The organism is Paraburkholderia aromaticivorans (genome assembly GCF_012689525.1).
GTDB classification, from domain to species: domain Bacteria; phylum Pseudomonadota; class Gammaproteobacteria; order Burkholderiales; family Burkholderiaceae; genus Paraburkholderia; species Paraburkholderia aromaticivorans_A.
This window is the reverse complement of record NZ_CP051516.1, coordinates 2176143-2233375: the sequence shown is the minus strand read 5'-3', so window position 1 is coordinate 2233375 and position 57233 is coordinate 2176143. Positions and strand designations below refer to the sequence as shown.

The window sequence follows — 57233 nt, the reverse complement described above, 5'->3', positions numbered from 1 at the left end:
GCGCGAGCAGCAGCGCCTCTTCCACGTCGTGCGTGACCAGCAGCACGGAGAAGCGTGCGTCCTGCCAGAGTCGCGCGAGTTCGCCCTGCATGCGGATGCGCGTCAGCGAATCGAGCTTGCCGAAGGGTTCGTCCAGCACCAGCAGCGCAGGGTCGTTGACGAGCGCGCGGGCCAGCGCGACGCGCTGCGCCATGCCGCCCGACAATTGATGCGGAAAGGCCTCGGCGAATTCACTGAGACCGACTAACTCCAGCGCCGCATCGATTCGTTGCTGCACGCGTTCTCCTTGCGGACCGGCGCGCCGCGCAAAGCCTCTGCGCTGCGCTTGCGGACCGATGCCGACATTGCCGCGCACCGTGCGCCACGGATACAAGGTCGGGTCCTGAAACACCACCACGCGCGACGGATCGGGGCCCGCAACGACGGCGCCGTCGGCCTGCACGGTGCCTTGCGTCGGCGTATCGAGCCCTGCAACCAGCCGCAGCAAGGTGGACTTGCCGCAGCCGCTCGGGCCGAGCAGCGCGACGAATTCGCCCGGTTCGACCGCGAAGCTCACATCCTGCAGCACCGGCAATGCGGCGCCACGCAGCGCGAAACGATGGCTGACGTGACGCACGTCGATGCGTGCGCCCTCGCGAACCGGCACCGTGGCGGCCGGCTGATTCAGTACTTCGGGTACGGCTACCATTTGAGCAATCCTTTTTGCCAGGCCAGCAAGCGGTCGCGCACGCGGAACAGCAGCGTGATCAGACCGGAGCACATCAGCGCCATCACCAGCAACGCCGCGTACATGTTCGAATACGCCGCCCAGCCCTGCGCCCATTGCAGATACCAGCCGAGGCCCGCTTTGACGCCCATCATCTCCGCCACGATCAGCACCGAAAACGATGCGCCGAGGCCCATGAACAGTCCGACGAACACCGACGGTAACGCCGCGGGAATCGCGACTCGCAGAATCAGGAAAACGGGTCTCGCGCCGAGCGTGCGCGCGATGTCGTAGTAAGCGGAGTTGACGCCGGCGACACCCGACCAGGTCAGCACGGCAACCGGAAAAGCAGTGGCCAGCGCGATCAGGAACACACTCGCGCTAAAGCTCGATGGAAAGAAGAAGAACGCCAGCGGCAGCCATGCGGTGGCCGGCAGCGGTCCGATCAGACGCAGAACCGGATGCACCCAGTAGCTCACCGCCTGCGACCAGCCGATGCTCACGCCCGTCACGAAGCCCGCTGCCGCGCCCAGCACATAGCCGTAGGCGAGCAAACCGAACGAATGCACGACACTCGTGCCGAGTCGCGGATAGTCTTCGGCAAAGACGCCGATGAGCGCTTGCGGCGGCGCGAAAAAGGGCCGCGGCAACCATTCGAGTTGCGCCGTGACGGCCTCCCATGCGCTGACGCCGAGCGCCAGCGCGAGCAGCCACGGCATCGCGCCAAGCCATGCGCCGGTGCGCGTCGTCGCTTTCACGGCAGACGGATCGCGCACGCCGGCGATGGCGGTTGCCACAGCGAATACGGCCAGCACCAGCTTCAGCGCAATGAATTCCTTTGTGTAGGGCCAGTCGTCGAGACTCGGCCACCATTCGGTTTGCGCCGCGCTGGCGAGCCACGCGACAGCGGCAAGGCCTGCGATCAGCACGCCGCGTGAGAGGCTGCGCGGTCTTCCGGTTTGGTCGGCGCCAGCCAGGCCCGCGTCGCCGGCCTTAGCGTGCGTCGCTATCGATTCGAGCTGGGTGGACATAAGCGTTCCCGCCTCCTGGATGGGTGAGTTGACGTGCGCCAGATTGGTGAGACAGCGATAGCGGCGGATTTGCGGCGACTGATTGAGACCGCCATTAACGAATCAAGTATCGCGGCGCTGACGGTCTATCCAAACCAACTAATTTCGCTTTGCTTATTTGTTTCATGGCACTGACTTTGCGGATACGACAGGCATCCAATAGTCTTTGCCGTCGATACAAAAACCCCGTAAATATCCAAGCAAAATCGTCGTTACGACATACGGACGACCCGCTATGGCAGCACGACCGATCAACGGTTGGCACCTCAATTGGAAAGCAGAATTAGTTGTTTGGCATTGCCAATCCTCGCGTGATTTACTGCGGATCCCAGCCTGCTCCATCGAGCCCACGCGCTTTTACGCCCGCTCTCACGTCGATCCGCACGGACCCTCACTGTGACTCACTCAACTCTGGCTGCGCCCTCGCCCGCGTCGACGACTTCCGCCGACGATTCGCGTCACGCTTCGCCCTTCGTTCCCGTTCGCTCACCCGCCGCATTCGCGGATAGCCCTGTATCGCGCGCCTTTGAACAGCCCCTGCTGCTCGGACTGTTCCTGCCGATTCAGGCCGGCGGCTGGAGTGCGTCGACGCTGCCACGCACCACCGACTGGTCGTTCGACTACAACCTCGCACTGGTGCAGAAGGCCGAGGCATTGGGATTCGATCTCGTCTTCGCGCTCTCGCAATGGCTGCCGAAGGGCGGCTACGGCGGCGTGTTCAATGGTGAAGCGCTGGATTCGTTCATGTCGCTTGCCGCCATGACCGCGCGCACGGAACGCATCATTCTGGTGGCGACCAGTCACGTGCTCTATGGCCCGTGGCATCCGTTGCATTTCGCCAAATTCACCGCCACGCTCGATCACATCTCGAAGGGGCGGTGGGGCATCAATGTCGTCACGGGGCATCGTGCCATCGAGCATGAGATGTTCGGCTGGCACCGTATCGAGCACGATCGGCGCTACGAACTCGCGGGCGAGTTTCTCGATGCCGTGCAGCAATTGTGGGCGCAACCTGAGAATTTCAGCTTCGCGCCCGAGCTTTCGACGTGGAAGCTCGATAAAGCCTTTGTCACGCCGAAGCCGCGCTATGGGCGCCCGCTGCTCGTCAATGCAACCGGCTCGGATGCCGGCATCGAGTTCGCCGCGCGGTACTCGGACGTAGTTTTCATAACCAGCCCGGCCGGATCGGAAATCGAAGCGGCGTTGGACGCGTTGCCCGCGCACACGGCGCGCGTGAAAGCGGCCGCCGCGAAACACGGCCGCAAGATTCGCACCCTGATCAATCCGATGGTGATCTGTCGCGAGACGGAGGCGGAAGCACGCGCGTATCGGGACGCGATCGTGGCGCACGGCGACGAAGGCAGTTTTCATCGTTTCGACAGCGATGCTCATGCATGGCGTGGCAATGCCGAACAGCGCAATCAGGCCGCGGCGCGCGCGGTGGGCGGCAACATCTCGATCGTCGGCTCGCCGCAGCAGATCGCCGATTACATCGTGCGGCTGCATCGAGCCGGTGTCGACGGCGTGCAATTGAGCTTCTTCGATTTTCAACCGGACCTCGATTTCTTCGGCGAGCGCGTGCTGCCGTTGTTGCGCGAAGCGGGCTTGCGGTACTGATCAAGAGCGGACCTATCCCCGAATAAACCGGCGAAAAAAACACAAGGTGATCCTATGAGCCGACTTTGGTATACGCGTTGCCCCGCCCCCACACCGTTCGGCATCGCCGCGCAGAAAGGCTGGCTGGATGAAGAATTCACAGCTGACGGAATCGACGTCAAAGCGCTTCAGGATGCCGACGACGTGCGGATCCGCCGCTCGCATTTCACCCATACGCAGCCGTGGTCGTTCCGCCAGGGCGGCAATATTCCCGCGCTGTGGGCGCGCGCGCAAGGCAGCGATACGCGCCTGATCGGCTTGAGTTGGGTGGACGAATTCCAGGCGCTGATCACACTCGACCGGCAACTCGACGCGAACCCGGACGCGCTCGCGGGACGTCGCTTCGGATTCCCGCTCAATACGCGTGCGAGCGTGGTCGACTTTCATCGCGCGACGGCATTGCGCGGCTTTTCCTCCTTGCTCGGCGCGCTGGGCGTGCAGCTCGAAGACATCGATCTGGTCGATCTGCCCCACACGCCGCGCAGCCTGGAAGACGCCAAGCCGGCCGGCGATGCGCCGCTCGCCGACTGGCTCGACGCGCAACGCCCGCACGAGTTTGCCCGTGAGGCCGAAGCGCTGCTGCGCGGTGAAGCCGACGTGGTGTTCGTCAAAGGGGCAACGGGTCTCGATATCGCGAACCTGCTCAATGCGAAGATCCTCGTCGACATCGGCGCACAGACCAATCGCGCGCTGCATGCGAACAACGGCACGCCGCGCCCGCTCACCGTGGACGCGCAACTGTTGCGCGAGCGCCCTGATCTCGTCGAACGCGTGCTCGCGCGCACGCTGGACACCGGCGAATGGGCCGAACATCATCCCGCGGACGTGGCGCACTACGTGGCCCGCGAAACGCGCAGCGCCGAGCATTGGGTCGAGCGTGCTTATCCCGGCGGCCTGAGTCGGCAGTTGACGATCGGGCTCGATCCCGCAGCGCTCGCCGCCCTCGCCGACTTCAAACAGTTTCTGTTCAAGTGGGGCTTCATTGCGTCGGATTTCGATTTCGACGCATGGGTCGATCCCGCGCCCCTTCGTGCCGCGCTCGCGCGGCGACATGCGCCGACGCCTTCCACCGTCTGAGCGGTCTCGCTTCCTTCTCTTCTTCTCGCCCATTCCACGATGACTCACGTCACATCGCAGGCGGCGTCACGCCGCCGCGGCAAACGCCTGCTCAGCGGCGCATTCGGCTTCGCGGTCACAGCCGCGGTTACATTCATCATCGCAATCGCCGCTCAACCATCGCACGCACAGACGCGCGGCGGCACGCTCAACTTCATCGTCACACCTGAGCCGACCGCACTGGTCGACCTCGCGACCACCGCGACCAATGTCTTGAAGGTCAGCCCGAAAGTCGTCGAGGGGCTGCTCGAATACGACTTCAAGTTTCAACCCAAGGCGTCGCTCGCCACCTCGTGGGAAGTGAGGGACGACAACCGCAGATATGTTTTCCATCTGCGTCACGGCGTGAAATGGCACGACGGCCAACCCTTTACGTCCGCCGACGTCGCCTACTCGATCCAGACGCTCAGGCAGGTCCATCCGCGCGCCAAGACCACCTTCGCCAATGTCACCGACATCGCGACGCCAGACCCGTATACCGTCGTGATTACGCTGTCGAAGCCGGCGCCGTATCTGATCAAGGCGTTTTCCTCATCGGAAACGCCGATCGTGCCGAAGCATATCTACGAAGGCACCGACGTGCTAACCAACCCCGCCAATAACGCGCCAATCGGCACCGGGCCGTTCCGCTTCGTCAAATGGGTGCGCGGCAGCTACGTCGAATACGTGCGCAACGACGATTACTGGGACAAAGGCAAACCGTACCTCGATCGCATCGTCGTCAAGGTGATCAACGATCCCGCCGCCCGTACGGTCGCCTTCGAGGACGGCTCCGTAGACCTGAGCGGCGACACACCCGTGCCCCTGTCCGATCTCGAACGTCTGAAAGGCAACCCGAAGCTCGGACTCGAAACTCGTGGCTACGAATTCCAGGCCGGCGTGGCGCGTATCGAGTTCAACCTCGATAACCCGGTTCTGAAGAACCCGAAAGTGCGTCAGGCGATCGCCTCGGCGCTGGATCGCGAAGTGATTCGCAAGGTGATCTACTACGGCTATGCGACGCCGCTCGCCAGCCCGATCATTCCGTCGAGCCCCTACTACAATCCGGCGCCCACGCCCTATCCGTTCAACGTGGAGCGCGCCAACACGCTGCTCGACGAAGCCGGCTTTCCACGCAAAGCCGACGGCACGCGTTTTGCGCTGACCGTCGATCCGTTGCCGATCGGTGATCTGCCCGCACGCACCGCCGCTTACGTCAAGTCGGCACTCGCCCGCGTCGGCATTGCCGTCACCGTGCGCAGTCAGGATCTGCCGGCGTACCTGAAGCGCATCTACACCGACCGCGATTTCGATTTCTCCATCAACGGCATGAGCAATCTGTTCGATCCGGTGGTGGGCGTGGCGCGGCTTTATACGACCGGTAACTTCCGGCGTGGCGTGCCGTTCACCAACGGCTCCCATTACAGCAATCCGGAGATCGATGAGTTGTTCTCGCAGGTCGCCGAGGAGACCGATGAAGCAAAGCGCAAGCAATTGTTCTCGCGGATTCAGCGCATTCTCGAACGCGATCTGCCGGATATCAACCTCGTGTCGCCGCAATACCTGACCGTGTACTCGCGCGCGGTGCACAACCATACGACCTCGCCTGACGGCGTGTCGGCCAGTTTCGCCGACGTCTGGCTGCAACGCTGAACCCCTTTCGATTCATCCTCACACGGAACCCGACTCACATGGAATACAGACAACTCGGCAAGAGCGGCATCAAGGTCTCGACACTGACGCTCGGCACGATGATGTTCGGCGGCCCCACCGACGAAGCGACCGCCGCGCGCATCATCGATCAGGCTCTGGAGCAAGGCGTCAATTCGATCGATACCGCTGACGTCTATGGCAAAGGCGAATCGGAACGGGTAGTCGGCCGCAGCATCGCCGCGCAGCGCGAGCGCTGGGTACTGGCGACCAAGTTCGCCAATCCGCTGCAGGACGGCGACGTGAACGCGCGAGGCGCATCGCGCAAACATATCGTGCGAGCGGTGGATGCCAGCCTGAAACGCCTCAATACCGACTACATCGACCTGCTGTATATCCACCGTGAAGACCACGAGACGCCCGTCGAAGAAACCGTGCGTGCTCTGAACGATCTGATCCAGGCGGGCAAGCTGCGTTACTACGGGCTGTCGAACCATCGCGCGTGGAAGATCGCCGAGTTCAGCCACACCGCGCAGGCGCTCGGACTGGATGCGCCGGTGGCGAGCCAGCCGCTCTACAACATCGCCAACCGTCAGGCCGAAGCCGAACAGTTGACGGCCGCGCATCGCTACGGACTCGGCGTGATTTCCTATAGCCCGCTCGCGCGCGGCGTGCTGACCGGCAAGTACGAACCGGGCGCGACGCCCGGCGCCGACACGCGCGCGGGCCGCAGCGACCGGCGCTTGCAGCAGACCGAATGGCGTCCGGAATCGCTGGAGCTGGCGCGGCGCGTGCGCGAGCATGCCGAAGCACGCGGGCTGTCGGCCGGGCAATTCGCGCTCGCGTGGGTGCTCAATAGCCGCTATATCAGTTCGACTATCGGCGGCCCGCGTACCGAAGCGCAATGGCAGGACTATCTGCCGGCGCTGCGCTATCGCTTGACGGCTGAAGACGAGGCGTTCGTCGATTCGCTCGTCACGAGCGGGCATCCGTCGACGCCTGGTTTCAACGATCCGGGGCATCCGTTCTTTGGGCGGATTGCGCGGCATGGAGCGTCGCCAGTCGAATTGGCGTAAGGGATCCGAGGGCGGCATGAGCCGCCCTGCGCGGTCGCCTCCGCGCAAAGAAGCGGCCCAGACCGATCAGGCCGCCTGCGCGTCGAAAGTCTTGCCTGGAATCGCTTCGAGCAAAGTGCGTGTATACGGATGCTGCGGCGCCCGCCAGATGTCCCGATGATGCCCGCTCTCGACAATGCGCCCCGCCTGCATCACATGCACGCGATCAGCGATATAACGCACCACTGAAAGATCGTGCGAGATGAACAGATACGCCAAGCCGAGATCGCGTTTCAGATCGACTAGCAGATTAAGAATCTGCGCCTGAATCGACACGTCCAGCGCGGACACCGGCTCATCGCAGATCAGCAGATCCGGTTCGAGCACGAGAGCCCGCGCAATCCCGATACGTTGCCGCTGGCCGCCCGAAAATTCGTGCGGAAAGCGGCCGAGCGCTGACGCAGGCAAACCAACCCGGTCGAGCATGGTGGCGATACGCGAGCGACGCTGCTGCGCGTTGCCCATGCCGTTGACCACCAGCACCGTATCCAGAATCTCCGCCACCGTACGGCGCGGATTGAGCGACGCATACGGATCCTGAAACACCATTTGCACGTGACGCCGCAGCGGCCGCAATTCACGCTCGCCCAGGGGCACGAGATCGGTGCCGCGCAAACGGATCGCACCGCTCGCTGTCGGCACGAGCCGCAAGATCGCTTTGGACAGCGTCGATTTCCCGCAGCCGGATTCGCCCACCAGCCCGATCGTCTCGCCACGGGCAATCCGCAACGACACGCCGTCCACGGCGCGCAGCGTGGATCTGCCGTGACGTTGCGGATAGTCGATCCGCACGTCCTGCAATTCGAGCAACGGCGCAACGCCTGCCGCCGCGACACGCTGAGTGGGATCGACATCCGCCACATACTGCCCGGTGCGCACGGAACGCGGCACCACCGCGAAGCTCGGCTTGCCGTCGTCGCCGATACCGTGGCGGATTTCCGGGAGTTTCCAGCCGCGATAATGCAGATCGTCCGCGAGATTGAGTGAAGCGCCGAGCAGACCGCGTGTGTACGGATGCCGCGGTTGTGTGAAGAGCCGCGCGACCGGCGCCTCTTCCACCTTTTCGCCCGCCAGCATCACCGCGACACGGTCCGCATGCTTCGAGACGATGCCGAGGTCGTGCGTGATCAGCAGCAAGGACATCGACAGCTCGCGCCGCAAACCGTCGAGTAGTTCGAGAATATGCGCCTGGATCGTGACGTCGAGCGCCGTGGTCGGTTCGTCGGCGATCAACAGACGCGGCCGGCAGGCCACTGCCATCGCGATCATCACCCGCTGCCGCTGGCCGCCGGACAGCTCATGCGGATAGTCGAACACGCGCCGCTGCGGCTCGGGAATCTGCACCAGCGCCAGCAGTTCGACCGCGCGGTTCCATGCGGCGGCTTTGGACAGGCTCTCATGCTGCCGCAAGGTCTCGACGATCTGCGCGCCGATCGACAGCACGGGGTTGAGCGACGTCATCGGCTCCTGAAAGATCATCGAAATCTGTTGCCCGCGAATCTCGCGGATCTCGCGCGCCGATAGATCGAGCAACTCGCGGCCGTCGAAGCGCAAGCTCCCCGTTACGCGTCCCGGCGTGGGCACGAGGCGCATCAGCGACAGCGCGGTCGCCGATTTGCCGCAGCCCGATTCGCCGACCAGCGCCAACGTCTCGCCTTGCGCGATATCGAAGCTCAGGCCGCGCACGGCTTCATGTGCGCCAAAACTGACGCGCAGGTCGCGTACTTCAAGCAGGTTTGCCACGGTGCATCCTTGGATACGTTGTCGGCCGTGCCATCGGCCAGATAATCAGCCCGCTGTTGGGTATTGTCAGACGCGTTCGCGCAGGCGCGGATTGAGCGCGTCGTTCAGGCCGTCGCCGAGCAGGTTCAATGCGAGCACCGCGAGCACGATTGCCGCGCCGGGGACGGCGGTCAGATACCAGGCGGTACGCAGCGAATCGCGGCCGGCGCCGATCATGCCGCCCCAGCTGACCACGTTGGGGTCGCCCATGCCGAGAAACGACAGCGACGACTCGATCAGAATCGCGCTCGCCACCATCACCGACGCGGTCACGATCACCGGCGGCAACGCGTTCGGCAATATCTCGCCGAAGATGATGCGCGCGTTGCTGAAGCCCTGGCTGCGTGCCGCGAGCACGAAGTCCGACTGGCGCAGCGTGCGGAATTCGGCGCGCACGATCCGCGCGACGGTCGGCCAGGAAGCGATGCCGATGGCGAGCGCGATGATCGTCACGCTCGGCCGGCCGATCGCGACGATCACGATCACCAGCAGAAACGACGGCACCGTTTGAAAGAGTTCGGTCACCCGCACCAGCACATCGTCGATCACGCCGCCAAAGAAGCCACCCGTCGCGCCGACCAGCGTGCCGATCACGAGGCCGATTCCCGCCGACGTCGCGCCGATCAGCAGCGACACGCGCGTGCCGTGCGCGATGCCCGCGGCCACGTCGCGTCCCAGCGAGTCCGTGCCGAGCCGGTATAGCGGATCCACACTCGGCCATTCGAACGGCGCCGCCACCATATCGAGTGGATCGCCGGGAAATAGGTGCCCCGCGCTCAGCGCGAGCGCAATGAAGGCGGCCAGCAGGACGAGCCCGGCGAGCGCCGACGGATTGCGCAGCAGTGCGCGCCAGACGCCGCGCCCCGCCGTGGTGCGGCCCGGCGCAATGGCCGGGTTGTTGCGGCGCAGACCGAACAGCGTACCGGTCAACTGACGCCGCCATGGCGATACTTCGGCCTCGGGCGTCGTGGGAATCAGATTGGAAGAGTCGGAAGCCATGTCATCCTTCTGAAAAAACAGCGGGCGTCAGCGCGATCCGTCACGCGACGCGGGGGTCGAGCCATGCCTGCAACAGATCGACCAGAACATTGGCGACGATCACGAGCAGCGACGACAGCAGCAGCACGCCAAGCAGCACGCTGAAATCGCGCGCCATCACGGCGTCGAGCGCAAGGCGCCCGAGGCCCGGCCAACTGAACACCGTCTCGGTCACCGCGGCGCCGCCCAGCAAGGTGCCAAAATGAATCCCGACGATGGTCGTGAGCGGCATCAGCGCGTTGCGCAACACGTGCCGCACCGTTACGCGCCACGGATGCAAGCCCTTGGCCTGCGCGGTGCGCACGAAGTCCTGGCGCTGCACTTCCAGCATCGCGGCCCGCGTCAGCCGCGCATAGATCGCGACGAAAAACGTCGCCAGGGTCGCGGCTGGCAGCAGCACGTGTCTGGCTGCATCGGCGAGGTAAGCGAAACCGTGAAGCTGGACGCCGAGCGTGATGTTGCCGCCGCTCGGCAGCCAGCCCAGATGCACCGAGAACAGCACGATCGCGAGCAGCCCGATCCAGAAGCCCGGCGTCGAATAGAACAGCAAGGCCAGCACGGACAGCACACGGTCCGGCCACTTGCCCGCCCAATGCGCCATCACCGCGCCAAGCGCCACGCCCGCCACGATCGCGAACGACAACGCCACGCCCATCAGCAGCAGCGTATTGGGCAGACGCGACAGAATCAGCTGCATCACCGGCATGTCGTAGCGCGGCGAATAACCGAGGCTGAAGTGCGACAGATGCGCGAGGTACGACCACAGCTGGTGCAGCACCGGCTGGTCGAGTCCGAACTTCGCGCGCAGCACCTGCATCGTTTCCGCGGTCGCGGAGCCGGACTCGCCGGCGAGCACGTCGGCGGCATCGCCCGGCATCAGCTTCAGCAGGAAGAAGTTCAGGATCACGATGCCGATCACCGTGGGCAGTGCCTGCCACGCGGTACGCCGGAGAATCGCCCCAAAACGCAAACCTCGACTCATCGCGTCGCTCCTGTCATGCGCTCAGATAGACATCCGCGAGATTGCCTTCGAGGCCTTGCGCGGACACGGTGTGGTTATGAACGCGCCGGTTCGCGAGCGTGATCATGCGCGGTGCGACCAGGGTGAGAATCGGCAGATCGCGATAAACGATCTGCTGGAACTGCTGATACAGCGCGACGCGCTTGCTCTCGTCGGTTTCGATCGCGGCGCTTTCGAGCAGGCGGTCGACCTCGGGATTGCTGTAATGCGGCGCATTCGAAAACGGCACGCCGGGGCGGATATTCTTCGACCAGTAGAGACGCTGAACGCCCACGCTCGGGTCGAATAGCGTATTGACGCCGATGCTCGTGAAATCGAACTGGCGGTCCGCATAAACGCGCTTCAGGAACGCCGGCAGATCCTGCGAGCGAACCGTGACGTCGATGCCCACTTTCGCCAGCGCCGATTTGACGTAGTCAGCCTGACGGCGGTACATGTCGCCGTAGGGCAGGAAGTCGTGCGTCAGACCGAAGCGCACACCGCCGTCCTTGCGCGGATAGCCCGCGGCGTCGAGCAATTTCTCCGCGTCGCCGATATCGAACGCATACGGCGCGAGTTTGGCGTCGTGATATGGCGAGCCCGGCGTGATCGGCGTGGGCGACAGATCGGCATAGCCATAGGCGACCGTGCGCTGAACCACCTGCGGATTGATGGCATGTGCGATCGCCTGACGCACGCGCAGATCTTTCAGTATCGGATGATCGAGATTGAAATCGATCTCGGAGAGCGGCTCCAGAAAGCGATAGCCGCGCGTTTCGACGGCCAGTTGCGGCAATTGCGTGAGACGCGGCAGATCGGTGAGCGGCACTGGATTCTCGCCGCCCAGATCGAGCGCGCCGGTTTCGAATGCGGCGGACCTGGCAGCGGCGTCGGGAATCACCTTGAAGACGAGGCCGTCGATATACGGCTTGCCCGCGTCCCAGTAGTCCGGATTACGTTCGTAGACGATATTGGCGCCACGCGTCCACGATTTGAAGCGGAACGGTCCCGTGCCGATCGGCGCGTTGTTGTGCGGATTGGACAGCGGATCGCCCTGCGCATACAGGTGCTTCGGAACGATCGGCGACTCGCCGGCGGACAGTGCTTTCAACAGATACGGCGCCGGCTTCGACAATTCGATCACCGCGGTGCGCGCGTCCGGCGTGGTCACCCGCGTGACATTGGCGAACGTGCTGCGCCCGCGCGGATGCACCGTTTTGAGCAAGTCGATCGAGAACGCGACATCGGCCGACGTGAACGGCTGACCGTCATGCCATTTGACGTTCTGCCGCAGCGTGAACGTGTACTTCAAGCCGTCCGGACTGACGGCCCAGGCGGTGGCCAATTGCGGCTTGGGGCGCAGGTCGAAGTCGTAAGCGAGCAAGCCTTCGAGCACCTTGGAACTCGCGACGAGCGCGGGCCCGGTGGTCTGGAAGATCGACACGAGCACCGGCGGCTCGGGATTGATCAGTATGTTCAGCGTGCCGCCCCGCTTCGGCGCGAGCGCCTCGCCCTGGGCGAACGCCAGTGCCGGCAGGCCGGCGGCCGCGAGCGCTGCGCCCGATGAAATCAGAAAATCGCGTCGATTCAGCCCTGCCATGTGATTCAGATCCTTTTTGCCGATGGTTCGGCCTGTTCGCGCCGAATGAAATGTCGTCATGGTGATGTCGGCAATGCTGCTGCCGCAGCGCTCACGATAAAGCCGCTGCGGCAGCAAAAGAACCAATCGTTCTGCATATGCAAAGCACGGCACGGACGAAAGGCCGCACATCGGTTGCGGGCGTTGCGCCCGCTCGCCTCATGCGAGGAACACGTCGGTCAGGACGGTCGACCTCGGAATTGTCATAGTGCGATGCATTGGAAAACGGCACGCCTTTGTCGATCGGACTCGGATGCGCCGCACGATATCAACCGCCGCGCGGCAGAAGAACAAATTAATTCAGGATTGCATATCTGTCGTCGATGGCTGGTGTTATCGCTCAAATATCGGTGTTTTAGCGCTTATTCAAGAGAATTCATCGATATCAATATCGAATTTGATTGTTTGTTTCATCGGTTCGTTTTGCTTATCGTTTGTCGCCGACTTCAAGATGTTCATCGGTCAATCACTTCTCCGACGCTCTCTCAACACCAATTCAAATAACCATGAAAAAACTGCTTTTCGCCTTCAGCGTTTCCTCTTTAATGGTCGGCACGGCCAGTGCTCAAAGCACCGTCACGCTGTATGGAATCGTGACCGGCAATGTCACTTACTCGAACAACGCGCAAACCGCTGCAACGCCGGCGTCCGGCAGACCGAGGGGCGGCTCGCAAGTAGCGCAGTTTGACAACGGTTCATCGGGGTTGTCCTCGAGCCGCTGGGGCCTGAAAGGCGTGGAAGATCTGGGCGGCGGATTGAAGGCCGTATTCCAGCTCGAAAACGGCTTCAGCGTGAACAACGGCACAATCGGACAAGGCGGCACGTTGTTCGGCCGCCAGGCCTGGGTCGGCGTGAATGCCGCACGCTACGGTACGTTTACGTTGGGGCGCCAGGCCGATACGTCGGTGGAGTTCGTGTCGCCGTTGATTCACGGCTGGTATTGGGGCAACCTCGCCATCCATCCCGCTGACTACGACAATCTGAACTTCACGCACCGCATCAACAATTCGCTCAAGTATCTTTCCGACTCTTTCAACGGATTCCGCTTCGGTGCGTTGTACAGCCTGGGTGGCGTGGCCGGTAATGTCACGCAGAATCAGCTTTGGTCCACGGGCGCGAGCTATACCGGCGGAGCGTTCGCGATCGCTGCGTCGATCGTCAATGCGCGCAATCCGAATACCTCGCTATACGGCACCAACGCCAATGCTAGCGCCACCGGCAATAACCTCGGCTCCGCCGGATCGGCGACGAGCGCCGAGTCCAATCCGGCGATCGCCGGTTTCGCCTCGGCCAGCACGCAACAGACGATTTCCGTGGCGACAACGTATACCGCGGGCGGTGCAATCTTCGGCGCGGCTTACTCGACTACACAGTTCCGTGGACTGGGTTCGAACTCATCGCTGAATACGCTGCACTACAACGGCTCGCCAACGCTGAGCACCGTCAGCGCGAGCTTGCGTTATCAGGCGACACCGTTCCTGCGCTTCGGCACATCGTTCGACTATACGGCGGGAGGCAGCGTAAGCGGCAAGGAAGGCGCGAAGTACGAACAGTTGAATCTTGGCGCGGCGTATTCGCTTTCCAAGGCCACTGACGTCTATGTGACGGGTGCTTTTCAGCACGCTAGTGGAACCGACTCGCTGGGGCGCCCCGCAGTTGCGGCAATCGGGTATCTGACACCGTCTGCAACGAGCAAACAGGTGGCCGTCTCGGCCGGTGTGAAGCATCTGTTCTGATGCATCTGTTCTGATGCATCTGTTTTGATGCGACGTGCCTCGATTGGATTCTTGATCGAGGCACGTTGTTTTCCGCGTCGCGTCAGGACGTTACGCGGAATGGCTCGCTCTCTTTCCTAACTGGCTCCGTCAATGCACTTTAGGGAACCCGTGACGCTGCGCAAGCAGATCGAGAATGCGGCGCGTGTCCGTCACGAAGCGTTTCTCGCCCACGGTCTGTGCATCGGCAGGCGCCGGGTGCTCGTCGCCGAGAATCAGCACGGGCAGACTCTGGTGCTCCGCATCGAGTGCTTCGATCACCGCGGCGCGCGGACGCGGGAACGGCAGCCGGCGAATCTCCAGGCGCGCGTTGAGCGCCGGATCGCTCGCGAGCAAACCTTCAATGGGCGCCCCGTCCGGGCAGATGAAACGCTCACCGGGATGTTTCGGATCAGTAAATCCCGGTTCCAGCAGTAACAGCAAATCTCGGCTCATGGTGTGCAACGCTCGTAGTGGATGAATGGATGGCGACGCGCTTTTAGAACACGCGCCCTTCGGTCAGATGCGTGGTTACCCCGTTCAGTTCGTAATCGCCGATCACGCGGGCTTTGTGCAACAGCGGGTTGTGGCTGAAGATCGTGCGCAGATTGCGCCAGTGCCGGTCGAAATTGTGTGCGCGCCCCGTGGCCGAAGCACCGCCGATCTCAAACAGACGCTCGCCAGCATACAGCGCCAGCTTGCTCACCACGAGTTGGGTTTTGGCGGTGGCCAGCGCCCCTTCCAGCACCCGTTCTTCCGCGTTGGCCGCGCCGCTGTGAATCGCATTCGCCGAACGGTCCAGGGTGCGCGCGTTCTGCGCGACCAGCGCGTCGATCGACAGACTGTGCGCCGCAAGATCGCCCACCACCTGCTGCACGAACCCGTCCTCGCGTGCGGAAGGCGCCGGGCTATGCAGCACCGGGCGGCCATATTGCGTGACATAGCGCCGCGCATCTTCCACGATGTTGCGCACGATGCCCGCAGCGACCGTCACCAGATGCAACTGCCTCACCGCGCTGCCATGTCGTCCGGCGAGACTCGTATAGCCGCGCGTCGCGATCTCGTGAGAAAAAACCTGCACGTTGTCGAGTACGAGGCTGCCACTCGCCGTCATGCGTTGTCCCATGCCGTCCCAGTCGTCGAGCACTTGCACTCCTTCGCGCGACACCGGAATGACGATCGACACTTTCTCGTCGTTCTCGTCCTGCACGTTGATCCGCGCATAGTCGGAAAACGCCGTGCCAGTCGAATAATATTTCTTGCCTGTCACGCGGAAGTGCTCGCCGTCGCGCACCAGTTTCGTCGCGATTTCGCCCGGCCTCGAGGTGCCGAGTTCCGTCGACGCACCGCCGAAGATCGCCCCTTTTTGCACGCGTTCGATCTGCGTGTCGTTGAAGGCCGAGCGCGGCGACAACAGCAATTGCTCGGTCAAATCGAAGTGAATCCGCAAGGCATGCGCGACATTCGATTCATGCGCGCCCAGCTTGGCGATCACATGAAAGAGATCTTCCAGCGAACCACCGAGGCCGCCCCACTCCACCGGAAAACGGAGCACACCCAAACCGGATTCGCGAAACAATGCGAAGCCGTCGAACGGCAACTCGCGCCGCACTTCACGTTGCGCGGCGTCTTCGCCGATCGCCTTGGCCAGCGCCGGCAACGCGGCGAGTGCCGCCTGAAGCTTTGCCCGCGCTGCGGTGTCCTGAGAGACCTGCATGCGTTGATTCCTTGTTAAAGCGCACGGATCGCACCGGATCCGGCTGTTAGCGTTGGGAGCGTGATTCAGCACACGCTTAGAGCGTGCGCCGATTTGACGAGTCAGTATAGGGACGCGGCACGTCATGCAAAACCAGCGAATCGAGCTATGGATATGCGCGATTCTGAAATGCGCGCCGCTGATAGGGACCGGCGAATCGCTCCAGCCTCGACTGGATTTCCAAATGCCCGGGGCACAGCCACGCGCGCGGAATAAACCCAATCAAGCCGTTGAAGAGCGACGTTCAGGCCGACGCAGCCCCAGGTTCTCACGCAGCGTGCGGCCCTCATACTCCTCGCGAAACAGGCCGCGTCGCCGCAATTCGGGCAGCACCAGTCCGACGAAATCGGTCAGGCCGTCCGGCAGCACCGGCGGCATCACGTTGAAGCCGTCGGCCCCGTGATTCACGAAGCGCTCTTCGAGTTGATCGACGATTTGCGCCGGCGTGCCGACCAGTTGCCAGTGGCCACGCGCGCCCGCCACCCGCAGATAGAGTTGGCGAATCGTGAGATTCTCGCGGCGGGCCAGTTCCAGTGTCAGCGACTGCCGGCTCTTGCTGGCATTCGTTTCCGGCAGTTCCGGGATCGGACCGTCGAGTGGATACTCCGAGAGATCGAATCCGCCCGTCAGTCCGGACACCAGCGCGAGGCCGACCTTCGGATCGACGAGCGACTGCAACTGGTCGAATTTCTCGCGGGCCTCGCTTTCGGTGCGGCCGACGATCGGCAGCACACCCGGCATGATCTTCAGATCATCCGGATCACGGCCATAAGCTTGCATGCGCCCTTTCACGTCCGCGTAAAAAGCCACCGCGTCCGGCAGCGTTTGCTGCGCCGTGAAAATCACCTCGGCCGTTCTGGCCGCCAGGTCGCGGCCTGCTTCGGACGATCCCGCCTGCACGACGACCGGATGTCCCTGCGGAGAGCGCGCGACGTTCAACGGCCCCTTCACCTGAAAGAAGCGTCCTTTGTGATCGAGCACATGGCGCTTAAGCGGGTCGAAGAAACGGCCTTCCTGTTTGTTGCGCACGAATGCGTCGTCTTCCCAGCTATCCCACAGTCCCGCAGTGACTTCGGCGAATTCGGCGGCACGCGCATACCGCTCCGCATGGTCGAAATGCTTGTCGCGGTTGAAGTTCTTCGCCTCATGCTCGCTCGACGACGTGACCAGATTCCACCCCGCACGTCCTGCGCTGATGTGATCGAGCGAGGCGAATTTGCGGGCGATGTGATACGGCTCGTTGAAACTCGTCGAAGCCGTGCCGACCAGGCCGATGCGCTCCGTCACCGCCGCCAGCGCCGACAGCAATGTGATCGGTTCGAACTGCGCCACATAGCTGTGCGCCGTGCGGCTCAGGAAGTCGACGTCGTCCCCGCGCGTGCCCACGCCGTCGGCGAGAAAGATCAGATCGAACTTCGCCGCCTCGGCTTGCTGCGCAAGCTGGACATAGTGACGGAAATTGACGCCGGCGTCGGCCTGCGCCTCGGGATGACGCCATGCCGCAATATGATGCCCGGCGGGATAAAGGAAAGCACCAAGGCGCAGATGTCCGCTACGTTTGCTCATGGAGGTTCGGGAAAGTGAATTGAGAAGTGGGTCGGGCGACTTATCCGATTCTCGGTGCGTGCCGCGCATCTCGCCACGAACAAATCCATCGATCCATATTCGTCAGTGAACTAACGAAATCAAACCGAAAGCATGATCATTATGAGGGGGCCATTTGAATGATCACCGTCTCGTTGAACGGTGCCCAACTACACGAACCGATGACGAACTCACCGCGCCATTCCACCTACGGCGCTATGCAATCGACAATCCGTTGTTAGCGTTTTAGCAAATGGCTTCGCATACTCGTCAGCCACTCACCTGAGGAGTTCGCCCCGCATGTCCCTTTCACTCGACCACATCGTGATCCGCGTGCAGGATCTCGAACAGGCCATCACCCATTTCAGCGCGCTCGGCTTTACGGTGCAGCGCGGCGGCACGCACGCCGACGGCGCCACGCACAACGCGTTGATCGGTTTCGCCGACGGCAGCTACTTCGAACTGATCGCCTTTCTGCGCGACGCGCCCGAGCATCGCTGGTGGGACGCCGGGCATAGCGTCGGTGATGGCTTCGTCGATTTCGCGCTGCTGCCGCAATCGGTCGGCGCAACGATCGATGCGGCTCACCAGCGCGGGCTTCTTTACGACGGCCCCATCGCCGGCGGACGCGTCAGGCCCGACGGCGAACGACTCGAATGGCAGATCGGCAAACCGCCTGTTGCCGACTTGCCTTTCCTTTGCGGAGATCTAACGCCGCGCCGTCTGCGCGTGGCCGAAGGCGACGTGCGCCACCACGCGAACGGCGCAAGCGGCGTCGCGAACATCACGCTTGCCGTGAACGACGTGGAGGCGAGCCTCACACGATATCGCGCGCTGCTCGGTGAATTTAACGTGCAGCGTGCGCCGCTGCCGGGCTACGGCATCACGATTGCCATCCTGCCGCTCGGCACGACCACGCTGACGCTGATAAGCCCTGTGCGCGCGTCTCACGAAGCCGCAACGGGCCTCGCATCCGACGTTCGCAAACACCTGGCCACACGCGGCGAAGGCGTCTTCGCCGTCGCACTGCAAACGCAAGCAAACGACGCCGCTCGCGAGCTTTCCCGCGAACTCACGCACAGCGCGACGCTCGAACTCGTCGCACGCTCCTGATCGCGCCAATGCGCGTATAGCGTCCCGCAGCGTAAAACGCGGGACGTTACCTCTTTTTACTCACGACGCGGTTTCCGCCGCAAGCGTTCCGCCAAGATAAGCATCGCGAATCCGCTGATCGCCGAGCAATTCGCTCGCGGTGCCGGACAACACCACGCGACCGGTTTGCAGCACATATCCGCGATGCGCGATCTGCAGCGCGAGACTCGCGTTCTGTTCGACCATGAAGAACGTGATGCCTTGCCGGTTGATCGTCTGGATCAGTTCGAGCACCTTGTCGACATAGAGCGGCGACAGGCCCATGGTCGGTTCGTCCATGCAGACGAGTGCGGGCCGGCTCATCAGCGCGCGCGCCATGGCCAGCATCTGCTGTTCGCCGCCGGAAAGCGTGCCGGCGCGTTGCGTCAGCCGTTCCTTCACGCGCGGAAAGAGTTCGAGCATGCGCTCGTAATCCTCCGCGATACCCGCGCGGTCGTTGCGCGTGAAGGCGCCCATCAGCAGGTTTTCGCGCACCGTCATGTCGCCGAACAGCCGGCGTGCTTCCGGCACGGAAGCGATGCCGCGCCGCACGATCTGCGAGGTCGGCAGGCCGTTCAACGGCTTGCCTTCGAAGCTGACCGTGCCGGCTCGTGGCTTGTGCAGGCCGAGAATGACCTTCATCGCCGTCGATTTGCCGCTGGCGTTGCCACCCAGCAGGCTCACGACCTCCCCGCGTCCGATGCTGAGGTTCACGCCGAAGTGCACCTGGATCTGTCCATAGAACGTGTCGATCCGATCGAGTTTCAGCAACGGCTCAGTCATGGCGGGTGAGGTGGAAGGTAATTCGTTCGATGAAACCAGATGCAGGCTCGGGGTATTCATGGTGCTATTCATGCGGCGGCCGTCTCGCTTCGACCGGCCTGCGCGCCGACCTGCCGGTGCCCAAGGTACGCTTCGATCACGGCCGGATCGTTACGCACCTCGTCCGGTAAACCCGACGCGATCTTGCGGCCGTCGTCGAGCACGAGCACGCGATCGGAAAGCCGCATCACGAGATCGAGCTTGTGTTCGATCAGCAGGATCGTCAGGCCCTCGCGCTTGAGTTCGAGAATCAGTTCGAGCATCTCCGCGGTCTCGGACTCGTTCATCCCGGCAGTCGGTTCGTCGAGCAGGAGAATACGCGGACGCAGCGCCAGCGCGCGCGCGATCTCGACGCGCCGGCGGTTCGCGTAGGACAGGCTGTGCGCCGGTTCGTCGATGCGCGGCGCAAGCCGGGTACCGAAGCGCGCCAGCAGCGCCGTCACTTCTTCGCGCAGCTCGGCGTCCTCGCGGCGTACCGCTGCGGGCCCGACCAGCGCGCGCAGCACTTCGGCGAATGCGCCGACCACGGGCCAGCCGCGCCGCGTCGTGGCAAGACGCGCGTGGGCGCCGATCAACACGTTGTCCAGCACGCTCAGGTTGCCGAACACCCGTCCATGCTGGAACGTGCGCGCGATGCCGCGCGCGGCGAGCCGTTCCGGCGCCATGCCGGTCACGTCCTCGCCGCCGAAGCGCACTTCGCCCGCGTCCGGCGTGTCGATTCCCGTGAGCAGATTGAAGAGTGTCGACTTGCCCGCGCCGTTCGGTCCGATCACGCTCACGCATTCGCCGCGCGCAACCGACAGATTCACTTCGTCGACGGCGACGAGACCGCCGAAGCGGCGCGTCACGCGACGCACGTCGAACAGAATGTCCGCACTGCTGGTGGAAGTAGAGGTCATGGTCGTCTCCGTCATACCGCGCCGAACAGGCCCTGCGGCCTGAAGCGCACCAGCAGCAACAGGATCACGCCGTAGATCAGCATCCGGTAATCGGCGGCAAAGCGGAACAGTTCGGGGAGGCTGATCAGCGCGATCGCGCCCGCCACCGCGCCGATCACGCTGCCGAGGCCGCCGAGAATCACCATCGTCAGCGCGAGGATCGACACCTGCGAGTCGAAGGTCTGGTAGTTGATATAGCTATACAGATGCGCCGAAATGCCGCCGCCAATACCCGCCGCCAGTCCGCCGCATGCGAAAGCGATCGCCTTGTAGCGGTTGGGGCGTATGCCGTAAGCGCGCGCGGCGACGTCGTCCTCGCGAATCGCGCGCCACGTGCGGCCCAGATGCGAGCGCAGCAGCCGCACCTGCAGCAGCGCGAGCAGAACGAGCACCGCAAGCGTGAACCAGTAAACGGCGCGCACGCCCGTCAATTGCCAGCCGAATAGCGATAACGGCGGAATGCCGGTGATGCCGACCGGACCCCGCGTCAGGCTGTCCCAGTTGAGCACGACGAGACCAATGATCTCGCCGATACCGAGCGTCGCGATCGACACATAATGTCCGCGCAGCCGGAACGACGGATAGACCAGCAGCGTGCCGATCGCCGCGGTAATGAGACCGGCGAGCGGAATCGTCAGCGCGGGCGACCAGCCCAGGTTCACCGACAGCAGCGCCGACGCGTAAGCACCGATCAGCAGCAGCGCCGCGTGGCCGAGCGAGATCTGCCCGACAGTCCCCGCGACCAGCGTCAGGCTCAGCGCAAGCAGCCCATAGATCCAGCCGTTGGTGAGCGTTTGCAGAACGTATGAGGAAGGCGTCGCGAACGGCAGCACGAACGCGAGCGCCACCACCGCGACGATCACGCGGCGCGGAATCCGGACCGCGCGGCGATTTGACAGAAACGTGCCCGTCAGCGGCTCGGGCGGCAGCCGGCGGTTCGAACTGAAAAGTCCATTGGGCCGCCACACGAGAAACGCCAGTAACAGCACGAACGCGAACAGGTCGCGATAGCTCGTGCCGAACAGCGCAACACCATAGCTCTCGACGAGACCCAGCAGCAGGCTCCCTGCGATCGCGCCCGGCACGTTTCCCAGTCCGCCGATCAGCAATGCGACAACGCCCTTCAGCGTCGCCTGAAAACCCATCGCGGGATCGATGCTGTTGTAGTACATGCCCACCAGTAGCCCGCTCAAACCACCGAGGCCGCACGCGATCGCGAACACGGCCTGATTCACGGCATTGACGTTGACGCCCATCTGCTGCGCGGCGTCGCGATCCTGGGCGGTCGCGCGGACGGCCCAGCCAAGTCGCGTGAAGCGCAGGAACACGTAAAGCACGGCCGCGGCGCCGACGCCGATCGCCGCGATCAGCAAATCGAGCGAGCCGAGGGTCGCTCCGCCGATCGAGAGCGTCCATTGCGGCAGCGGACTCGGCACCGGACGCGGGTCGGGACCGAAGACGATCTGCGCCAACTGGTCGAGTACGAAACTGATACCAATGGTGGCGAGCAGCGGCGCGATGCGCGCGGCGCCCTGCAACGGCCTCAAACCGATCCGCTCGATCACGATACCTAGCAGCGCGCAGCCCGCGACGGTCGCCAGAAGCGCGACGGGCAACGGCAAGCCGAGCCGCGTCAGACACAGCCAGCCGATAAAGCCGCCCACCATGTACACCGAACCGTGGGCGAAGTTGATCAGATGCGATACGCCGAAGATCAGCGCAAGGCCGACCGCCAGCAACGCATAGATATTGCCGACGATCAGTCCGTTGATCGTGTAGTCGAACCAGGCAGTCATGGCGTGTCAGTCCCGTGGCGCAACATGTTCGTGCGTTCGATCATTGCGCGTGCACGGCGCTGGCGCCGTCCCACAAGGCGAATTTCCCGTCCTTGACGACGAGGTCGAGATTCTTCGCGCCGGCCACACGGCGCGTCTGCGGATCGAACTTGAACTTGCCGAAGATCACACTCGGCACGTCGCTGATTTTCGAAAAACCGTCATGCACAGCGGTACGGTCCGCGCCATAGCGGCGAATCACTTCGCTCGCGAGAATCATCGCGTCGTAGGCGCGCGCGGCGAAGGTATCCGGCTCGGCGCCGTACTTCGCGCGGTAGCGCTGCACGAAGCTCTGCACTTCCGGGCGCGGGTCGCCAGGGAAGAAATTTGATTCGGTATAGACGCCGTTCACTGCGGCACCGCCCAGATCGATGAACTTCGGCGAATACACGGAGCCGACCGCCGCGATCGGCGTGCGCACACCCGCCGCGCGCGCCTGGCGAACGATCTGCGCACCGTCGGAGTAGTACGAGATCAACACGATCGAGTCGGGTTCTTCACTGCGCACGCGCGTGAGCGTCGCGCGAAAATCCTTCTCGTTCGGCTGATACGCCTCGGCCGCGACCACTTGCGCGCCGTTCGCCACGGCGGCCTTCGCGAAGATGTCCTTGCTCGTGCGGCCCCAGTCGGTATTCAGATAGAGCACCGCGATCTTTTTGAAGCCGAGCCCTTTGGTCACGTAGTGGGCGAGCATCGGCTGTTCTTCCGCCTGGCTGATTGCCGTGCTCCACATATAGTCGCCACCCTTGGTGAAGTCGGGATGCGAGTTGGTGAAGCCGAACTGCACGAGACCGGCGCGCTGGTAGACCGGCGATGCGGCCATCGATGCGCCGCTCGACAGATCGCCCAGTTCGAGCAGGATGCGTTTGTCGTCGACGAACTTCTGCGCGATGGCGACCGCCTGACGCGGATCGCTGCGGCTATCCTCGAAGTCGTAGCTGAGCGGATGGCCGTTGATGCCGCCGTTGCCGTTGATCTGCTCGAGCGCGAGATCGAAGCCGCGCTTCCACTGCTCGCCGTATTGCGCGTCCTGACCGCTGAGCGGTCCGGTCACGCCGACCCAGTACGGATCGGCCGCGTTGGCCGCGGGCACGGCGGCGCCGAATGCGATCGTCAGTGCGCCGGCCAGTTGCAGCAGTGTGCGGGCGGCGCCGCGCTTGTTGGTCCACAGAATCGACATGCTGTTCTCACGCCATGAAATAGAGTGAGCCGATGTAACCATGTCGCCCGGAAGCGGGCCAACGAAGATAAGCGTCAAAGCTTATTCCAGCGCGAGCGCAAAGCTTATGAAAAAAAATCGGCGGACAACCCGCCGAAGCTCGTGTGGAGTGCGGTCAATCGCACAAAACCCCTTATTTCATGGGCTTTTTATTGATCTCGGACTGCAGCCGACCCATCGCCAGATTTCGCTTGCGCGTCAGCGCACTGCAACTTCCGTCAAATGCATAGCGGAATTTATTATAAGAATCGTGCATCCAGGCGCCTCTAGAATACACCCATCACATGGACGAGGCATTGCATGGAACTGCATCAACTCGAAGCGTTTTCGGCGGTCATGTCGACGGGCAGCATCACCGGCGCCGCCCGCTTGCTCGGCCGCTCGCAACCGGGCGTGACGAGAATGATCCAGGATCTCGAACAGGAGATCGGCTATGCGCTGTTCGACCGCAAAGGACCGCGTGTCACGCCGACCGGTCGTGCGTTTCTGCTGTATGACGAGGTCGAGCGCTCGCTGATCGGGCTCGACGCGATCCGTGCGAGCGCGCGCGCCATCGGCCGTGACGAGTCCTTGCCGTTGCGCGTCGTTGCGACGCCCGCACTTGCGGCGGCGTTGGCGCCACGCGCGCTCGCGCAGTTGGCACAGTTGGCACAGTTGGCGCAAGGACACGCACAGGGCCGCACACACACCGGCGCGCAGCTGCGCAGCGCCTCCGCCGAGCAGGTGGTCCAGGCCCTGCTCTCGCGCGCAGCCGACGTCGGCATCGCAACGCTGCCGCTCGATCATGCGGCCCTCGACGTGCACTACATCATCGAAGCACCGTGCGTGGCGGTCCTGCACCGCGACGATCCGCTCGCGCAGCATGCCGTGCTACCGCTTGCCCAGCTTGCCGGCCAACCGGTCGCGACGTTGGCGAACCGCTATCGGCTGCGAAACCGGATCGATCGCGCGTTCGACCAGGCCGGCATCGAGCTTAACGTGGCGCTGGAAACGAACGCGTCGCTCAACGCGATGATGGCGGCGCAGGAAAAGCTCGGCGTGGCCATCGTCGATCCGGCGACGGCATTCGGCATGCGTCTCGCCGACGTCGAAGTGAGACCGCTCGACGTGCCCATTCCGTTTCTGTACGGCGTCGTCACGCTGTCGGGCCAGCCGCGCACTGGCGAAGTGGACGCCATGATCGACGCGCTGGCTAACGTATCGCACGCACTGCTGCCGGGCGCCGTGCGGCACGCGGCGTCGCAACACGGCGCACTGGTCGCTCACGATCGCGCTGGAAACGCCGACGACGACACCTCTTCTACTCACCGCGACACCGGAGTCACGGCATGACCGCAACGCATCCTCCACACGCCGCCGACGGACTGGCCGCGCTCGAAACCCGGCTTCGCGAAGACCTCGACTGGCTCGAACTGCCCGCGCCTTCCTGGGTGCCGGCGCGCAGCGTCGATGCACAACGCGTGCTCGACGTCGCCATCATCGGCGCCGGGATGGCGGGACTCACAGCGAGCGCCGAGTTGCGGCTGCTCGGCATCGACAACCAGCAACTGTTCGATCAGGCGTCGGCGGGCAACGAAGGCCCGTGGGTCACGTATGCACGCATGCAGACCTTGCGCTCGCCGAAACAGTTGACCGGCCCCGCGCTGCGCTTGCCCGCGTTGACCTTTCGCGCGTGGTACGAAGCGCAGTTCGGCCGCGAGCAATGGAGCGCGCTCTACAAGATACCGCGCGCGCAGTGGATGGATTATCTGCGCTGGTATCGCCGCGTGCTCGACCTGCCGGTGCGCAACGAGACGCGCGTTGTGAAGCTGCATACGCGCAGTGACGGCCTGCTCGAACTCGATCTCCTGCACGGGCCGTCCGGCGACAGCAGTCACACGCGGCGCGAAACCGTGCGGGCTCGCCACGTCGTGCTCGCTACCGGACGCGAGGGCCTCGGCGGCCCGTTCATTCCTGACGTGGTCCGCGACCTTCCGACGCGTCTCTACGCGCACTCGTCCGATGCGATCGACTTCGCCGCCTTGCGCGGCAAACGTGTCGGCGTGGTGGGCGCGAGCGCATCGGCGTTCGACAATGCCGCGAGCGCGCTCGAAGCCGGCGCCGCGCAAGTCGATCTATTCGTGCGCCGCGATGCGCTGCCGCGCATCAACAAGCTGACCGGAATCGGTAGCCCCGGACTCGTTCACGGTTTCACAAGTCTGCCCGACGCCTGGAAGTGGCGCTTTCTGCACTATTCCGCACGAACCCAAACGCCGCCGCCGCGCGACAGCGTGCTGCGGGTCGCGCGACACCCGCAGGCGCGGCTGCATCTGGCCAGTCCGCTCACCCAGGTGGCTCACGAAGGCGAGACGGTCGTCGTTGGCACGCCGAAGGGCCGTTACGCGCTCGACTACCTGATCTTCGCCACCGGCTTCCATTCGGAGATCGACACGCGCGACGAGTTCGCCCTGATCGCGCCGCACGTGCGCCGTTGGCGCGACCGCTTCACGCCCGCGACCGATCTACCGAACGACGACCTCGCCAGTTCCCCGGACCTCGATCGCAATCTCGCATTCCAGGAGCGTATTCCGGGTAGCTGCCCGGCACTCGCGCGCATCCACTGCTTCAATCACGCGGCGAGCCTGACACACGGCAAGATCGCCGGCGACATCCCCGCGATCAGCGACGGCGCGCAACGCCTCGCACGCGCGATCACCGCGATGTTGTTCGACGCCGACCGCGAGACGCATTTCGCCGCGTTGCAGGCGTTCGACACGGCCGAACTCGCCGGCGACGAATGGGCCGATGCCGATGCCGACGCGCGTCCCATCGACACCATTGCCTGACCACTCCTTCTCACGGACCAACACCTCATGTCTTCATTGCCCGACCCTCGGCCGCCCGCCGCGAGCGACGACTTCGTCGCACAACTAGCGGAGCTTGCGCCCGACGGCGCCATCTCGGCGCTTCGCGCCTTCCGCGCCGATGCGACACGCTATACGCAAGGCAGCCACGACGCGCTTTTCTCGGACGACGTCACCGACCTGTCGCTTCGCGAGCGGTTGATCACGGCATGGTACGCAGCGCTGCTGTCGCGCGCGGACCGGACCGCGCAGGTTTATCGCGAACGTCTGCTGGCACTCGAAACGACGGACAGTGCCGCGACGCTTGCATTACTCGATGCGATAGCACAGCACCGCGAGCTTCCGGGCGAACCGCTTGCCGATAAGCGGCTAGCGGCAATCCTTGCTCACACCGAAGCCCTCGTCCTGCATCCCGCCACGAGCGGCCACGCAGCGCTCACCGCACTACAGGCTGCCGGCCTGACGACGCGCGCCATCGTCGCGCTCTCGCAACTGGTGGCGTTCGTCACCTATCAGGTGCGGGTCGTCGCCGCATTGCGCGCCTTGGAGGCAAAGGCATGAGCACCGATCACGGCTTCACGTCGCAAACACTCGGCTGGCGCGCATGGCTCGACGTGGTCCCGCTCGCGCAGGCGTCGCCCGCGCAGGCTACCGTACTCGAGACGAGTCATCCGCAGGCGAAGACGTCCGACTATTACCTGTTGCTGGTCCACGAGGCAGAAATCCTGCGGCAGCGCTCGGGCGCGTTCAACAGCATCATGTATGCGCCCGGCGGCCTGTCGCGCGCCGAGCGCGAGCTGGCGAGCACGGTCGTGTCGCGCGTGAACGGCTGCGTATATTGCACGTCGGTGCATGCGCAGCGCTTCCAGCAACTCGCGAAGCGCGACGACGTGATCCAGCAGATTTTCGCCGACCCCGAAACTGCCGGCACGACGGAGCGCGAAAGCGCCATCGTGCGCTATGCGATCGATCTCACGCTACATCCCGAAACGATCGACCCGGAATCGCTCGACGCACTTCGCCGCGTGGGGCTCGACGATACGCAGATTCTCGATCTGAGCCACGCGATTGCGATTTTCGCCTGGGCGAACCGGCTGATGCTCACGTTGGGCGAGCCCGTGTTTCCGGCGCAGCCTTAAGCCTCATATCGCATCGCCGTCGCAACGCGCCGGCCAGCGAATATGGATATGCCAATCGCTTCGTTGCCGCAGGATGTGATGCGTTGGAGACTCGGAGTCCAACTCATTTCCGGGGAACACTCATGTCCGCCTCGCATCCCTCCGCGTTGTACCGGCGACTCTTCGCCCTGGCCGGCGCCGTACTCGCCCTCTCCTTCCACAGTGTGTCCCAAGCTGCGCCGGCCAGCGGCGAGCCGGTTTTCTTCGGCGTCAGTGGACCGTTGACCGGTCCCAACGCGCAATACGGCGCGCAATGGAAAGCCGGTTTCGACCTCGCGCTCGACGAGATCAACAGCCAGGGCGGCATCAATGGCCATCCTTTGCAGTATGTGTTCGAAGACAGCCAGAGCGATCCGCGCCAGGCGGTCGGCATCGCGCAGAAATTCGTCGACGACAAACGCATCCTGATCGAACTCGGTGACTTTTCGAGTCCGGCTTCGATGGCGGCCTCGCCGATCTATCAGCGCGCCGGCCTCGTGCAGTTGGGTTTCACCAATTCGCATCCCGACTTCACCAAAGGCGGCGACTTCATCTGGAGCCCGTCCGTCAGTCAGTCGGACGCGCAGCCGCTGCTCGCGGACCTTGCCGTCAAACAGGGTTTCAAGCGGATCGCCGTGCTGTTCCAGAACACCGACTGGGGCCGCGCCAGCAAGGACGTCTTCGTGAAAGCCGCTGCCGCGCGTGGCGCGCAAGTCGTGGCCGCGGAAGGCTACCAACCCACCGACAAGGATTTTCGCGCGACGCTGTTGCGTGCGCGCGATGCGCATCCCGACGCGTTCGTGCTGATCTCGTACTACTCCGACGGCGCGCAGATCGCGCGGCAGGCACGTACGAGCGGGATCACCCTGCCGATCGTGGCCGCGAGCTCGGTGTATTCGCCGAAGTTCATGGAACTCGGCGGCGATGCCGTCAACGGTGTGACGACCAACACCAGTTTCTTCCCGGGCGACCCCAGCCCCGAAGTCCAGCATTTCGTGCGTGGCTTCGAAGCGAAATATCACCACCAGCCCGATGCCTTCAATGCGTTCGCCTATGACGCCACGATCATCGCGGCCTACGCGCTGCGCGCGGGCGGCACCGATCGCCGCGCCGTGCGCGACGCGCTGCCGAAGCTGCATGACGTGCCGAGCGTCGTGTTCGGCAAGGCAAACTTCGACCCGGCCACGCGCCGCGTGATCGGCGTGAAGAGCGTCAACCTCGTCGTCGAAAACGGCCAGTGGGTGCTGCTCGGCAGCAAGCCGGCGCTGGCCGCGAAATAGGCGGCGGTTGCGCCCCAGACGCGCCGTGAATTGCCGGCCGCCGCGAACCATGCGCGGATGGCAGAAAACAGCGTATCACTGGCACGCTTTGCCGGTTGATTGCCACTCACCCCGATACGACTCCGACGGATACTTGGACATCCCCGGACAGTGCTCACAGCGAACGAATCCAGACCGCTGCATGGACATTGCCCGAACGACACGAAGTCCATCGCCTCACGAGGCACTATCTTTGTCCAGGAGAAATTCGATGAGTACGACCATTGCCGGCATTCACATTCCAGACAGCCGTCTCGCGAGAGCCGCAACCGATCTGGTCCGCGACACCGAGAACGATCTGCTGTTCAATCACTCGCGGCGCGTGTTCCTGTGGGGCGCGTTGACCGGCGCGCGCCGCAACCTCGCGTATGACCCCGAGTTGCTGTACATCGGCGCGATGTTTCATGACATGGGCCTCACGCCGGGCTACAGCAGCAAAACAGATCGCTTCGAAGTCGACGGCGCCAATGCCGCGCGCGACTTTCTCAAGAGTCATAGCGTCAACGAGTACGACATCGAACAGGTCTGGTTGTCTATCGCGCTGCACACCACGCCGGGCGTCCCCGAGCATCTGAAGCCGGTCGTCTCGCTGGTGACCGCGGGCGTCGAAATGGACGTGCTCGGCATGCGGTATCACGAGTTCGACGACGCGCAACGCGTCAGCGTGGTGGCCGCGCATCCGCGGGAGCAGGACTTCAAGAACCAGATCATCGATGCGTTCGCGCAAGGCACGATCAGCAAACCCGAAACCACGTTCGGCAACGTCAAAGCTGATGTGCTGGAGATGAAAGATCCGAGCTACAAGCGGCTGAATTTCTGCAAGATCATTCTCGGTTCGGCATGGGATGACAGCAAGGCGGGTCACGTCCATCACGCGGGATGCAATCACGGAGCCGCGGCGGAATAACTATCTGCGCAAGACGGCCGGCGCGTTGCCGGCCGATGCAAAACTCAGGGCGCGCCAACCGGAAAACCGGTGGCGCGCCGCTTCTATTGGTGCCGCAATATTTCAATTGGCTGTTGCCAACCTGACTTCACGAGCTATCCGTCGGTCGCGGCGTCAGCATTAGCGCCAGCACCGCGACGCCGAGCACCAGCAAGATCCCGCCATATAACATGGCATTGCGCGCGTCGAACAGCACACCGTGAATGACCATGGCCATGCCGCCCAGCGCGACGAACACCGCAATGGCCGCGAATACAATCCGACGTTCGGCGCGAATCATGGCGCTCTCCCGCAAGACGTTAGTGCTGTAAGGCGCACAGGAACAACGGAAGACCTCGAACCGCGTGGTATTTTTTATGGCAACCACGGTTGCGCGCTTCGTTCGAGTCTCCCGCTCGGGTCACCGCGATGAGCCAGCTCGCTCATGTTTCGACGATGCCTGTCGGAAAGCTTGCATCGGTTTGACTTGAACCCGCTGCAAGTCGGTTTATAAACCGGTCTGTCAGCCGGCTATCGGATCTCAGCCATGACGATCACGTGAATCGTCAGCCGGAAACCTCAATCTATCGTAGGCGGCGAACAGGCAATAGTAAATACGGGTAACCATGCCGCTCGCCACCTGTGCCGCCCTTAATGGCCACCCGCTCCCGCCGCCGCGGCCGAACTGGAGCGATCCGGCTTCGTCACCCAGATCAGCGGGATGATCAATACGAAGATCACCGCCGACAGCCAGAAAATATCGTTCAATCCCAGCATGGCCGCCTGGGTATTCATCGAGCGTTCGAAGAACGCCATCGCCTGGGCCTGACCGCCGCCCAAAGTACTCTGCAGCGCATCCAGCGCGGCCGTGTAAGTCGGATTGTTCACGCTCGTCTGCTCGGCCAGTTGCGCGTGATGCAGGATCGTCCGGTCATTCCATCCTGTCGAGGCCAGCGACGTGCCCACCGCGCCGGCAAATACTCGCGCGAAATTCGACAGGCCCGCCGCAGCCGGAATACGATCGGGCGTGAGGCCGGACAGAATGATCGCGGTCAGCGGCACGAAGAAGAGCGCCGTCGGGATGCCTTGCAACAACGTCGGCAAGACTAGCGTCCAGGTATCCACGCCCGTGGTGTAGTTCGAGCGCATGAAGAACACACCGGCAAAACCGAGGAAAGCCAGCGTCGCCAGCACCCGCGCATCGGACTTCGGCATGATCTTCGCCATGACCGGCGCGAGAATAACGGCGAAGATGCCAAGCGGTGCAGTTGCCAGACCCGCATCGACGGAACGGTAGTTCAGATACTCCTGCATCCACTGCGGCAACAGCACGAGGTTGGAGAAAAACACCGCATACGCCACCGAAATCGCGATCGTGCCGCCGAGGAAATTGCGTTTGCCGAACAACCGCAAATCGACGATCGGATTCTTTTCAGTCAACTCCCAGATCACGAAGAACACGAAACTGATCGCCGCGAATACCGTCAGGGCCACGATCACCGGCGAGTTGAACCAGTCGAGATCCTTGCCTTTGTCGAGCATGATCTGCAACGAGCCGACCCATGCGGTCAGCGAGAGCAGGCCCACCTTGTCGATCGGCAGGCGCTTTGTCGGAGTTTCGCGGGTGCGATAGATCCCCCACGTCACGCCCGCGGCGAACAGACCGACCGGGATGTTGATGTAGAAGATCCATGACCACGAGTAGCTGTCCGTAATCCAGCCGCCGAGCGCCGGGCCCGCAATCGGGCCGACCGTTGCGGTCATCGCCCACAAGGCAAGCGCGGTCGCGGATTTCTCCTTCGGATACGAGCCGAGCAGAATCGCTTGCGACAGGGGAATCAACGGACCCGCCACCGCGCCCTGCAGAATCCGCGCGGCGAGCAGCACCGGCAGATTCGGCGCGATGCCGCACAACCACGACGACAGCACGAACAACAGAATCGCCCAGACGAACAACTTGATCTGCCCGACACGCTGCACGAGCCAGCCGGTCAACGGAATCGCGATGGCGTTGGCGGCGGCGAACAGCGTGATCACCCACGTGCCTTCGTCCACCGAAACGCCGAGGTTGCCGGCGATCGTCGGAATCGCCACGTTCGCGATCGATGAATCCAGCACGTTCATAAACGTGGCGAGCGCCACGGCAAGCGTCGCCAGCACCAGCTTGCCGCCAGTCAGCGGCGGCAGCGTGGCGGGCTGCGTCGATCCATTCATTTCATCACCTGTCGAGGAAGGCAAAACTATCTGACTTATCAGTTAAATGCGCAAAAAAAACGGCGCTCGGTGGTCACAGGTTCAACCGGCCTTGCGCGCGGCGTTTTTCTGCGTGGTGCTCACGGCTATCTCGTGCTTCGCCGGCATGTTCTGCTCGATGATCCGGGCGATCTCCGCGTCGGCTTCGTCGCCGTACTGCGCGAATACGTCGGTGTGATACGAGGTGTTGACCGCCGCGCCGAGTTGCGCGCCCGTTTCCTCGTGCGTGTCGACGTCGACCTGCATCGACAGGCCAATGCGCAGCGGATGCGCGTTCAGTTCACTTTGATCGAGCAGGATCCGCGCCGGCAGACGCTGCACGACCTTGATCCAGTTGCCGGTGGCGTTCTGGGCGGGCAGCACGGCGAATGCGGCGCCCGTGCCTGCCGAGAATCCCTCGACCCGGCCGTGATACTTGACGCTGGAGCCGTACACGTCCGCGGTGAGGGTGACGGGTTGGCCAATGCGCATGTGCCTCAGTTGGCCTTCCTTGAAGTTTGCGTCGACCCACACGCCGTCGAGCGGCACGATCGCCATCAACGGGGTGCCCGGCGCCACGCGCTGGCCGACCTGCACCGAACGGCGCGCGACGTAGCCGGTCACGGGCGCGGGCAAGGTGTTGCGCGCGTAGCTCAGGTAGGCGTCGCGCACTTTCGAGGCCGCGGCCTGCACGTTCGGATGCTGTTCGATCGACGTGCGGTCGGTCAGCGCATGATTGGCCTCGGCCTGCTGACGCGCGGCGTCGAGCGCGGCCTGCGCGGAACTGACGGCGTCGCGAGCATGGGCGATGTCCTCGCCGGACACCGCGCCCGTTTCGGCCACCGCCTGACGGCGCTTCAGGTCGTCGTTCGCGCGGGCCAGATCCGATTGGCGTTGCGCGACGGTCGCCGCGTAGAAATCGTTGTTCACATACAGGCCGCTCACCTGCCGCACGGTCTGGCCGAGCGTCGCTTCCGCATTCGACAACGCGATCTTCGCGTCGGCGTTATCCAGGGTGACGATCGGCGCGCCCTGCTTGACGATCTGCGTGTCGTCGGCGTTGACCGCGACCACCGTGCCGCTCACTTGCGGCGTCAGTTGCACGAGGTTGCCGCTCACATACGCGTCGTCGGTGGACTGATAGTAGCGGCCGCTCGTGTAGTAGTACGCGCCGTAGCCCGCGCCGGCCAGCACGACAGTGGCGGCCAGCAGGGAAATCAGCAGTTTGCGCTTCGTGGGGGCCTGCGCTTTCTGGGGTTGGTCCGCGTCCGCCGTCGCGCGGCTGGTGTTGATCGTGTCGCTCATGATATGGGTCCTGACAGATTGGCAAAGTGTCGCGATGGCGCTTTAACGCGCGGCGGCGACGACGGGATTGGCGGAGGCGGCTGGAACGGCGGCGCCGCTGCTGGCGACCGAAGCGGCGTTATCGACATAACCGCCACCGAGTGCCGCGGCCAGCGCGATCTGCTGATCGCGCCGGCTCATCTTCAGATTCGCGACCTGCTGGTCGGCGGCGAGCGCCGTGGTGTCGGCGTTCAGCACCGTCAGCTGATTCGTGAGGCCGGCCTTGTATTGCACGAGCGCCAACTGATCGGCGCCGCGGGCGGCTTCCTGGGCGGCTTGCGCGTCGGTGAGCTGCTCGTCCGTCGAACGGATTTGCGCGAGTTGCGTCGCGACTTCGGACAGGGCGGTGACCAACGTCTGGTTATACGTGGCAACGGCATAGTCGAAATCGGCGTAACGCCCTTTCAATTGCGCGCGCAATTGACCGCCGTCGAAAATCGGCAGATGGATCGCCGAGCCGACCGACGCCGTGCGGCTCGCCGCCGTCAGGAAACGGCCGAAACCGAACGCGTCGAGACCGATCGCGGCGCTCAGATTGATGTCGGGATAGAACTCGGCCTTGGCTTCCTTGACGTCGTGCGTGAGCGCGTCGACGCGCCATTTCGCCGCGACCAGGTCCGGGCGGCGGCTCACCAGATCGGCCGGCAGGTTGTCGGGCAGGCGCACTTCGTCGCCCACGCCGAGTGTCGGCCGCGCGATGGCGAGACCACGGTCCGGTCCGGCACCGAGCAAGGCGGCCAACTGATAGCGCGTCGTGACGATGCTGCCGTCGATGGACGCGAGCGTCGCGCGGCTGGTGGCGAGATTCGCCTGCGCCGTCTTGCGTTCCACTTGCGTGTCGAGGCCCGTTGCAATGCGCCCGGCGGTAATGCGGTCGATCTGTTCGCGCTGCGTGATTTCTTCCTGCGCGATGTCACGCAACGTGTAGAGCCGCGCAAGCTGGTTGTAGTCGCGCGCCGTGGCCGACGTGAGGGACAGCTTGACGACTTCTTCGTCCGCCTGGGTCGCCTGCAACTGCGACAGCGAGGCTTTCAGCGCTTCACGATTCTTGCCCCACAGATCGAGATCGTAGGACGCGGACAGCAAGCCCTTGTTCTCCGTTTGCCACGAACCGCCGTACGGCGGCGGCACGAGCGCCGTGCCCGAATACTGCTGGCGCGTCAACGAATAGTCCGCGCCGACTTTCGGCAGGGTGCTCGCCTTCGCCGTGTCGCTGTACGCGGCGGCCGCCGCGACGCGGGCGCGGGCCTGCTCGACCGACGGATTGCCTTTCAGCGCCTCGGCAAGCAAGGCCTTCAGTTGCGCGTCGCCGAACTGGTCGGCCCAATCGGCGGCCGGCCAATGACCGTTGTCCTGCGGAATGCTTTGTTGAGTCGCGTAGGTCTGCGGCTGCGCCATCTGCTTGTCGCTCGAGATACCGGCGTAATTCGCGCAAGCGGACAGTACGGCCGCGAAGATCACCGTCACACCGGCCTTCGCGATCCGCGAGCCGGCTATCCGTGGAATTAACTGTGGTTTCATTTTCTGACTTGTCAGATATAGGGTTGAAAAAATCGCCGCGAGCGTCCGCAGCATGTCTGGCCGGCCTCGCCTACTCTGCGAGAAACTTGTTCAGCAGACGGCGCAATTCCTCGAATTCGGTTTTCGTAAACTTCTTCAGGCGACGGTTCAGCACCACTGGGGCGATCTCCGGAAGACGCACGGCGACGGCCTCGCCCTCTTCCGTCAGTTTCAGGTTGACGACGCGGCGGTCTTCGATGCTGCGCGAGCGTTCCAGCAATCCCTTGATTTCCAGCTTGTCGAGCATGCGCGTCATCAGGCCGGTGTCGATACCGAGCAGCCGCGACAGTTCGAACGGCGTGGTGGCGACGCCCCGGCGCATGGACAGCAGAATGCCCATCTGCTGACTGGTGATGTCCAGATCCTTCAGCGCGGCGTCCATTTCGGTGATCAGCAAGTTACGTGCTTTGTTGATCGAGAAACCCACGCTCAGCGTCAGGCTGAAATTTTCCGGCGTGTAGTGGTTCATTCATGCCCCCTGTTCAGTGCGTTTAACTTTATCTGCAAAGTCAGATATTCTCAAGGGTCGCTTCCAGCATATGACTGTTTCATTTATATGCACTATTCCGCTCTGCATTGGCTAGCGGGGTCGGGCAAAGTGGTCACCTTAAATTACCTAAAACCGGTCATTTCACAAAGCCAGTCGAACATTTAATCTGCTCTCACGCTAAACCACCCAGTCACTCATGGAAGGACGGAAATCATGAAGATCATGCACGTCGACGCCAGCGCCAAACGCGAGCGATCCAACTCCCGCGCATTGAGCCGCTATTTTCTGGAACGCCTGCGCGAAGAAGGCGCGGAGTTCGAAGTCGATTATCTGGATGTCACGATCGACACCCCGCCGCATGTCAACGAGGCTTTCGCCATCGCCACGTACACGGCCGCGCAGGATCGCACGCCTGCGATGAAGGCGACGCTGGCCGGTTCCGATGCGCTGTGCCAACGCCTGCTCGACGCCGATGCGTTCGTCTTCGCCATGCCCATGTACAACTGGTCGATGCCCTCCGCGTTCAAGGCGTTTATCGACAGCATCACGCGTACGGGCCTGACCTATGTGAATGCGGACGACGGCCGCGTGGTCGGTCAGCTTTCACGCCAGAAGGTGCTCTTCGTCACGAGCCGCGGCGCGGATTTGCGTCCGGGCTCGCCTTACGCGGGCATGGATGCGCTCACGCCCTCGCTGAAGGCTGCGTTCGGCTTCCTCGGCGTCGCCGATCCGACCTTTGTCGATGCCCAGCCGCTGCAGTTTGCCGATCCCGAAGCGCGCACCGAAGCGCTTCAGCGCGCACGCGCCGAACTGGACGCGGTGGCGTCGATCTGGGCGTCGTCGGATTCGAGCAATGAAAACCACGATGTCTTGTCAGGAGTCACAGCATGAAAATCCGCACACTGATCGCGGCGGCCACGCTCGCCAGCCTTTCTATTCTGGGGACTTCACAGTCCGCATTCGCCGCCGACGCAACCGCGCCGCACGAGACGATCACGCCCGCGTTCGCCGAGGCGATCGCCAACGTACCGGGCAAGACGATGACGGCGCTCGTCGTCGAGTATGCGCCCGGCGGCAAGTCGTCGCCGCATCGGCACGGCCAGGCTTTCGTGGTCGGCTACGTGCTGTCGGGCGCGATCCGCAGCCGCGTGAACGACGGCGAAGAACGCGTCTACCATGCCGGCGAGCACTGGACCGAGAAGCCCGGCGTGCATCACACCGTCAGCGAAAACGCGAGCGATACCGAACCCGCCAGGCTGCTGGCGATTTTCGTGGCCGACACGAAAGACAAGAACCTCGTTACGTTCGACAAGAAGTGATGGAATTGGCGTGACCGGATGACCGGCACGCACACCAGCGCGGGGGCTTTTCGGGCCCCGCGCTTCCTCGAAACCGGAATGTCCTCCCGCAATAGACAGGCATGCGAATCGATGCCGCACCGGCTTCACACATTTGACAAGGTATGCTCGAGTTCGGGCTGTACAATGCGCGCCCTTGTCGTCTTCCGATATTCTGTAGCGAAAACTCGCTTGATATCCACGACGACCTATACTACTTTCGGTCTTGCGCGCCATTCGCCTCGCTGATCCGGACATGCGGTCCCGGTCATCGGAGAAGAGAGCTTGAACAGCTTTGTCACCAGTACCGCCGGACCAACCCGCACCGATGATTAGCAACCCTATCGTGGATCTGAACACAGTGACCGTCTGTGCAGCCGACTCGATACATCCAGCGCTCGCTGCACGCGCGCTCGACATCTCGGGGGCCCGCTGCACGTTCGCGGACGCGATCCTCTTCACCCACGAGGCTGTGCCCACCCGTGGCGCGCGCACGGTGCTGATTCCGCGCCTGCAGTCGAAGCAGGATTACTCCGCCTTCATGATCAAGCATCTCGTGAATCATGTCGCCACGCCGTGGGTACTTGTCATCCAGTGGGACGGCTACGTGCTGGACGCCGCGGCGTGGAGCGATACGTTTTTCGGCTACGATTATATCGGTGCATGGTGGCCGTTCCACACGGATGGGATGAACGTGGGCAACGGCGGGTTTTCACTGCGTTCGAAGAAGCTGTTGCAGGCGCTCGCCCACACACGGTTTGAATTTCTGCCCGGCGTCAACGAAGATGACCTGATCTGCCGGATCTACCGGCCGTTGCTCGAAACGGAGTACGGCATCCGTTTTGCGCCTGCGGATGTCGCGGTCCAGTTTGCTTATGAGCACATCCGCCCTGACAACCCGACATTCGGTTTTCATGCCGCGTTCAACATGTGGCGGCACGTCGACGACGACACGATGATGGAGATGGTCGGCGCGCTCGACGTCCGGACCTTCACCTCCAGCGAGGTCATGCAATTGCTCATGGCTTACTGCGACCAGCGCAAATTCGCCTGCATGAAGGTGATGTATGAACGCTACCGGCACCTCTGGAGCACACAGCAGATCGTGCAGAACATGATGGCAACCGGCGTGGCCGGCGAAGCTGTCCTGCAGTATGTCGACCTCTGCGAAAGGCTCGTGAACAATGACCGAGGAGAATTCGGCACGTGACGACGACCTTCGAACTGGAACAGCAACTTCGCGCCGCCTATGCGCGTCATGAGCACGATCCGCACAATCTTGCGAACGTGCGCGAGATCTGCGACACGCTGATCGCGCTCGCGCGTGAGGACGAACTCCTTCCATGGGCGGACCGGGCGCTGGCAGTCGGCGCGCAGCACTCCGATTTTCTGGCGATGCGCGCTTTCGCATTGGACCTGCTAGGCCGGCACGCCGAGGCGGTCGAGACACGCGCGCATGACCCGTCGATGTCGAGCGACCCCGCGCTCTCCAGGCTGCGACTCGGCTATAGCCTGATGATGGCCGGCGATCTCGAACGCGCGATTCCACAACTGGACGAGGTGCGACAGCTCTCCACATCAGCGACGCCGCGGATCGTCGCGACGGCCGGGCATCTTCTGGGCGAGGGGATGCTCAAGGCCGGAGACACGCGGGGCTTCGCGCACTGGCTCAAACGCAACGAATCCGGCGATGCGGCAAGTTATCGTCCGGTCGGCGTCCCTGAATGGGCCGGCGAATCCGACCTGCGCGATCGACGCGTGCTCATCGCACATCAGTTGGGTTTCGGCGATAACTTTCTGCTGGCGGCCTGCGTGGCCGACTGGCGGGCCGCCGGCGCGACTGTGATGATCACTTGCGACCCGCAGGCGCATGCGCTCATGCAGGCGTCGCTGCCTGAGTGCGAAGTCGTCAGCGCAGAACGTCCATTGGCCTCGCACATTGCATTGCCCGACGCGGTGCAGCTGCGCGTGGAGGCGTTCGCGCCGCATCTGTACGCGACGCTGCTGCATCTGCCGCTTCTAAGTGCCGCGCAGCAACCCTCCGGATTCCGATTTCAGCCGTACATGCGGGCTCCGCTTGCGAAGCAGCAGATCGCGGCGGAGTGGGCTCGGCAACTGCGCGCGCAACATCCGGGGAAAAGGCTGGTCGGCCTGTTCTGGGATTGCTACCAGCGACACCTGCCTCACGTCGGCAGCACGATGCGGTGCTGGGCTACGCGCCGCAGCCTGCCACTCGGGGCGGTGAACCGGATCGTGACGGACCCCGTCCTGGCCGACCGGATACAGTTCGTGAACCTGCACCACCCGGTGACAGAAGCCTCGGCCGGCGCACCGGCCGGCGATGTCGACCGCTATCTGCCCGGCATCCACTTTTTCGACGACACCGCCGCGTGCATCGGCGAACTGGACGCCGTGGTCGCGGTGGACTCGGCGGTCGCCAATCTTGCCGCGATGATGGGCAAGCCCACCTGTGTGCCGCTCAACACTTCTGGCGACTGGCGTTGGGGCAGCCAGGGAACCACTAGCCCGTGGGTCGAAGGCGTGACCGTGCTGCGGCAGACACACGAGGGCGACTGGGATCCCGTCGTGGAAAACTCAGCGGCATGGCTAGCCACGCAATGATCACGTGCAGGCCAACTCGCGCGAGGGATCCAGCCTCGCTTTTCTCGCGCGCGCTAGCAACGCATCGTCAACCCATTCGCTTTGTGCCAGCCATTGCGCTCTGTCGCCCGGCATAACTTCATCCGGAGAACGGCTATGCATCCCACCGCCATGCAAAACTGCCAGCAATTCTTTGACTGCTACGCGCCGCATGTTGTGTCGCCCGACGAGAAGATAAGCGTGATCGAAATCGGCAGCCAGGACGTCAACGGCTCGCTGCGCAGCGTGTGTCCGGACGCCTTTGCCTACACGGGGGTCGATTTCGTGGCAGGCCGCGGCGTTGACGTGGTGCTGCAAGACCCCTATGCACTACCGTTTGCCGACGAGAGCGCCGACATCGTGCTCGCCAGTTCCGTCTTCGAACATTCGGAGATGTTCTGGCTGCTGTTTCTCGAAGTCATGCGCATCCTCAAGCCCGCGGGACTCTTTTATCTGAACGTACCTTCGAATGGCGATTTTCATCGGTGGCCGGTGGATTGCTGGCGCTTCTACCCGGACAGCGGCAACGCTCTCGTGGCCTGGAGCAAACGCAACGGCATGAATCCGCTTTTGCTCGAATCGTATACGAGCCTGCAGCACGCGGACCAGTGGAACGATTTCGTTGCCGTGTTCCTCAAGGACGAAGGCCGGGCTCAACGTTATCCGCAGCGCATTCTGGCGCACAAGCGCGATTTCCTTAACGGCATCGTCGCCGATGAGCCGGGTCGATTCCTTAACTATTCGCAACTGCCGCAGGATCGGATCAGGTTGAATACGATCCGCGAGGCGGTCGATCAAACGCTGTCGTGACGGGTTCGGCCCGCACTGATGGGCGTTAGCGAACGCAAACGGCGTGAGGCACGATGCCTGCCGTAGTTGGCAGGATCTTTAAAACGCGCCTGCCAACACCGCCACAACCACCGTCACCACCTGCGCGCCCGCCAGGCCGGTCGCGATCCGGACGAGCGGCGCGATGCCGCGCAAGCGCGCATCGAGCGCGTGCCCGGCTTTCGCGTCGCCGATCCAGCCGAGTTCCAGTAACGCGCGATCGAGCGCCGCGAGTGCCTCCCCTTCACTCAGCTCCGCTGCCGCGCTCTCCTCCTTGATGAGCACACGCGGCCGCGCCTCGCGCACCAGCGCCAGCACGGCCTGCGCATCGTCGATTTGCAGATGCAAGGTGAGCCATGCGGCCACCGTCAGCGCGCTGCGCGAGTAGCCGAGCGCGCAGCACGTCACCACGGTATGTCCTTGCTCGTGCAGCATGTCGACGGCGGCGACGGCCTGCTGCAATTGGGCGAGCGTCGGTGGCAGCAGATCGAACTGCGGCACGCAGACGTAGCGAATGGCCGGATCGCGTCTCGCCCAGCCGGGCATTTCGACGGTCAGAGGCGCGGCGGCATGCCGCGCCGCGTCTAATCATCAACGCGTCTGCGCGACGCCGTTGCTCACGCGCTTGCAGATGGTGACGAGCGACAGCAGCACCAGCGCGCGCCACAACCATCCGGCCCACGGCGCGACCGGCAGGCCGAGACCGATCCACAGGCCGACCGCGCCGACCGCCACCGCGCGATCGCTCTTGCCGAGCGGGCCGTCATAGCGGCGCGTCGCGCCCGCCAGCGGCCCGATCAATCCCGCGCATTCCACGATCACGGCGACGAGCGCAAACGCCCAGATATCCGCCGGGTTGAATGCGGCAATCACCAGAAACGGTAAAACGAGCGCGATGTCCGATACGACGTCGCCCAGTTCGTTCAGGTAAGCGCCCAGTGCGCTCTTCTGGCCGAACTCGCGCGCCAGCATGCCGTCGATTGCGTTTAACGCCATGCGCAGGAACAGCCAGACGGGGATCAACAGGAATAGCCGGTCAAGCGGAAATCCGAACGCCGCCACGCCACCGACCAGAATCGAGCCGAGTGCCGCCGCCACGGTCACCTGATTGGCGCTTACGCCTGCCGCCGCCAGTCGCCGCACCAAAGGACGCAGCAGATTCTGGAACTTTGGTTTGAGTGCGTAGACGCTCATATTTATTTACTTTTTGGAAGAGTTAGCCGGGACGGGATACGACAATATCCGCTGCGCACCTTGTTTTGATCAGCGACATCGTCATTTAAATGCGCTCAAACGTCAAGAATAGAGACGCGCGTTAAATCAATGTGGTGTGAGCCGAAAAAAATCGTCATAATGCCGCGACTGAAACGCCTGCTATTTGCCTGGGTAAAACCATAAATTGATGATCGAACGTCACTGCCGCGTCGCGGCGCATCGTTTTGAGAGGCGCATTCAATGAGTATCTGGCACGCATGGCAGCGCGATTTTCTGCTGGGTCTGGTGCGTCTCGTCGCAGGCGCTTATCCCGTCTGGCATCGAGGTGCGCCGAACGCCACGCAGAAGATCTACTTCTCCAATCACACCAGCCACGTCGACACGCTGGCGATCCTCGCCGCCTTGCCACGCGAATTGCGCGGGCAAGTGCGTCCGGTAGCGGCACGCGATTACTGGCAGCGCGGCAACGCCAAGGTGCATATCGCGAAGCATCTGCTCAACGTGGTGCTGATCGACCGCAACAAGGAAAGCGAAGGCGATCCGCTCGACCCGGTACGCGAAGCCCTGCGGCTCGGTCATTCGATCATCATCTTTCCGGAAGGCACGCGCAGCGCCGAAGCCTTGCCGCAGCCGTTCAAAAGCGGTCTGTATCGGCTCGCCAGCGAGTTTCCCGATGTCGAACTGTGCCCGGTCTATCTCGAGAACCTGCAGCGCATCATGCCCAAGGGCGCAATCTGGCCGGTGCCGCTGATCTGCAAGGTGCACTTCGGCGGCACCGTGACGCTCGCGGAGAACGAAAACAAGGCGGACTTTCTGGCGCGCGCGAGGCAGACGATCGTCGAACTCTCGCCTGCGCGGCAGCCAGCTTGAAACCGCGGCCGCAAACGTCGAGCAGCAACGAACCGCGGCGCTTCAGACCAACACGTATAACAAGAAACGGGTGACACACTATGAGAACCGCGTTCTGGGAACTGGTGGCCGGCGTGACCGGCTTTCTGGCGATTGCCACGGTCATCGGCGCGATTCTCGCGTGGCGCGACGGCGGGCGCAGCGCGACCATCGCCAATCTGAATCAGCGCATTCGCGCGTGGTGGGGCATGATCGCCGTGATGGCGATCGCGATCGGTCTCGGACCGGCTGCAACGTACATCGTGTTCGCCTTCGTGTCGTATCTGGCGTTGCGCGAATTCATCACGCTCACGCCGACTTCGCCGAGCGATCACACCACGCTCTTCATCGCATTCTTCATCGCGATTCCGGTGCAGTATCTGCTGCTGTGGGTGAACTGGTACGGCATGTTCTCGATCTTCGTGCCGGTGCATCTGTTCATCACCTTGTCGCTGGTGTCGGCGCTCACGCAGGACACGCATGAATTCCTGAGCCGCAACTCGAAAATCCACTGGGCGCTGATGGTCTGCGTGTACGGGCTGAGCCACGCCCCCGCTCTGCTGATTCTCGATATTCCGCACTATCAGGGCGACAACGCGTTGCTGCTGTTCTTCTTCCTGCTGGTGGTGCAGATCAGCGACGTGTTCCAGTACGTCGTCGGCAAGCTGTTCGGCAAGCGCAAGATCGCGCCGCAACTGAGTCCTTCGAAGACGGTCGAGGGTTTTATCGGCGGCGGCCTGCTCGCCACCTTGTCGGGCGCCGCGCTCTACCGCATCACGCCGTTCAGTTTCGGCGCGGCGTTTCTGATGTCGCTGGCGATCGTGCTGGCGGGTTTTGTCGGCGGACTGGTGCTCTCGGCCGTGAAGCGCTCGCTCGGCGCGAAAGACTGGGGGGCGATGATCGCGGGGCACGGCGGCGCGCTCGATCGCGTCGACTCGATCTGTTTTGCCGCACCGGTGTTTTTTCACCTCGTGCGTTATCTGTATGTGCCGTAGTTAAAAAACGTTCAGGACTTTCAATGCGCACCGCCGCGCGTCAGCGGCAGGCCTCGATGCCCTTGCTGATCGCTTGCGCGATGCGTGCGATGGTCGCCGGATTGCGCAGCCGGGTTTCCTCGTCGGGATTCGCAATCACGCCGGCCTCGACGAGCACGGCGGGCATCGGCGCGGTTTTCAGCACGATCAGATCGTCGAAGCGATGAATGCCGAGGCGCCGATCCAGCAACGGCCGGTTCTCCCCTTTGATCGGCGTGGCGTGATACAGCGACGGCTTTTCTCCCGCGGCTAACATCTGTTCGCCGATGGCCTTCGCGCAACGCAGGCTTTCTTCGTAATGCGGATTCAGTTGCGACACGAAGATCGAGTAGCCGCGATAGTCGCGTCGGCGGCCGGCGTCGATCCATGCCTGCTGCAGCGAGTCGTGGTGAATCGAAACGAACAGATCGGCGCCGGGCGAATGCGTCGAGCGATCCTGCAGCGCGATTTCCTTGCCGTCGGCGGATGTGCGCGCGACGCGATCCCCGTACGCTTGCAGGTCGTGCGCGACAGCCGCACTCAGATCCAGGTTGTAGAGATATTCGACGCGCCCGCTTGCGCCGGTCGCGCCCGGACGCTGCGGCGTGTGCCCGGTGTCCACGACGATATAAGCCGCCTCGCACGGAACGTTGGCCAGCGCCGCGACGACGCAGCCTGCAAATAGCGCGAGCCGTGTCCATACGACGTAACGCGAGCCGATTGCCGGATGTTTCTGTCGTTTCGACGCGGTGATCACAATCGAATCCTTTTTATTGAGCTTCGGCATGCGGACTTTTGAAATGCCGGATTGCCTGCGAGCGTTTGCGATTGCCTTCATTCAGCACGCCGGCGTTCATCAACGGTGATATTCACGGTGGTCTTAAACTAGAATATGCGCCAGATTTTTTCTGGCCGGATGATCGAGCGTAATTTTAATCGGGCGGATTGCTCTGTGTATAGCTTTTCGGTTTCAATGTCGCGACACGCGCGTCGCAACTGTTAATTTGCGCGTTGCAACGCGTGCTGAATAACGCGGCGGCGAATCCTGTTTTCCGTTTTAAAGTTTGGAAATCAAAAACGATCCGGAATTTACCGCAGGGGGCGACAGGATTGAAGGTGTACTCAGGCACGCTGACAATCGCCTGGTGCGACGATGGCCGCACCTTCATCTGCACCGCGATGGCGGCCGGCGACTGCGCGAGCCGCCGCCGCGAGTAGAACCCGGAACGGGGTTTCACGCTGATCGATGGATGACGCGCAGTGGCCCTCACTGCGCGCCTAGAACTTCGGATGACATTCGAAATTCATCGACGACCCATGCTCCGTCAGGCCTTGCACGCCGCTGACGGTTTCCGTCGTCACGCTGGTCTGCATGCCGCGACGCTCGCAGTAATCGCGCGCCTGGCTCATGGCGTGCTCATGCGCGCGGGCCCAGGCGAGGCGTCCGCCTGTCGCGCTTGCCGCGACCGTATAAGTATTGGCTTTACTGGTGGCGACCACGTCGCTGGAGCTGGCGCAGCCCACGAGGCTCGCGCACGCGGCCACGGCTGCCATGAAGGCGCGCGCCCGTCCCGACAATGCGTTTCGCGCCGCGAGCGCCCCGGATGCCTCGTCCCGTTCGGGTATGCGGCCTGAGACCGTGTTGAACATGTATCACCTGCACATTTTTGCGGATTAACCAATCCCCAAATTATCCGCAATCGCGCGTAAGAGATCAGCCTCACCAACCGAAAACACTGTTGCGGGCGTCCGAACAATCCCCGCGCGGCCCGCGCGAACGGCGCGGCACAGTCGTTGCTAACGGGTTTCGTGTGAGCGCATCGCGGCTCGCTTCACGGAGTGTGCAGACATGCCCGATCACCGACCTGTTCCACCGAGACCGACGCTGCCGACCGACGCGCGCGGCATGATCGGCAACATGAAGACCACGGCGCTCGTCTCGCTGCGCGGCTCGATCGACTTCATGTGCTTTCCGCGCATCGACTCGCCGGCGATTTTCGCCGGCCTGCTCGAACCGTCGCGCGGCGGCGCTTTCTCGATCGAACCCACGTTCGACACCGCCAACGTCAAGCAGATGTATCTGCCCGACACCAATGTCCTGCTGACCCGTTTCATGACGCCCGAGGGCGTGTGCGAACTGATGGATTTCATGCCGGTGCCCGAGGATGGCAGCGGCGCCGATGCCGACGCGCCGCTACCCAACTGCGTGATCCGCGTCGTGCGGGTCGTGCATGGGCGCATGGCGTTCAGGATGCGTTGCGAGCCGCGCTTCGACTATGCGCGCGGCACACACACGGCTCTCATCGATAAGGACGGCGGCGTGGAATTCCACGCCGACGCCAACGCTGGCATTGAAGGCTGCATGCAACTGCGCCTCAATAGCACCCTGCCGCTCGCGCTCGACCACGGCGCCGCGCACGCGGAATTCGAGCTGAGCCATGGCGAGACGGCCGGCTTCGTTTTCGGCGATGCCGAAGGCTTGCGCGAAAAGTCGTTCGATTGCGAAGCGGCGCTGGCCGATACGATCCGCTACTGGCGAAGCTGGTCGGCGCACTCCACTTATCGCGGCCGCTACCGCGAAGTCGTGATGCGCTCGGCGCTGACCTTGAAGCTGCTCAGTTCCAGCGAGCACTGTGCGATCGTGGCCGCGCCGACTTTCGGGCTCGCCGAAGCGCTCGACGGTTCGCGCCGCTGGGACTACCGCTTCACGTGGATTCGCGACGCCGCGTTCTCCGTGTACGCGCTGTTGCGCCTCGGCTATACCGGCGAAGCGCGGCATTTCATGACATGGATCGCCGGACGCAGCCGACATTGCGATTCGGACGGCTCGCTGAACGTCATGTACACCGTCGACGGCAAGGAGCCGCCAGAAGAAACCGAAATCGCGACGCTATCGAGCGAAAACGGCGTGGCGGGCATGCCGCTCGTCGGCAACGCCGCCCGCGATCAGATCCAGCTCGACGTGTACGGCGCGCTGCTCGACGCGATCTATCTGTACAACAAGTACGGCGCCGCGATTTCGCATGATGGCTGGCGCGACGTCACGCGCACCGTCGACTATGTGGTCGAACACTGGCGCGAACCGGACCACGGCATCTGGGAGTTTCGCAACGGCCTGCGGCCCCTGCTCCATTCGCGGCTGATGTGCTGGGTCACGGTGGATCGCGCACAGCGCAAAAATCTTCCGGAATCGGATTTCTGCGTCTAGTCTGTAACGACATCATTTAAACCAACCGGACGCTGAACCGGAGGAGACATCGATGGAACTCGAAGCACGCACCATGAAACGTGTAACGGTTCGGCTCGTGCCGTTCCTGATCCTGTGTTATTTCATTGCCTATCTCGACCGCGTCAACGTCGGCTTTGCTGCACTACAGATGAACAAGGCGCTCGGCCTGTCCGCGAGTGCTTTCGGTTTCGGCGCCGGGATTTTCTTCATCGCGTATTTTTTCTTCGAAGTCCCATCTAATCTGCTGCTGGAGAAATTCGGCGCGCGCCGCTGGATCGCGCGGATCATGTTCACGTGGGGCATTCTCGCGGGCGCGATGGCGTATATCCCAGATATTGCGCGCTTCACGGGACTCTCTCCCGCGCACGTGTTTTACGGCCTGCGCATTCTGCTCGGCGTGGCCGAGGCGGGTTTCTTTCCGGGCATCATCTTCCTGCTCACGCTGTGGTTTCCCGCCGCGTATCGCGGTCGCGTGGTCGGCTATTTCATGGCGGCGATTCCGCTGTCCACCGTGATCGGCGGCCCGATTTCCGGCGCCTTGCTGTCGATGAACGGCTTCGGCGGACTGGCCGGCTGGCAGTGGGTCTATCTGATCGAAGCCGCGCCCGCGCTGGTGCTCGCGTTCGTCGTGCTCTCCTACCTCACCGACAAGCCCGCCGACGCCACCTGGCTCGCCGCCGACGAACGCGGCTGGCTGGTCGCGCGCCAGAAGCAGGAGCGCGCGCATCGCGAAGCGGTGCATACGTTCAGCGTAAAAGAGGCGCTCTTCAATCCACGCGTGCTCGCGGTCGCGCTGATCTACTTCGGTGCGAACGCAACCAACTACGGGCTGAGTTTCTTCCTGCCGCAGATCGTCAAATCGTTTGGGCTCACCAATCTGCAGACGGGCTTCGTTACGTCGCTGCCGTATATCGTCGGCGTGATCAGCATGGTGTTCTGGGGACGCCATTCGGACCGCAAGCTCGAACGCAAATGGCACGTGGCGATTGCGCTGCTGGTGGCGGCGGGCGGCATCGCGGCAGCCGCCGGGCTCGACAATCCGGTGCAGAAGATGATCGCGCTGTCGATCGCCGGGTTCGGCATCTTCGGCTGTTTGCCGGTGATCTGGACCTTGCCGGCCTCGTTCCTGTCAGGCGCGGCGGCGGCGGGCGGCATCGCCGCGGTCAACTCGCTCGGCAATCTGGCGGGCTTCTTCGGACCGTATGCGATGGGCTGGATCAAGGACAGCACCGGCGGCTTCGGCGCCGGTTTGCTGTGCCTGTCGGGCGCGGGACTGGTCGGCGTCGCGGCCGTGCTGTTGCTGCATCACGATGCTTCGCTCGAAGCGTCGGCGGGTTTTTCGGATCCGGAGGTGGCGGGGGCGACCAAGGCGGCGGGGTCGTAGCGGCGTTTGTTGCCGCGGCCGAAGCGAATCGCGTCGGGTCGCTGCGGCCATGAGAAAGCGTGGCGTGAGCCCAGCCGCGCCGGTGAAAGTAATGTGTGGCTCAGACGCATGTGTGGAAAGCGCCGCACGAGTTGAGCCGTGCTTATGGAAAGAAACCACACGAGCGCAGTCGCGCCTGCGGAAAACGCCGACCCGGCTCAACCGCGCGCAGCGCGGCTACACCACACCGCTCACGGCGACCCGCGACCACTTGCCGATGTTTCCGGCAACGCGTTAGCCGGACTGCCGGCATCCGGCGGCACCACATCGTCCGGCGTGGGCGTCGGCGCCAGTGCCGGTTCGCCGCCACCGCGCGCTTCACCATCGACCGCCCCGCTCGCCGCCACCGGCGCGGAACCTGGCGCCGGCAACATCGGCGGCTGCGGCAACGCTCGCGGCTCGGCCACCGCAGTCGACGCCGACTGCGCAACCGTCGGTTGTTCCGGCGCGGCAGCCGGCGCGCGACGCGTCGTGCCGCGCGGCACCACCGGCGCCTCCGGCTTGCCCGGCGATCCCGCGAACAGATTCTGGAACCACTCGCGCAACCTGCCCGAGCGCTCGGCGAACCAGCCCGGCTGCTGGTCAGTCGCGAATTTGACGCGGCTGTCGACCAGCCTCGAACGCTGCGCGCGCTGGAAGAAATCGCCGACGATCGGCAGCGCGCTGTGCGCCCCCTGCCCCCAATAGTCGCTGCGCAAGGTCACGCGGCTGTCGTTGAAGCCGACCCACGCGCCCGCCACGAGTTGCGGATGGATCAGGATGAACCAGCCATCCGCGTTACCCTGCGTCGTGCCCGTCTTGCCCGCGACGTCGCCGCGCACGCCGAAACGGCTGCGAATGCTCGAACCCGTGCCACGGTTCACCACGTCGCGCATGACGTCGATGAGCACGCGGTCGGTGTCGGCAGGCAGTTCCTGTTTGGCCGGCACCGGCGCGAACTCCGCCAGCACCTCGCCTTTGCGGTTCTCGATGCGCGTCACCATCACCGGTTCCACGTAGCCGCCAAGGTTGGCGATCGTGCCGTAGGCCGAGACCATTTCCTTCAGCGTGACGGGGCTCGTGCCGAGCGCGAGCGACGGCACCGGGTCGAGTTCACTATCGCGCACGCCCATTGCGCGAGCCAATCTCGCGACCTTGTTCGGTCCGACCGTCTCCATCAGTTGCGCGGTAATCCGGTTGCGCGAATACGCGAGCCCGTCGCGCAGGCTGATCTTGCGCTCGCTCGGCTCGTCCTCGTCGCTCGGACGCCAGACTTCGCCGCCTGCCAGCGGAATTTCCACCGGCTTGTCGACGAAGGTGTCGGCGGGCTTGGCGCCCGACTCGAAGGCCGCCGCGTAGACGAAGGGCTTGAAGGTCGAGCCCGGCTGGCGCCGCGCCTGCTGGACGTGGTCGAACGGGTCCTGGCTGAAATCGCGGCTGCCCACCCACGCGCGGATCTGGCCGTTGCGCGGGTCCATCGCGAGAAAGTCCGCCTGTACGCGCGTTTTGGACTCGCACACTGACTTCACGAGGTCGCGGTCGGACAAGACGCGTTTAAGCGCGTCGTCATCGGTCAGGCCGGTGTCTTTGGCGGCGCGGTAGTCGGGCGTTTCGCGCAGGAAGGTCTGCAGCAGATCCTTACCGTTCGAGCAGCCCGCACGGGTGCCCCACGCCGCGTTCGCGATGCCCTGCAACTGGTTGCCCTGCAAGGTCACGGCCTGAGTGGCCATGGTCTGCAGACGCGAGTCGATGGTGGTGCGCACCACCAGCCCGTCGGCGTACATGTTGTAGTCGTTCCGATCCGCCCACGACGCCAGCCACTTGCGCAATTGCTGCGCAAAATGCGGCGCGGGTCCCGGCGGCTCGGTCTGGCGCTCGAAATCGATCCGCAGCGACCGGCGGCTGAGCGTCGCGTAGGCGGCCGGCGTCAGTTTTCCGTACTTGACCATCTGGCCGAGCACCGTATTGCGCCGCTGCAGCGCGCGCTCGGGGTTCAGCACCGGGTTGTAGTAGCTGTTGCCCTTGAGCATGCCAGTGAGCGTCGCGCTTTCCAGCACGTTCAGGTCGGAGGCCGACTTGTCGAAATAGGTGCGCGCCGCCATCTCGATGCCGTAGGCGTTATAGAGAAACGGCACCGTGTTCAGGTAGGTCTCGAGAATCTCGTCCTTGCTATAGAGCGCTTCGATCTTGAAGGCCGTGATCGCTTCCTTCAGCTTGCGCGTGAGCGTCGGCGCGCGGCCGATCTCGTCGGGATAGAGATTGCGGGCGAGCTGCTGCGTGATGGTCGAACCGCCCTGCCGGTCGCCGGAAAACGTATGCAGCGCGGCCGAGGCCGTGCGCCGCCAGTCGAGCCCCCAATGCTGGTAGAAGCGGTGGTCTTCGGTGGCGATCAGCGCATTCACCACGTTCGGCGAGATGTCCTTGAGCTTGACCCACTCGCGGTTGGACGGCTTGAATTCGGCGAGCAGTTTGCCGTCCGCCGACAGGATCTGCGCCGGCTGCTCGATCTTGGCCTTGCGGATGTCGCCGATGCTCGGTGTGAACGGAATCAGGATCAGCACGTACAGCACCAACAGCAGCGGAAGCGCCGCGCAAGCCTTCAGCACGCCACGGCGCGTAGGATGGCGCAAATGCCACAGGGCCTGGGCGACGAGCGGGTTGGCGAGAGTCAGCCCTTTATCGAGGGCCGCCAGAAATGAGGGGATGAGGCGCTTCACACTAGCTTGTCGTCGGACGGGAAAGGCGCAATCCTACCAAGTTGCGCGGCAGCGGCCGATTTTCTGCCCGCAGCGCGTGGCCAGAGCGCCGTCGGCAGCCAAACCGCCGCGGCGCGCCCGCGACAATCGCGGCCCACTATAATGTCGCCAATTCCGACAAGAGGTGCTTCATGATCATCAAACCGCGCGTGCGTGGCTTTATCTGCGTTACCACCCATCCGACCGGCTGCGAAGCCAACGTCCGCGAACAGATCGACTACGTCAAGGCACGCGGTCCCATCGCCAACGGCCCGAAGAAGGTGCTCGTGATCGGCGCATCCACGGGCTACGGGCTCGCGGCCCGCATCAGCGCGGCGTTTGGCTCGGACGCCGCCACGCTCGGCGTGTTCTTCGAGCGCGCCGGCAGCGAAACCAAGGCGGGCACGGCCGGCTGGTACAACACCGCCGCCTTCGAGAAATTCGCCACGGAAAAAGGCCTGTACGCGACCAGCATCAACGGCGACGCTTTCTCCGACGCCGTCAAGCAAAGCACCATCGAGGTCATCAAGCGCGATCTGGGTCAGGTCGATCTGGTGGTCTACAGCCTCGCCGCGCCCAAGCGCACGCATCCGAAGAGCGGCGAAGTGTTCAGCTCGACGCTCAAGCCGGTCGGCAAGGCCGTGAATCTGCGCGGCATCGACACGGACAAGGAAGTCATCAAGGAAACCGTCCTCGAACCCGCCACCCAGCAAGAAATCGACGACACCGTCGCGGTGATGGGCGGCGAAGACTGGCAGATGTGGATCGACGCCCTGCTCGAAGCCGGCGTGCTCGCGGACGGCGCGAAGACCACCGCGTTCACCTATCTCGGCGAGAAGATCACCCACGACATCTACTGGAACGGCTCGATCGGCGCGGCCAAGAAGGACCTCGACCAGAAAGTGCTGGGCATTCGCGAGAAGCTCGCGGCCAAGGGCGGCGACGCGCGCGTCTCGGTGCTCAAGGCGGTCGTCACGCAGGCCAGCTCTGCGATCCCGATGATGCCGCTGTATTTGTCGCTGCTCTTCAAGGTCATGAAGGAGAAAGGCACGCACGAGGGCTGCATCGAACAGGTCTACGGCCTGTATAAGGACAGCCTGTACGGCACGGCGCCGCACATCGACGAAGAAGGCCGTCTGCGCGCCGACTACAAGGAACTCGATCCCGAGGTGCAGAACCGCGTGCAGGAACTGTGGACGCAGGTGACCAACGACAATATCTACGAACTCACCGACTTCAGCGGCTACAAGACGGATTTCCTGCGTCTGTTCGGCTTCGAGATCGCGGGCGTGGATTACGAAGCGGACGTCAATCCGGACGTGCAGATTCCGAAGCTCGTGCAGGTTTGATGAAGCGCGGGGCCTTGGGTGGCCCCGCCTGCCTCACGCACGCTATACCGGTTCGTTGCCGTCCACCTTTCTCGACTGCGCCACGTAGCCGTCCACCGCGCGCATCACACGCACTTCCAGCGCGGCGGCGTCACGCTCGTCGCGCTCGCCCGCCTGATCGACCATACCGCGCACGATCGCCAGCAGATCGCGCGCGACGCGATCCACATCGTCCAGTTCGGGCACCTGCGTCTTCTCCGTCAGCGCGCTGACCAGCGCCGCATGAATCGTGTCGGCGATGCGCTGATTGCGCTCGTCGACCGGCAAGCGGCGCTCCTCCATATCGATGATGCGCGCCAGCACCGGCCTGCGCATCTGATGCGCGACGGACGCGCGGACCATCGCCTGCACGCTGTCACGCGAGTTCTCCAGTAACGCCGCCGCTTCGACGTCCGCCACCAGTTGCGCGGTTTCGCGCTCGATCAACGCCACGGTCAACGCGTCGCGATTCGGAAAGTATTGATAGAGCGAGCCGATGCTGACGCCGGCCCGCTCCGCGACCGCGTTGGTCGTGTAGCCGTCGAGCCCGCGTGTCTCCAGAATGCGAGCCGCCGCTTCGAGGACGGCCTCGACAGTTTGCGCCGAACGCCGTTGAAGCGGCGCTTTACGGGGCTTCAGACGCTGCGTGGAAGCGGATTTGGCCATGTCCGGAATGCGAGTTTCAAATGTGAGTGTTCGCTCGTATTCTATTCCTGTTTTCGCGAAAACCGCATCGGCCTCAAAGCGCCCAAACATTCAACAGGAACCGAACCTCATGACTTCATCTGCGAAAGAATCCGTACTGACCGTCTTCATGCTGGTCAAAACGCGGCCGGAATGGCTCGCCATGCCTGCCGACGAACGCTCCCGCCAACTGGCCGAACACGTCGAGCCGATCCTGAAGCATCACGCCGACGAGATCAGACTGAGCTACTACGACATCGAGTTTTATTCGGCGCGCGTCACCGATATCTGGCTGTGGCATGCAACGAGCCATCATGCGTATGAACTCGTGGTCGAAGCCTTGCGCGAGACGCCTTTCTGGGACCGCTACTTCGATATCGTGGAGATTCTGCCGGGCGTGGAGAACGGCTACGCGAAAAACCACGACCGCGACGCGCTGACGGCGGCTTGAGCCGCGCGGACCGCGCCGGTTACGCGGTCGCGATCGACCTCAGCAGGGAAACGCGGCCTGAAGCGAACGGAGAATCGCGAGGCCGATCGGAAAATCGTCCGACAGGCCCGGGTGGTTGGTGAAGAACGTGTCGAGCAGCGGATAGACGTTCTGATTGCCGATGGCGAGATTTTGCGGCGGACAGAATAGCGGCGGCTTCTTCTTCGACACCAGTTCGCCGTTCGCCCAGCCGAACGCGTTGATCGTGCCGGTAATGTACGCGGCGTAGATCGAGTTGTTATCGGCATGCGCCCATTGTTTGTACTGCGCGGCCGTCATCTCGGCGCTCGCATTCAGAGTGAAACACGCGGCCAGCAACGCCAGCGCAACTTTCGATATCCGCATCGTGGAACCTTCAATCGGTGTCGCAAAAGTGGCCATTGTAGGCGAGTCGGGACGTGCCGCGCAGCAGCGCGTGCATGGGCGGGAAACCGTAAGCATCGCGTACGGATTGTTGTAAGCCGCGCGGGTGTTTGCGCAAGCGTTACGGCGTACCGTTGCGGCAATACGTCCGGTAGCCTTCGCGCGTGGCGAGACGCGCCATATACGCCGCGACCGCGGGTAAATCGCCGTGCTGCAACGGCGTGTCCAGCCAGCGGTTGATGGACAGCGCGAGCGGAATGTCCGCGAGCGAAAACGCGTCTCCCGCGATGAACGCGCCGGTTTTCCGCAACTGGCCCTCGATCATGGCCATATGCCTCGCCCAGTTCGCGCACGACAGATCGATCTGCCGCGGATCCTGGTGCGCCGGAGAATGCCGGACCAGCGCCAGAAAGGCGTAGCTCCAGGACCGATTCAATTCGCTCGCCTGCCAGTCGATCCATTGATCGCAGCGGGCACGCTCGCGTGGATCGACGGGATACAACCACTCGCCGTGATAGCGGCCGGCCAGGTAGCGGATGATCGAATTCGACTCCCACAATACGAACTCCCCGTCCTTGATGACGGGGACCATCGCATTGGGATTCAGCGCGAGAAATTCCGGCACGCCGGTCGCGCGGAATCCGGAGCCCCAGTCTTCCTGTTCGAATGGAAGCGCGAGCTCCGCACACGTCCACAGGACTTTGCGGACGTTGATGGACGAGGTCTTGCCGAGTATCTGTAGCATGGGTTCAAAGCCTATCGACGGCTCGATGGAACGGACAGACACATCTTGCCTCATGCGCACCGGGCCAGCCCCACTCAGTGCGACGCGACGAAGATCGTGCCCGGCGCAGGCGGCGGCACGGCGAAGGATTTGCGCATCCGCTCGGCCTCTTCGACCGGACTGCGGCCGAACAGGCGCTTGAATTCGCGGCTGAATTGCGAGGCGCTTTCATAGCCCACCTGCACGCACGCGAGCGCCGCCGTCACGTCGTTTCTCACCATCAGCAGGCGCGCCTGATGAAGCCGTGTCGACTTCAGATATTGCATCGGCGACGTGCGCGTCACGGCCTTGAAGTGCGAGTGGAAGCTGGGCACGCTCATGTTCGCTTCCAGCGCGAGTTGCTCGATGTCGAGCGGTTCGCGATAGCACGCGTGAATCTTGCGGATCACCTTGGCGATCCGGGCGAACTGGCCTTGCGCGGTCAGCGCGGCGCGCATCGATCCGCCCTGCTCGCCGGTCAGCACGTGGAAGTAGATTTCGCGCACCAGCGCTGGGCCTAGCAGTTCGGCTTCCAACGGCACGTTCATCGCTTCCAGAAAGCGCAACACGGAAGCGCTCAGCTTCGCGTCGAGCGGCGTCGACATCATGCCGCGCGGTTCGGCCGGCACGCCCGCGTCCCGCTCGTCGAGTTGCAGCATCAGATCGGCGGCCAGCTTGAAGTCGAGGCGGAAATAGATGGCGAGCAAGGGCTCCGCCTCGCTTGCCTCGGTTTCCATCGAGAACGGCACCGGCACCGAGACGGCCAGGTAGTGCTGCGCGTCGTACACATAGACCGTCTCGCCGAGAAAGCCCCGCTTGCGCCCCTGGCAGACGATCACCACACCCGGGTCGTACAGCACCGGTGAGCGGCTGAGCGGCCGGTTCGACCGCAGAAAGCGCACGTCGGGGAGCGCGGTGAGGTTGTAGCCTTCCAGCGGCGCGAGATTTTCGAGCAAGGCCACCATGCGTTGCCGCGCGCTCGGATCCTGACGCTTGTGCTTCACTGCGGGCCCTGTCGACATGGTTAAGCAGATTGCACTGTGCCACCACCACGTCGGAAAATCCATCCGTTCATAGGATTAGGCAATCAACGCAGACGACCCGGCATTCGCGCCCGGCCCTGCCGCTCCTACCATTCAGTCTTAGGCTGTTTCCGTCGATGCCACGCGTTTTCACCCGAAGACGCCATGTGATGACGGACAAAACCAAGGAGTGGATCACCATGAGCAAAACGTTTCTGATCACCGGCGTCAGTTCCGGTTTTGGCCGCGCCTTCGCGCAGGCGGCGCTCGATGCGGGCCATGCCGTCGTCGGCACGGTGCGCAATGAAGCGGCGCGCGATGCGTTCACGGCGCTGGCGGCCGAACGGGCCCACGCCGTCGTGCTCGACGTCACGGATTTCGAGACGATCGCGCCCGCCGTCGCTGCCGTTGCTCAAGCGGTCGGCCCGATCGACGTGCTCGTCAACAATGCCGGCTACGGACACGAGGGCACGCTGGAAGAATCGCCGCTCGACGATCTGCGCCGTCAATTCGACGTCAACGTGTACGGCGCGGTGGCGATGATCAAGGCCGTGCTGCCCGCCATGCGCGAACGCCGCTCGGGCCACATCGTCAACATCACGTCGATGGGCGGCTTCATTACGATGCCCGGCATTGCGTACTACTGCGGCAGCAAGTTCGCGCTCGAAGGCATCACCGATACGCTCGCAAAAGAAGTGGCCGGCTTTGGCATCAAGGTCACGGCCGTCGCCCCCGGCTCGTTTCGCACGGATTGGGCTGGCCGCTCGATGGTCCGCGCAAGCCGCAGCGTCGCCGACTATGACGCTCTGTTCGACCCGATCCGCGAGGCACGCGAGGCGAAGAGCGGCAACCAGGCGGGTGATCCGCGGAAAGCGGCGCAGGCGCTGCTGGAAATCGTCGCGGCAAAGAATCCGCCGGTGCATCTGCTGCTCGGCAACGATGCGTTCGACCTGGTGAAGACGAAGCTGGCGGCGCTGAACGAGGAGATCGAACAGTGGGAAACGCTGTCGCGCTCGACTGACTTCGCTTGAAGCAACGCCCCCTCATGCGGCTTCATGGGCGCGCGAGGGGCAAGTGAAAAGCGGCAACTTGGCTAACTCGACCTGTCAGTTGCAGCGTGACCGTCTTCCCGAAACGAAACGACGCCCGACAGAAAGGACATTGAGCGAAGCACTCGCCTGTCCGTCATCGACGCCCGCCGGCATGTCCACCACGACCTGGATAATCAGGATCGCCAATTATTCGCGAAGCCCGGTCACGCTTCGATCGATTGTTCCGCACAGCTCGCCGCCGCGAGAGTGACACCGCGTCGCATAACGACTGCGGCAAAGCCACTCAGGCAGCGCCTGACCGAGCGCCGCGCGCGCGGGTTTTATCCAGTTTCCCAAAAAGCGAAATTCATGGCATGATTTGATCAAATCCCACAATGCAAAAAAATCCAGCATTTCCGAACAGGCGGCTCAGCGCGCTCCGTTGTCGAAAGCGCCTCGCGCCGCTGTCATCCACCGACTGGAGTCAACCTTGCAAAGCGACCTACGCGGCGGCCTGCGCGAATTCATGGAACAGCACCGGATCCATGAAGTGGAGTGCGTGATAC

The 57233-nt window shown here is 63.4% G+C and carries 54 protein-coding genes (2 of these 54 cut by a window edge); 26 read left to right on the top strand and 28 right to left on the bottom strand.

Translation table 11 applies throughout. The features are described from left to right. Positions 1–688 carry the 5' portion of an ABC transporter ATP-binding protein gene (locus HF916_RS38100; protein WP_168793904.1) on the bottom strand. 143 nt of this gene lie to the left of the window's left edge, so the window shows 688 of its 831 coding nt (coding positions 1–688); the start codon lies at positions 686–688; its stop codon lies off the left edge, out of view. Then, positions 682–1737, bottom strand: coding sequence for an ABC transporter permease (locus HF916_RS38095; protein WP_168793903.1), 1056 nt, complete (start codon positions 1735–1737; stop codon positions 682–684). Before HF916_RS38095 ends, HF916_RS38100 begins: the two co-directional genes overlap by 7 nt. Positions 1738–2187: 450 nt before the next feature. On the opposite strand from HF916_RS38095, the gene HF916_RS38090 reads away from it, so the two are divergent. Genes HF916_RS38090 through HF916_RS38075 form a run of 4 tightly spaced genes read left to right on the top strand, consistent with a single transcriptional unit; the run spans position 2188 to position 7253 of the window. Beyond that, positions 2188–3393, top strand: coding sequence for an LLM class flavin-dependent oxidoreductase (locus HF916_RS38090; protein WP_206002059.1), 1206 nt, complete (start codon positions 2188–2190; stop codon positions 3391–3393). Positions 3394–3447: 54 nt separating this feature from the next. Then, positions 3448–4509, top strand: coding sequence for an ABC transporter substrate-binding protein (locus HF916_RS38085; RefSeq protein ID WP_168793901.1), 1062 nt, complete (start codon positions 3448–3450; stop codon positions 4507–4509). Between the two features lie 39 nt (positions 4510–4548). After that, positions 4549–6180, top strand: coding sequence for an ABC transporter substrate-binding protein (locus tag HF916_RS38080; protein WP_168793900.1), 1632 nt, complete (start codon positions 4549–4551; stop codon positions 6178–6180). A gap of 38 nt (positions 6181–6218) precedes the next feature. Next, positions 6219–7253 carry an aldo/keto reductase gene (locus HF916_RS38075; RefSeq protein WP_168793899.1) on the top strand — a complete coding sequence of 345 codons (1035 nt, stop codon included), beginning with the start codon at positions 6219–6221 and terminating at the stop codon, positions 7251–7253. A gap of 66 nt (positions 7254–7319) precedes the next feature. On the opposite strand, the gene HF916_RS38070 is transcribed toward HF916_RS38075, so the two are convergent. From HF916_RS38070 to HF916_RS38055, 4 genes are all read right to left on the bottom strand, one after another. Beyond that, entirely contained in the window at positions 7320–9035 is a 1716-nt protein-coding gene (locus HF916_RS38070; RefSeq protein WP_168793898.1) for an ABC transporter ATP-binding protein, read from the bottom strand. 66 nt (positions 9036–9101) lie between these two features. Then, positions 9102–10073, bottom strand: a complete 972-nt coding sequence (locus HF916_RS38065) for an ABC transporter permease (protein ID WP_168793897.1) — start codon at positions 10071–10073, stop codon at positions 9102–9104. 40 nt (positions 10074–10113) lie between these two features. Then, positions 10114–11094, bottom strand: coding sequence for an ABC transporter permease (locus tag HF916_RS38060; RefSeq protein WP_168793896.1), 981 nt, complete (start codon positions 11092–11094; stop codon positions 10114–10116). A 13-nt stretch (positions 11095–11107) separates the two neighbouring features. Further along, entirely contained in the window at positions 11108–12712 is a 1605-nt protein-coding gene (locus HF916_RS38055) for an ABC transporter substrate-binding protein (protein WP_168793895.1), read from the bottom strand. Between HF916_RS38055 and HF916_RS50000 the strand changes: the two genes are divergently transcribed. Continuing rightward, positions 12713–13255 carry a hypothetical protein gene (locus tag HF916_RS50000; RefSeq protein ID WP_206002046.1) on the top strand — a complete coding sequence of 181 codons (543 nt, stop codon included), beginning with the start codon at positions 12713–12715 and terminating at the stop codon, positions 13253–13255. A gap of 2 nt (positions 13256–13257) precedes the next feature. Continuing rightward, entirely contained in the window at positions 13258–14487 is a 1230-nt protein-coding gene (locus HF916_RS38050; protein WP_168793894.1) for a porin, read from the top strand. Positions 14488–14616: 129 nt separating this feature from the next. Here HF916_RS38050 and HF916_RS38045 read toward each other — a convergent pair whose 3' ends face one another. The 3 genes from HF916_RS38045 to HF916_RS38035 all read right to left on the bottom strand — a co-directional run bounded on the left by HF916_RS38045 (position 14617) and on the right by HF916_RS38035 (position 17827). Beyond that, entirely contained in the window at positions 14617–14961 is a 345-nt protein-coding gene (locus HF916_RS38045; protein ID WP_168793893.1) for a DUF3088 domain-containing protein, read from the bottom strand. 43 nt (positions 14962–15004) lie between these two features. After that, positions 15005–16222 (bottom strand): acyl-CoA dehydrogenase family protein, encoded by a 1218-nt coding sequence (locus tag HF916_RS38040; RefSeq protein ID WP_168793892.1) that lies wholly within the window; start codon positions 16220–16222, stop codon positions 15005–15007. A 261-nt stretch (positions 16223–16483) separates the two neighbouring features. Further along, positions 16484–17827, bottom strand: a complete 1344-nt coding sequence (locus tag HF916_RS38035; RefSeq protein ID WP_168793891.1) for an LLM class flavin-dependent oxidoreductase — start codon at positions 17825–17827, stop codon at positions 16484–16486. A gap of 318 nt (positions 17828–18145) precedes the next feature. On the opposite strand from HF916_RS38035, the gene HF916_RS38030 reads away from it, so the two are divergent. Beyond that, entirely contained in the window at positions 18146–18958 is an 813-nt protein-coding gene (locus tag HF916_RS38030) for a VOC family protein (protein WP_168793890.1), read from the top strand. A gap of 60 nt (positions 18959–19018) precedes the next feature. Here HF916_RS38030 and HF916_RS38025 read toward each other — a convergent pair whose 3' ends face one another. The 4 genes from HF916_RS38025 to HF916_RS38010 are packed head-to-tail and all read right to left on the bottom strand — an operon-like array spanning position 19019 to position 23751. Then, positions 19019–19819, bottom strand: coding sequence for an ABC transporter ATP-binding protein (locus HF916_RS38025; protein WP_168793889.1), 801 nt, complete (start codon positions 19817–19819; stop codon positions 19019–19021). A gap of 8 nt (positions 19820–19827) precedes the next feature. After that, positions 19828–20697, bottom strand: coding sequence for an ABC transporter ATP-binding protein (locus tag HF916_RS38020; protein ID WP_168793888.1), 870 nt, complete (start codon positions 20695–20697; stop codon positions 19828–19830). Positions 20698–20708: 11 nt separating this feature from the next. Next, positions 20709–22532: an ABC transporter permease gene (locus HF916_RS38015; protein ID WP_168793887.1), complete on the bottom strand. Its 1824-nt coding sequence runs from the start codon at positions 22530–22532 to the stop codon at positions 20709–20711. 40 nt (positions 22533–22572) lie between these two features. After that, positions 22573–23751 (bottom strand): ABC transporter substrate-binding protein, encoded by a 1179-nt coding sequence (locus HF916_RS38010; protein ID WP_168793886.1) that lies wholly within the window; start codon positions 23749–23751, stop codon positions 22573–22575. A 339-nt stretch (positions 23752–24090) separates the two neighbouring features. Between HF916_RS38010 and HF916_RS38005 the strand changes: the two genes are divergently transcribed. From HF916_RS38005 to HF916_RS37980, 6 genes are all read left to right on the top strand, one after another. After that, positions 24091–25122, top strand: coding sequence for a LysR family transcriptional regulator (locus HF916_RS38005; RefSeq protein ID WP_168793885.1), 1032 nt, complete (start codon positions 24091–24093; stop codon positions 25120–25122). Beyond that, the gene (locus HF916_RS38000; RefSeq protein WP_168793884.1) at positions 25119–26615 is read left to right on the top strand and encodes an NAD(P)-binding domain-containing protein; all 1497 of its coding nucleotides are present in this window, start codon (positions 25119–25121) and stop codon (positions 26613–26615) included. Before HF916_RS38005 ends, HF916_RS38000 begins: the two co-directional genes overlap by 4 nt. Positions 26616–26642: 27 nt before the next feature. Next, positions 26643–27194, top strand: coding sequence for a CMD domain protein (locus HF916_RS37995; RefSeq protein WP_168793883.1), 552 nt, complete (start codon positions 26643–26645; stop codon positions 27192–27194). After that, entirely contained in the window at positions 27191–27772 is a 582-nt protein-coding gene (locus tag HF916_RS37990; RefSeq protein ID WP_168793882.1) for a peroxidase-related enzyme, read from the top strand. Before HF916_RS37995 ends, HF916_RS37990 begins: the two co-directional genes overlap by 4 nt. Positions 27773–27894: 122 nt before the next feature. Further along, positions 27895–29070, top strand: a complete 1176-nt coding sequence (locus tag HF916_RS37985) for an ABC transporter substrate-binding protein (RefSeq protein ID WP_168793881.1) — start codon at positions 27895–27897, stop codon at positions 29068–29070. Positions 29071–29320: 250 nt separating this feature from the next. Further along, positions 29321–30016, top strand: a complete 696-nt coding sequence (locus tag HF916_RS37980) for an HD domain-containing protein (RefSeq protein ID WP_168793880.1) — start codon at positions 29321–29323, stop codon at positions 30014–30016. 127 nt (positions 30017–30143) lie between these two features. Here HF916_RS37980 and HF916_RS37975 read toward each other — a convergent pair whose 3' ends face one another. The 5 genes from HF916_RS37975 to HF916_RS37955 all read right to left on the bottom strand — a co-directional run bounded on the left by HF916_RS37975 (position 30144) and on the right by HF916_RS37955 (position 35639). Next, on the bottom strand, positions 30144–30335 hold the full coding sequence (locus HF916_RS37975; protein ID WP_168793879.1) for a DUF2964 family protein: 192 nt from the start codon (positions 30333–30335) through the stop codon (positions 30144–30146). Between the two features lie 350 nt (positions 30336–30685). Next, on the bottom strand, positions 30686–32248 hold the full coding sequence (locus HF916_RS37970; RefSeq protein ID WP_168793878.1) for a DHA2 family efflux MFS transporter permease subunit: 1563 nt from the start codon (positions 32246–32248) through the stop codon (positions 30686–30688). An 81-nt stretch (positions 32249–32329) separates the two neighbouring features. Continuing rightward, complete coding sequence (locus tag HF916_RS37965; protein ID WP_168793877.1) at positions 32330–33571, bottom strand: HlyD family efflux transporter periplasmic adaptor subunit; 1242 nt, start codon at positions 33569–33571, stop codon at positions 32330–32332. A 42-nt stretch (positions 33572–33613) separates the two neighbouring features. Further along, positions 33614–35131 (bottom strand): efflux transporter outer membrane subunit, encoded by a 1518-nt coding sequence (locus tag HF916_RS37960; RefSeq protein ID WP_168793876.1) that lies wholly within the window; start codon positions 35129–35131, stop codon positions 33614–33616. A gap of 70 nt (positions 35132–35201) precedes the next feature. Further along, the gene (locus tag HF916_RS37955; protein ID WP_168793875.1) at positions 35202–35639 is read right to left on the bottom strand and encodes a MarR family winged helix-turn-helix transcriptional regulator; all 438 of its coding nucleotides are present in this window, start codon (positions 35637–35639) and stop codon (positions 35202–35204) included. A gap of 234 nt (positions 35640–35873) precedes the next feature. On the opposite strand from HF916_RS37955, the gene HF916_RS37950 reads away from it, so the two are divergent. The 5 genes from HF916_RS37950 to HF916_RS37930 all read left to right on the top strand — a co-directional run bounded on the left by HF916_RS37950 (position 35874) and on the right by HF916_RS37930 (position 40447). Then, complete coding sequence (locus tag HF916_RS37950) at positions 35874–36551, top strand: FMN-dependent NADH-azoreductase (RefSeq protein WP_168793874.1); 678 nt, start codon at positions 35874–35876, stop codon at positions 36549–36551. Next, positions 36548–36979 (top strand): cupin domain-containing protein, encoded by a 432-nt coding sequence (locus HF916_RS37945; protein ID WP_168793873.1) that lies wholly within the window; start codon positions 36548–36550, stop codon positions 36977–36979. The genes HF916_RS37950 and HF916_RS37945 overlap by 4 nt, the downstream gene beginning before the upstream one ends. A 364-nt stretch (positions 36980–37343) precedes the next feature. Then, on the top strand, positions 37344–38207 hold the full coding sequence (locus HF916_RS37940; protein ID WP_168793872.1) for a DUF5672 family protein: 864 nt from the start codon (positions 37344–37346) through the stop codon (positions 38205–38207). Then, a complete protein-coding gene (locus HF916_RS37935; RefSeq protein WP_206002045.1) occupies positions 38204–39619 on the top strand; it encodes a hypothetical protein in 1416 nt (471 codons plus the stop codon). The genes HF916_RS37940 and HF916_RS37935 overlap by 4 nt, the downstream gene beginning before the upstream one ends. Positions 39620–39754: 135 nt before the next feature. Next, positions 39755–40447: a methyltransferase domain-containing protein gene (locus HF916_RS37930; RefSeq protein WP_168793871.1), complete on the top strand. Its 693-nt coding sequence runs from the start codon at positions 39755–39757 to the stop codon at positions 40445–40447. Between the two features lie 78 nt (positions 40448–40525). On the opposite strand, the gene HF916_RS37925 is transcribed toward HF916_RS37930, so the two are convergent. Next, positions 40526–41011, bottom strand: coding sequence for a dual specificity protein phosphatase family protein (locus HF916_RS37925; protein WP_168793870.1), 486 nt, complete (start codon positions 41009–41011; stop codon positions 40526–40528). Positions 41012–41056: 45 nt separating this feature from the next. Then, the gene (locus HF916_RS37920; protein ID WP_168793869.1) at positions 41057–41659 is read right to left on the bottom strand and encodes a CDP-alcohol phosphatidyltransferase family protein; all 603 of its coding nucleotides are present in this window, start codon (positions 41657–41659) and stop codon (positions 41057–41059) included. Positions 41660–41920: 261 nt separating this feature from the next. Between HF916_RS37920 and HF916_RS37915 the strand changes: the two genes are divergently transcribed. Both HF916_RS37915 and HF916_RS37910 read left to right on the top strand, forming a co-directional pair. Next, positions 41921–42550, top strand: a complete 630-nt coding sequence (locus HF916_RS37915) for a lysophospholipid acyltransferase family protein (protein ID WP_168793868.1) — start codon at positions 41921–41923, stop codon at positions 42548–42550. A gap of 80 nt (positions 42551–42630) precedes the next feature. Further along, positions 42631–43563, top strand: a complete 933-nt coding sequence (locus tag HF916_RS37910) for a phosphatidate cytidylyltransferase (RefSeq protein WP_168793867.1) — start codon at positions 42631–42633, stop codon at positions 43561–43563. A 40-nt stretch (positions 43564–43603) separates the two neighbouring features. Here HF916_RS37910 and HF916_RS37905 read toward each other — a convergent pair whose 3' ends face one another. The 3 genes from HF916_RS37905 to HF916_RS37895 form a co-directional block, all read right to left on the bottom strand. Next, positions 43604–44419 (bottom strand): N-acetylmuramoyl-L-alanine amidase family protein, encoded by an 816-nt coding sequence (locus HF916_RS37905; RefSeq protein WP_240975832.1) that lies wholly within the window; start codon positions 44417–44419, stop codon positions 43604–43606. A 94-nt stretch (positions 44420–44513) separates the two neighbouring features. Then, a complete protein-coding gene (locus HF916_RS37900; RefSeq protein WP_168793866.1) occupies positions 44514–44819 on the bottom strand; it encodes a hypothetical protein in 306 nt (101 codons plus the stop codon). 40 nt (positions 44820–44859) lie between these two features. Next, on the bottom strand, positions 44860–45231 hold the full coding sequence (locus HF916_RS37895; RefSeq protein ID WP_168793865.1) for a hypothetical protein: 372 nt from the start codon (positions 45229–45231) through the stop codon (positions 44860–44862). A 199-nt stretch (positions 45232–45430) separates the two neighbouring features. Between HF916_RS37895 and HF916_RS37890 the strand changes: the two genes are divergently transcribed. Together HF916_RS37890 and HF916_RS37885 are read left to right on the top strand one after the other, a co-directional pair. Beyond that, on the top strand, positions 45431–46789 hold the full coding sequence (locus HF916_RS37890) for a glycoside hydrolase family 15 protein (RefSeq protein WP_240975831.1): 1359 nt from the start codon (positions 45431–45433) through the stop codon (positions 46787–46789). 52 nt (positions 46790–46841) lie between these two features. Next, positions 46842–48194, top strand: coding sequence for an MFS transporter (locus tag HF916_RS37885; RefSeq protein ID WP_168793864.1), 1353 nt, complete (start codon positions 46842–46844; stop codon positions 48192–48194). Positions 48195–48424: 230 nt separating this feature from the next. Here HF916_RS37885 and HF916_RS37880 read toward each other — a convergent pair whose 3' ends face one another. Continuing rightward, the gene (locus tag HF916_RS37880) at positions 48425–50929 is read right to left on the bottom strand and encodes a transglycosylase domain-containing protein (protein ID WP_168793863.1); all 2505 of its coding nucleotides are present in this window, start codon (positions 50927–50929) and stop codon (positions 48425–48427) included. Positions 50930–51099: 170 nt separating this feature from the next. Here HF916_RS37880 and fabV point away from each other — a divergent pair, with 170 nt between their 5' ends. Continuing rightward, positions 51100–52296, top strand: a complete 1197-nt coding sequence (gene fabV / locus HF916_RS37875) for an enoyl-ACP reductase FabV (RefSeq protein ID WP_168793862.1) — start codon at positions 51100–51102, stop codon at positions 52294–52296. 42 nt (positions 52297–52338) lie between these two features. Here the strand turns inward: fabV and HF916_RS37870 are convergent, their stop codons facing one another. Then, positions 52339–52980 carry a TetR/AcrR family transcriptional regulator gene (locus tag HF916_RS37870; protein ID WP_168793861.1) on the bottom strand — a complete coding sequence of 214 codons (642 nt, stop codon included), beginning with the start codon at positions 52978–52980 and terminating at the stop codon, positions 52339–52341. A gap of 109 nt (positions 52981–53089) precedes the next feature. Here HF916_RS37870 and HF916_RS37865 point away from each other — a divergent pair, with 109 nt between their 5' ends. Further along, complete coding sequence (locus HF916_RS37865; RefSeq protein ID WP_168793860.1) at positions 53090–53449, top strand: darcynin family protein; 360 nt, start codon at positions 53090–53092, stop codon at positions 53447–53449. Positions 53450–53488: 39 nt separating this feature from the next. Here HF916_RS37865 and HF916_RS37860 read toward each other — a convergent pair whose 3' ends face one another. The 3 genes from HF916_RS37860 to HF916_RS37850 all read right to left on the bottom strand — a co-directional run bounded on the left by HF916_RS37860 (position 53489) and on the right by HF916_RS37850 (position 55636). Further along, positions 53489–53833 carry a hypothetical protein gene (locus tag HF916_RS37860; RefSeq protein ID WP_168793859.1) on the bottom strand — a complete coding sequence of 115 codons (345 nt, stop codon included), beginning with the start codon at positions 53831–53833 and terminating at the stop codon, positions 53489–53491. A 139-nt stretch (positions 53834–53972) separates the two neighbouring features. Then, the gene (locus HF916_RS37855) at positions 53973–54596 is read right to left on the bottom strand and encodes a glutathione S-transferase family protein (RefSeq protein WP_168793858.1); all 624 of its coding nucleotides are present in this window, start codon (positions 54594–54596) and stop codon (positions 53973–53975) included. 74 nt (positions 54597–54670) lie between these two features. Next, the gene (locus HF916_RS37850) at positions 54671–55636 is read right to left on the bottom strand and encodes an AraC family transcriptional regulator (RefSeq protein WP_240975830.1); all 966 of its coding nucleotides are present in this window, start codon (positions 55634–55636) and stop codon (positions 54671–54673) included. Between the two features lie 200 nt (positions 55637–55836). On the opposite strand from HF916_RS37850, the gene HF916_RS37845 reads away from it, so the two are divergent. After that, positions 55837–56667 (top strand): oxidoreductase, encoded by an 831-nt coding sequence (locus HF916_RS37845; RefSeq protein ID WP_168793857.1) that lies wholly within the window; start codon positions 55837–55839, stop codon positions 56665–56667. Between the two features lie 526 nt (positions 56668–57193). Further along, positions 57194–57233, top strand: the start of a protein-coding gene (locus HF916_RS37840) for a glutamine synthetase family protein (protein ID WP_168795780.1). Its footprint extends 1274 nt past the window's final position; the window shows 40 of its 1314 coding nt (coding positions 1–40); it begins with the start codon at positions 57194–57196; the stop codon falls past the right edge of the window.

Bases quoted from the DNA above. Each gene is read 5' to 3' on its own strand.
- HF916_RS38095 (WP_168793903.1), bottom strand. From the start codon at position 1,737: ATGTCCACCCAGCTCGAATCGATAGCGACGCACGCTAAGGCCGGCGAC.
- HF916_RS38085 (WP_168793901.1), top strand. From the start codon at position 3,448: ATGAGCCGACTTTGGTATACGCGTTGCCCCGCCCCCACACCGTTCGGC.
- HF916_RS38080 (WP_168793900.1), top strand. From the start codon at position 4,549: ATGACTCACGTCACATCGCAGGCGGCGTCACGCCGCCGCGGCAAACGC.
- HF916_RS38075 (WP_168793899.1), top strand. From the start codon at position 6,219: ATGGAATACAGACAACTCGGCAAGAGCGGCATCAAGGTCTCGACACTG.
- HF916_RS38065 (WP_168793897.1), bottom strand. From the start codon at position 10,073: ATGGCTTCCGACTCTTCCAATCTGATTCCCACGACGCCCGAGGCCGAA.
- HF916_RS38060 (WP_168793896.1), bottom strand. From the start codon at position 11,094: ATGAGTCGAGGTTTGCGTTTTGGGGCGATTCTCCGGCGTACCGCGTGG.
- HF916_RS38055 (WP_168793895.1), bottom strand. From the start codon at position 12,712: ATGGCAGGGCTGAATCGACGCGATTTTCTGATTTCATCGGGCGCAGCG.
- HF916_RS38050 (WP_168793894.1), top strand. From the start codon at position 13,258: ATGAAAAAACTGCTTTTCGCCTTCAGCGTTTCCTCTTTAATGGTCGGC.
- HF916_RS38045 (WP_168793893.1), bottom strand. From the start codon at position 14,961: ATGAGCCGAGATTTGCTGTTACTGCTGGAACCGGGATTTACTGATCCG.
- HF916_RS38040 (WP_168793892.1), bottom strand. From the start codon at position 16,222: ATGCAGGTCTCTCAGGACACCGCAGCGCGGGCAAAGCTTCAGGCGGCA.
- HF916_RS38035 (WP_168793891.1), bottom strand. From the start codon at position 17,827: ATGAGCAAACGTAGCGGACATCTGCGCCTTGGTGCTTTCCTTTATCCC.
- HF916_RS38030 (WP_168793890.1), top strand. From the start codon at position 18,146: ATGTCCCTTTCACTCGACCACATCGTGATCCGCGTGCAGGATCTCGAA.
- HF916_RS38025 (WP_168793889.1), bottom strand. From the start codon at position 19,819: ATGAATACCCCGAGCCTGCATCTGGTTTCATCGAACGAATTACCTTCC.
- HF916_RS38020 (WP_168793888.1), bottom strand. From the start codon at position 20,697: ATGACCTCTACTTCCACCAGCAGTGCGGACATTCTGTTCGACGTGCGT.
- HF916_RS38015 (WP_168793887.1), bottom strand. From the start codon at position 22,532: ATGACTGCCTGGTTCGACTACACGATCAACGGACTGATCGTCGGCAAT.
- HF916_RS38010 (WP_168793886.1), bottom strand. From the start codon at position 23,751: ATGTCGATTCTGTGGACCAACAAGCGCGGCGCCGCCCGCACACTGCTG.
- HF916_RS38005 (WP_168793885.1), top strand. From the start codon at position 24,091: ATGGAACTGCATCAACTCGAAGCGTTTTCGGCGGTCATGTCGACGGGC.
- HF916_RS38000 (WP_168793884.1), top strand. From the start codon at position 25,119: ATGACCGCAACGCATCCTCCACACGCCGCCGACGGACTGGCCGCGCTC.
- HF916_RS37995 (WP_168793883.1), top strand. From the start codon at position 26,643: ATGTCTTCATTGCCCGACCCTCGGCCGCCCGCCGCGAGCGACGACTTC.
- HF916_RS37990 (WP_168793882.1), top strand. From the start codon at position 27,191: ATGAGCACCGATCACGGCTTCACGTCGCAAACACTCGGCTGGCGCGCA.
- HF916_RS37985 (WP_168793881.1), top strand. From the start codon at position 27,895: ATGTCCGCCTCGCATCCCTCCGCGTTGTACCGGCGACTCTTCGCCCTG.
- HF916_RS37980 (WP_168793880.1), top strand. From the start codon at position 29,321: ATGAGTACGACCATTGCCGGCATTCACATTCCAGACAGCCGTCTCGCG.
- HF916_RS37975 (WP_168793879.1), bottom strand. From the start codon at position 30,335: ATGATTCGCGCCGAACGTCGGATTGTATTCGCGGCCATTGCGGTGTTC.
- HF916_RS37970 (WP_168793878.1), bottom strand. From the start codon at position 32,248: ATGAATGGATCGACGCAGCCCGCCACGCTGCCGCCGCTGACTGGCGGC.
- HF916_RS37965 (WP_168793877.1), bottom strand. From the start codon at position 33,571: ATGAGCGACACGATCAACACCAGCCGCGCGACGGCGGACGCGGACCAA.
- HF916_RS37960 (WP_168793876.1), bottom strand. From the start codon at position 35,131: ATGAAACCACAGTTAATTCCACGGATAGCCGGCTCGCGGATCGCGAAG.
- HF916_RS37955 (WP_168793875.1), bottom strand. From the start codon at position 35,639: ATGAACCACTACACGCCGGAAAATTTCAGCCTGACGCTGAGCGTGGGT.
- HF916_RS37950 (WP_168793874.1), top strand. From the start codon at position 35,874: ATGAAGATCATGCACGTCGACGCCAGCGCCAAACGCGAGCGATCCAAC.
- HF916_RS37945 (WP_168793873.1), top strand. From the start codon at position 36,548: ATGAAAATCCGCACACTGATCGCGGCGGCCACGCTCGCCAGCCTTTCT.
- HF916_RS37930 (WP_168793871.1), top strand. From the start codon at position 39,755: ATGCATCCCACCGCCATGCAAAACTGCCAGCAATTCTTTGACTGCTAC.
- HF916_RS37925 (WP_168793870.1), bottom strand. From the start codon at position 41,011: ATGCCCGGCTGGGCGAGACGCGATCCGGCCATTCGCTACGTCTGCGTG.
- HF916_RS37920 (WP_168793869.1), bottom strand. From the start codon at position 41,659: ATGAGCGTCTACGCACTCAAACCAAAGTTCCAGAATCTGCTGCGTCCT.
- HF916_RS37915 (WP_168793868.1), top strand. From the start codon at position 41,921: ATGAGTATCTGGCACGCATGGCAGCGCGATTTTCTGCTGGGTCTGGTG.
- HF916_RS37910 (WP_168793867.1), top strand. From the start codon at position 42,631: ATGAGAACCGCGTTCTGGGAACTGGTGGCCGGCGTGACCGGCTTTCTG.
- HF916_RS37905 (WP_240975832.1), bottom strand. From the start codon at position 44,419: ATGAAGGCAATCGCAAACGCTCGCAGGCAATCCGGCATTTCAAAAGTC.
- HF916_RS37895 (WP_168793865.1), bottom strand. From the start codon at position 45,231: ATGTTCAACACGGTCTCAGGCCGCATACCCGAACGGGACGAGGCATCC.
- HF916_RS37890 (WP_240975831.1), top strand. From the start codon at position 45,431: ATGCCCGATCACCGACCTGTTCCACCGAGACCGACGCTGCCGACCGAC.
- HF916_RS37885 (WP_168793864.1), top strand. From the start codon at position 46,842: ATGGAACTCGAAGCACGCACCATGAAACGTGTAACGGTTCGGCTCGTG.
- fabV (WP_168793862.1), top strand. From the start codon at position 51,100: ATGATCATCAAACCGCGCGTGCGTGGCTTTATCTGCGTTACCACCCAT.
- HF916_RS37870 (WP_168793861.1), bottom strand. From the start codon at position 52,980: ATGGCCAAATCCGCTTCCACGCAGCGTCTGAAGCCCCGTAAAGCGCCG.
- HF916_RS37865 (WP_168793860.1), top strand. From the start codon at position 53,090: ATGACTTCATCTGCGAAAGAATCCGTACTGACCGTCTTCATGCTGGTC.
- HF916_RS37860 (WP_168793859.1), bottom strand. From the start codon at position 53,833: ATGCGGATATCGAAAGTTGCGCTGGCGTTGCTGGCCGCGTGTTTCACT.
- HF916_RS37855 (WP_168793858.1), bottom strand. From the start codon at position 54,596: ATGCTACAGATACTCGGCAAGACCTCGTCCATCAACGTCCGCAAAGTC.
- HF916_RS37850 (WP_240975830.1), bottom strand. From the start codon at position 55,636: ATGTCGACAGGGCCCGCAGTGAAGCACAAGCGTCAGGATCCGAGCGCG.
- HF916_RS37845 (WP_168793857.1), top strand. From the start codon at position 55,837: ATGAGCAAAACGTTTCTGATCACCGGCGTCAGTTCCGGTTTTGGCCGC.